Source organism: Streptosporangium heterodermiicola (genome assembly GCF_051390675.1).
In the GTDB taxonomy this organism is placed as follows: domain Bacteria; phylum Actinomycetota; class Actinomycetes; order Streptosporangiales; family Streptosporangiaceae; genus Streptosporangium.
The window spans coordinates 1-56,772 of the sequence record NZ_JBPJSR010000026.1 but is presented as its reverse complement, the minus strand read 5'-3'; the positions used below and the strand labels follow the sequence as shown (position 1 = coordinate 56,772).

Here is a 56,772-nt window from a genome sequence, read left to right as displayed (position 1 = left end):
TTCTGGCCGTTGTGGCCGGGGTCGATGACCACGATCTTGCCGCTGAGCGGCTCGCGAGCCTCACCGCTCCGGCCGGTGGCGGGGGTCGCGGTGGGATCGGCCGCCGCGCCGGTCAGGGCGCCGGCCGCGCCGTCGGAGGCCGGAGCCGCGGCCGTGCCCGCCGCGGGAGGGACGGGCCCGCGCTCCCGCGCGAGGTCCGCGCCCGCGGCGGTCCCGCCGCAGGCGGCGGCGCCGAGCCCGCACAGGACAAGGGTCGTCGCGAGTGCTCTACCGGTCACGCTCATCGCCCCCAAGGAAGTCGTCAACCACCCAACCTACGTGGCCCGAGGGCGTGACTCATCCGTTGTCGCGATATGTGCCGGCCCGTCACCAGGCGTGCTCGCCGGCCTCCGGCTTCTGCAGGAGCGAGGCGAGCTCCCTGGCGTCCTCGGCGTCCAGCCCGAGGACCACGCGCGGACGTCCCCAGGGGTGGTCGATCGAGTGGGCCACGTAGCTGGCCACGGACTCGGCCCCGGCGTCGCCGTTGCGGCCCCGGGCGGCCCGCCAGTGCGCCCACGCCCGTTCGAGCTCGGCGGCGGCCCGCTGGGCGCATGACACCAGTTCCGGATCACGCATTGTTACCCCCCTTGTCTGTCTTGGCCAGAGTCAACACCGGCGGCGCGCCGCCGTTCGCGATGTTGACCTGATTTTGGGGAGGTCATGAGCCTGCCTGGGCGCGCTGTAACGCTCCAGGCAGGCTCTTTAGCGTTCGGTGGAACTCGTGCTGTCGCGTACGACCAGCTGCGGCGCGACCTGGCGCAGGCGCGAGGCCTTGCCGGGGTCGCCGATCCGGTCGTTCAGCAGCGCGGCGGCCGAACGGCCCATCGCGCGGCGTGGCTGGTCCACGGTGGTCAGCGAGATCGGCTGGGTCCCGGCGCGGTGGATGTTGTCGTACCCCACCACGGACAGGTCCTCGGGAACCCGCAGGCCCAGCTCGGCGGCCGCGGACAGCACGCCCATGGCGACCAGGTCGTTGGCGGCGAAGATCGCCGTGGGGCGGGGATCGCGCGTGAGCAGGCTGCGGGCCGCACGCGCGCCACCCTCCTCACTGGACTCGCCCTCTTCGACCATGATGTACGGCGCCAGGGAGTGCCTGCGCATCGCGACCAGGTAGCCCTCGCACCGGAAACGCCCGGAGGAGATGCCCGAGGCCTCGATGTGGGCGATCCTGCGGTGACCGAGCTCCACGAGGTGGTCGACGGCGAGGCGAGCACCGAGCTGGTCGTCGTCGACGACGATGTCCACGCCGCCGAGGTCGATGTCACGCTCGCCCACCACCACGGTCGGCGTGTAACCGGTGGCCTCGATGAGCGTCCCGCTGGTGGGCGCGATGCCGAGCAGGACGAGCCCGTCGACACGCAGTTCCAGGAACGCCTCGACCGCCTCGTCCTCGAAGGCCGGGTCCCACTGGCTGTTGCCGATGAGAAGCCTCAGCCCGTCGCCGTGCAGGCTCTCCTGCAGGCCGTCGAGGAACTCCGCGTAGAACGGGTTGTGCAGGTCGGCGACGAGCGCCCCGACCAGATGCGTACGGCCTTCGACCAGGCTGCGCGCGACCGCGTTGGGCCGGTAGCCGAGGTCTCTGGCCGCCTGGAGCACGGCCTGCCGGCGATGCTCGCTGACGTGGGGCGATCCGCGCAGGACGAGCGAGACCAGTGATTTGGAGACACCGGCCCTTTCGGCCACGTTGCGGATCGTGGGTCTCGGGCGTGGCCCGGCGCCCCCGTCGGACATGACGGGTTCGGCGAACCCGCGGGCTCGGGTGACGGTGGTGTTGACCGGCGGTCCTGACATGGCTCTCCCCCGCGATGGTGGATGGGCACCTGTCACTCAAAACGATCGAGTTCCGAATGGGGTACGGCTTGCGCGGAAGGGAACTCCGATCTTGACCCCGCCGTCACGCGGATCGGCTCCGATAGGCTTCGCGGTGTGGGGTCGACATCCGGAGCCGCCGAACGGGCGAAACCCGCCGCGGGGGGCGCGCGACCGGCGCGGCGCAGGCTCACCGTCGACCGGCGCCGCGAGGAGCTCATGGCGGCGGCCCTGGAGCTGTTCAGCAGGCACGACGCCGAATACGTCTCGATCGACGACGTGGCCTCCGCGGCCGGCGCGTCGCGGGCCCTGGTCTACCACTACTTCGGCGGCAAGCAGGAGCTCTACGTCGCCGCGCTGAGGAGCGCCGCGGCCGAGCTGGAGGAGAGGCTCAGACCCCAGAGCGGCGGACGCCCGCTGGACGAGCTGGCCGGGGGGCTCACCCGATACTTCGACTTCGTCGAGGAACACGCGGCGGGCTTCGCCGCGCTGCTCAAGGGCGGTCCCGCCAACAGCAGCGGCGAGATCGGCGAGGTCGTCGACGCGGTCAGGCACCGGCTGCTCAAGCTGATCATGAAGCGGATGCGGGTCGAGGAGCCCGGCCCCGTGCTGCGCGTCACGCTGCGCTCGTGGATCGCCTCCGTCGAGACCGCGGGCCTCGACTGGCTGGAGCGCCACGACATCGAGCGGCCGGCGCTGGAGCGCATGCTGGTCGGTCAGATGGTGGCGCTGCTCGGCGTGGCGGCCGAGCACGACGCGCAGGTCGGCGAGTTGCTGGACAACCTGGTCAAAGGCCAGGCGAGTCGTCCCGCTGACCAGGAGAGGCCCGGGGCGGACGGCTGAGCTCCACGGGCTGTGAAAGGTCCTGCGGCACGGCTGTGGAAGGTTCTACGGCGGAAGGTTCTACGGCCGGGGAAAGTCCCGGAGTGCCGCCGAGCCGTTCGGGAGCACGCGCTCGGGCGCACGTGCCCGGCCGTTCGGGCGTACGTGCCGGAAGGCGGCCGTATCGGAAGGCGGCACGGCACATGCCGGAAGACGCGTGTGCCGGTGGGCGAGGCGTGCCGGAGGGCGGGGCATGTGCTGGGGCGGCGCCGGGCGGGCGACGCCGCTCCCCACAAACCCGTGTGGCCTACACGCTCAAAGGGTGAGCGCGCACCAATCCCCCTAGGTCAGTGACGGCCCCCGTCTTACTCTGAGCGCTGCTGCGGAATCCCCGCGAGCAGTGCGCGAACCTCAGTCTCCCGGTACCGGCGGTGTCCACCCAGGGTGCGGATGGACGTCAACTTGCCCGCCTTCGCCCACCGGGTCACGGTCTTGGGATCGACGCGGAACATGGTTGCGACCTCCGCCGGGGTGAGCAGCGGCTCTGCCTCGGGTGTACGAGCTGACATTTGTGCGGCCTCTCCTCCATGTGGACCGGCGACAGCGATCCTGCGACTTGACGCTTGTCACGGATGTCCGCCTATGGCCCTTGCGTGCGGCTGTTTGGGCCATATGCGGCATCACCCGATGTGACCATACAGCCACGTAGAGCGATTGGCGAGCCTTTGAGCGACTCATCTCTCTTGTGCACGTGTTGTTGTCACGCTCGGTGATTCTAGCGACACGTTTCGTGGTATCGCAGTGAAAACGGCAAACTACTCAGTTCGTAGGTGCATCCCCGGTCATCGACGGACCTACTTACGCAGGTCGCAGGGATGATTTGCGACTCAGTTTGCCGATTCGAGAAGTTGTATTGATCGCCAGCGGAGGATGACGCGCTGGTACATGGCGAACGCCAGTTCTTCCTCGCCTTTTTCCAGACCTGTCAGCGCCGCGGCGAGCTCCGCCACGGATTCGTCGGCCTGGAGTGTCTCGTCGTCCATGAGGTTGACGATGCCGCCGTAGTCGAGCTCGACCAGCGAGTGCGGGTGGAACTCCTCCAGCCAGCGCGCCACGTCCTCGACCTCGGCGGTGACCGAGACCTCGCCCACCTGCCTCCTGATGATCTGCAGGGCACGGGCGCTGCGGCGCCTGGCGTGGGCCATGGACGTGACGTAGATCAGGTTGCGCGTGGTGGTCGTGCCCCCCTTGCTCTCGTCGCCGTCGATGACCAGCCAGCGCTCGTTGCCGTCGAAGGGGACGAACCACGAGGTCGGAACGTGCCAGGTGGAGCCGCGGATGTGCGTGCGCAGCGCGGCGGAGTCGGTGCGGCGCTTGAACCGGTCGAAGTCGTCGGCCGTCTGCGCCGCGACGGCGGGCGGGACGAAACGCTCCATCAGCTTGGGCGGGGTCGACCCGCGGAAGCGCGAGAAGGCGAGCCAGGACCTCAGCCTGCTCTGCCACGGGCAGACGTACAGGACCTCCTCCACGCGCCTCAGATAGGCGTTGGGGCTCTCCTGGGCGGGTGCCGGGGCCGGTGGCACCCCCAGGAGGCGTCGCACCGCCTCACCGTGTTCGGCGTGGAGGGCGCTCGCTCGGCGCGGTCGGTCGGCCGCCTCGGCGTAGGCGGCCCACGAGACGCGCTCCGCCGGGGCGAACGCGACCAGCGGTTCGTAGACGCGGAGGTACGCGGCATAGGGCAGCACGACCGCATCGTGTCACGAAGGACCGGCCGTTGTCCGTAGCGGACCGGCTTCCACGGCGGTCGTCTCGGTCATTGAGATGGGACGTTCTCGCACGTCGTGCCTTTACGGACATGTGGTTACGCTGAGGGTGATCTCCGCCGCGACGGTGCGGCGGGAACGGACGACTGGGAGTCACCACAGTGACCGACGTCTTCGGGCTGTCCCACAAGGACGCGGGCCCGGCAACCGGCCAGGCGAGGCACGAGCAGGTCGTCTTCTGCTCAGACGAGCGCAGCGGCCTCCACGCGATCATCGCCATCCACAACACCGCCCTGGGCCCCGGCCTGGGCGGCACCAGGTTCTATCCCTACGAGAGCGAGCAGGCCGCGCTGGCCGACGTGCTCAACCTCTCCCGGGCGATGGCCTACAAGAACGCCCTGGCGGGGCTCGACCTCGGTGGCGGCAAGGCCGTCATCATCGGCGACCCGGCGAAGGACAAGAGCGAGGCGCTGCTGCGCGCCTACGGCAGGTTTGTCCAGTCGCTCGGGGGCCGCTACTACACGGCGTGCGACGTGGGCACCTACAGCGAGGACATGGACATCGTGGCCCGCGAGTGCTCCTACGTGACCGGCCGCACGCTGGCCAACGGCGGGGCCGGCGACTCGTCGATCCTGACCGCCCTCGGCGTGTTCCAGGGCATGCGCGCCGCCGCCGAGCACGCGTACGGGACGCCGACGCTGCGCGGCAGGCGCGTCGGGGTCGAGGGCGTGGGCAAGGTCGGCCACCGCCTGGTCGGCCATCTGATCGAGGACGGCGCGGAGGTCGTGGTCTGCGACGTGAGCGAGCGGGCCGTGGAGCGGCTGCGGCGGATCCACCCCCGGGTCGAGGTCGTCGCCGACCGGCTGGAGCTCACCGCCGCCGACCTCGACGTCTACGCGCCGTGCGCCCTCGGCGGGGCGCTGGACGACGAGACGGTGGCACGCCTGCGCGCCACGATCGTCTGCGGCGGGGCCAACAACCAGCTGGGCCACCCCGGCGTGGAGAAGCAGCTCGCCGACCGGGGGATCCTCTACGCGCCCGACTACGTGGTCAACTCGGGCGGCGTCATCCAGGTCGCCGACGAGATCAGGGGATTCAACATGGAGCGGGCCCAGGCAAAGGCCATCCAGATCTACGACACGACTCTCAAGATCTTCTCCAGTGCGGCGGAGGATGGCGTCCCTCCGGCGGTCGCAGCCGATAGGCTGGCTGAGCGCAGAATGTCGGAAGTCGGGCGAATTAGGGGCATTTGGCTGGGCCACTAGCCCCACACGCCCATACGACGTACCGAGCCGGGCGTAAAACGGGTACGGTTGTAGGCGAACGAGAGCTGACGCCTAAGTCAGGTGGCGTCAGTGCGTGGTGCGTTAGCGACGAGGGGTCGGGCACGACCCCACACGAGGGGGTCGAGCCAATGGGGCGCGGCCGAGCAAAGGCCAAGCAGGTCAAGGTTGCTCGCCAGCTGAAGTACAACAGCGGTGGCACTGATCTTGAGCGTCTGCGCGACGAGCTCGGAGTCAGAGACGACTCCAACCACAATGACGACTCCAACGACGCCTACGACGAGCTGGCGGATCGGTACGCCGATTACGCCGATGACTTCGGCTCCGGAGATGACCGCGACGACGGGACATCCGGCCGCCGCTAGGCGGATTTCAGGTTGACGATGAGCAGGGCACCCGGTGGTGAGCACAAGCCACCGGGTGTTCTTCTCGCTACGAGTCGACAATATGCGGCGCTCCGGTGGTCCGGAGCGCTTTTCGCCGTACCCGCCACGGATCCGGTGCTTCCACCCGGCCGGTGATCAAAAGCGCTTCCACGGTGTTCCGGCCCGGCCGGTCATAAGATCACCCGACTGGTCACGAGACACGGCCCGGCCGGTGATCGAGAGCGCCTCCACGGTGCTCCCGACCGGCCGATGACACGATCCGGCGCCTGCGCCCCCGGCCGGTGTCACCGGCCGGGGGAGCGGAACGACGGGGTCGCCTCCGGCGGGAAGCGCGTGGATCAGCGGAAACGTGCCAGGCCCGAGCCCTCGACGACCTCGCCGAGCACCCAGGCGGGAAGGCCGCGCTCCCCGAGCAGCGCCAGGGCCGGGTCCACGGCCTCGGCGGGGACGACCGCGGCCATGCCCACCCCCAGGTTGAACGTCCGGTCCATGTCGGCCTGGGCCACCCCGCCGTGCCCCGCGAGCACCTCGAAGACGGCGGGCGGGGTCCACGACGAGCGGTCGAGCAGCGCGTCCAGGCCGGGAGGCAGCGAACGGGCCAGGTTGCCCGCCAGGCCGCCGCCGGTGATGTGGGCGTACGCGTGGACGTCGACCGCGCGGGCCAGCTCCAGGCAGTCGAGGGAGTAGATCCTGGTCGGCTCCAGCAGCTCCTCGCCCAGCGTCCGCCCCAGCTCGGGCAGCTCGGCCTCCAGGGAGAGCCCGGCCCGGTCGACGATGTGCCTGACCAGCGAGTAACCGTTGGAGTGCACGCCCGAGGAGGCCAGCGCGAGGACCACGTCGCCCGCGCGGACCCGGTCGCGGCCGAGCATCCTGTCGGCCTCCACCACGCCGGTGGCGGCGCCCGCGAGGTCGTACTCGCCGGCGTCCATCGCCCCGGGGTGCTCGGCGGTCTCCCCGCCGATGAGGGCGCAGCCCGCGAGGCGGCAGCCCTCGGCGACGCCGCCCACGATCTCGGCGATCCGCTCGGGGACCACCTTGCCGCAGGCGATGTAGTCGGTCATGAACAGCGGCTCGGCGCCGCAGACCACCAGGTCGTCGACGACCATGCCGACCAGGTCGATCCCGATCGTGTCGTGCTTGTCGAGCCGCTGGGCCAGCATGACCTTGGTGCCGACGCCGTCGGTCGACGTGGTGAGCAGCGGCCGGCGGTACGACAGCAGGGCCGAGGCGTCGAAGAGGCCGGCGAAGCCGCTGGCGTCGTCCACGACCTCGGGCCTGCGCGCCCGCGCGACCTTCGACCTCATCAGCTCGACGGCGCGCTCGCCCGCGTCGATGTCCACTCCGGCGGCCGCGTAGCTGGTCATGAAGCCTCTCTCCGCGCGCCCGGCCCGCTCAACGCTTGGCCTCAAGCACGTACTTGCCAACGTTGTCCTGGTCGATCGGGATCGGGTAGTCGCCGTCGAAGCAGGCACGGCAGAGCCGGTCGGCGGGGATCGTGGTGGCCTCGGTCAGGCCCTCCAGCGAGATGTATCCGAGCGAGTCGGCGCCGAGCGAGGCGCGGATCTCCTCCACGCTGAGCGAACCGGCGATCAGCTCGGCCCGGGTGGCGAAGTCGATGCCGTAGAAGCACGGCCAGCTGACCGGCGGGGAGGAGATCCTGACGTGGACCTCCCTGGCGCCCGCCTCTCGCAACATCTTGACGATCGCCCGCTGCGTGTTGCCCCGCACGATCGAGTCGTCCACGACCACCAGGCGCTTGCCCGCGACGACCTCCTTCAGCGGGTTGAGCTTCAGCCGGATGCCCAGCTGGCGGATCGTCTGGGACGGCTGGATGAAGGTCCGGCCCACGTAGGAATTCTTGACGAGACCTTGACCGTAGGGGATCCCGCTCTCCTCGGCGTAGCCGACGGCGGCGGGGGTGCCCGACTCGGGGGTCGGGATGACCAGGTCGGCCTCGACCGGGTGCTCGCGGGCCAGCACGCGGCCGACCTCGACGCGCGTGGTCTGCACGCCGCGCCCGGCGATCGTGGTGTCGGGGCGGGCCAGGTAGACGTACTCGAACAGGCAGCCCTTGGGCTCGGCGAGCGCGAACCTGCGCGAGCGCACGCCGCGCTCGTCGATGGTGATCAGCTCGCCCGGCTCGATCTCGCGGACGAACGTGGCGCCCACGATGTCGAGCGCCGCGGTCTCCGAGGCGACCACCCAGCCGCGCTCCAGGCGTCCCAGGACCAGCGGGCGGACGCCCTGCGGGTCGCGGGCCGCGTAAAGGGTCTTCTCGTCCATGAAGACGAGCGAGTAGGCGCCCCTGACCTGCGGGAGCAGCTCGGCGGCCGCGTCGTCGATGGGCTGGCCGCGGTCCTGGGCCAGCAGCGTCGTCAGCACCTCGGTGTCGGTGGTGGCCCGGGTGGAACCGGGGGCCAGGCGCTTGGACAGCTCGGGGGTGTTGATCAGATTGCCGTTGTGGGCGAGCGCGAGCCCGCCGGACTCGGTCGAGCTCAGCGTCGGCTGCGCGTTCTCCCAGACGCTCGATCCGGTCGTCGAGTAGCGGCAGTGGCCGATCGCCAGGTGGCCGCGGAGGGTCCCGAGCACGGACTCGTCGAAGACCTGGGCCACCAGGCCCATGTCCTTGTAGACGAGGATCCTGCTGCCTTCGCTGACCGCGATGCCCGCGGACTCCTGACCGCGGTGCTGTAACGCGTACAGCCCGTAGTAGGTGAGTTTGGAGACTTCCTCCCCGGGGGCCCACACCCCGAAGACGCCACATGCGTCCTTCGGAGGCCGGTCGCGGGGGTCAAGGTCATGGCTCAGATGGCCGTCGCCCTTCAGCACATGCTTCATTCTAGGTCGGCTTCTTCCCTGCTCGCACCCCGGGTCCGTTCCGTGCCATGTCGCACCCTGACCGAACGATCATCGGTGTTTTGCCGTGTCAGCCTGTTTCGCCGACGGCTGACAGGGGAGTGTGAGATATCCGGCATGCCCGAGCGTCGGGAGAAGAGACGTGACAACACCTGTGGACCCGAACCAGCCCGACCCGCGACGAGTGCCGCGGGACAGGCGCCCAGAGCAGGAAGGACAGGAAGGGTCCGGCTCGGAGGAGCCGCCGGGCACCTCCGAGGCCGAGGAGGCGGCCGTCCCCGGCGAGCACGAACCCGCCGTCCCCGAAACGGCCGCCTGGCCCGTCCCGCCCTCGAACGAGCCGCCCACGTGGCGGCAGCCCCCCGCTCCGGCGGGAGAGCCCACCGGGTGGACCGAGATCCCCGGCCGGGCCGAGCCGGCGGGCCAGGAGTCCGGGGAGAGCGCCGTGTGGGGGTCGGGGGCGTCGACACCCCCGACGCCACAGCCACCCCCGGAGCCGTCGACCCCGGAGCCGTGGAAGGAGCCGGATCCCGAGGCGCCCGTGCCCGATCCCGGTGAGGCCCCGACCTGGCCGCCGTCCTCGATTCCCGCCGAGCCACGGGTCCCGCCGCACCCGGACACGCCGTCCGCGCCGGAGGTGCCCGCGCCCGACCAGGCGGGCGGCCGGTACACCGCGCCGGAGTACTCGGGCTACCCGGGGTACGAGGGGTCGGCCGGGGGACGGGCGCAGGGGGCACCGGGCGGCCCGCCGTCCGAGGGGACACCCGGCGAGAGGACCGAGGCGACCCCCGGGGAGAGGACCGGGGGAGCGGCCGAGGGGATCCGCGAGGGAACGCCTGAGGGGATCCGGGAGAGAGCGGCCGAGGGGACTCGTCAGGGAGTGCCTGAGGGGACTCGTGAGGGAGCGGCCGAGGGGCAGCCCCACACGGTGCCGGGTACCACGCCGTCCACCTACCCCGGCTGGGAGAGCGCCTCGGAGACCTCCGGCGGGTCCGGCCGTCCCGGGACGGACGATCCCGGGACGCCGGCCGCCCCCACCCCGCCCTCGCGGTACGAGCAGCCGTCGTCCGCCGAGGAACCGGCGGCCTCGCAGCGGCCCGCCGGGTCCGCCGGAGCCGCCGGAGCCGCCGGGCTGGCCGGGGCCGCCGGTGGTTTCCAGGCGGACCGGCCACCGGCTCCGGGCACCCCGGGAGCGTCCCAGCCCGACTATCCACAGCAAACCGGTCAGCACGGTTACGGGGGGCCGGGCTACGGGGAGCGGCCCACGTACGGGGAGGCGCGGCAGGCTGGGCAGCCCTACGGCGGTGCCGGCGTGCGGCCGTCAGCCGCGGCCGATCCCTCCCAGCAGCTCCAGGGCGGCACACCGTACCCGGCCCCTCCCGGCGGCTATCCGCACGCCGCGCCCTACCCCGCGTACCCGGATGAGGGGCGCAGGTCGGGTGGAGGGCTGGGCACCGCCGCGCTCGTGCTCGGGATCGTCGCGATCGTGTCGCTCGTCATCTGCGGCCTCGGCGTGCTGGTGGCGATCGTCGGCCTGATCGTCGGCATCGTCGCGCTCGCCAAGAAGTCCAGGCCGGGCCGGGCCTGGGTGGGGATCGCGCTGAGCCTTCTCACCCTGGTGGTCGCCGCGGTGTTCCTGAGCTGGATCTACAGCAAGGTCGGCGACTGCGTCAACCTGCCCCCCGAGCTGCAGCGGCGCTGCATCGAGGACAGGTTCGGCGTCCAGGTGCCGACCCCGTAACGGAGGGCGTGGCTCACGACCCGCCCGGGGCGGCTATCGGAGGGGAAGGTGGCCGGACAGGTCGGCGCGGGCCCCGCTCGCCGCGATCTTTCCGGCGGCCGTGGCCTCGGACCAGGTCAGCGCGCCGGTGGCGAGCTCCAGCCAGGTGCGCGCGTCGGTCTCCACCACGTTGGGCGGGGTACCCCGGGTGTGGCGGGGGCCCTCGACGCACTGCACCGCCGCGTAGGGAGGGACCCGGACCTCGACGGTCCGGCCCGGCGCGGCCGTCGCCAGCTCGTCCAGCAGGTGCCGTACGGCGAAGCGGGTGATCTCCCGTTCCGGGCGGATCCCCCGCTCGAAGGCTCGCAGCACCACGCTCACGCAGGCGCCCAGCAGTGCCGTGAGCCCCCCGGGTCCGTCGTACGGCGGCTCGTCGAGAGCGCTCAGCTGGGTGTCGAGGGCGGCGCGGACCTTGGTCGCGTCGGGCTTGTGAGGTGGCACGCGGTCCATCATGCCCGCCGGAGCCGTGTCCGGGGACAGGCGCCGTACCCGTGCGCCCGCCGGAGCCGTGTCCGGGGACAGGGGCCGTACCCGTGCGCCCGCCGGAGCCGCGTCCGGGGACAGGGGCCGTACCCGTGCGCCCGCCGGAGCCGCGTCCCGGGACAGTGTCCTGCCTGACGCCCGCCGGGGCTCTCCCGGGAGACAGCGCCCCCGACGCCCTCCGGAACCCCTCCCCGGGGGCGACGCGCCCCCCATCCGGATGATCTGTTCCGGCAAACGGTTCATCAGCTGGGCAAACGTCGTTCACCTCGGGTTCGGCCGGCCCGCGTAGCCTCCGGGCCGGAAGACCTCGCCCCTTTTTGGAGGACCCTGTGGCGAACATGTCGCCGCGCCGACTGCTCCCCCTGCTCACGAGCCCTCACAAGGGTGGACGCAGCGCGCTCACCTGCCGGTTCCGCTGCGGTGACCAGTGCGCCCACGATGTTACGAACACCAGCGACAACACCTACTTCGGCGACGTGGTCGCCGAGGCGATGACCCGTCGCGGCCTGCTGCGCGCCGGTGCCCTGGGCGCCGTCGTCGCCGGGGTCGGGATCGGTACGGCGGTCCCCGCCCTCGCCGACCCGGACGTGGACGCGAAGACCTTCGGGGGAGGCCACGGGAACGGGCACGGAAACGGGCACGGCCAGAAGAACGGCCTTCGCTTCACCGCCATCGCGCCGAACACCGACGACAAGGTGACGGTCCCCTCGGGCTACCTGTCGGCGGCCGTGGTGCGCTGGGGCGACCCGGTGCTGCCCGGCGCCCCCGCGTTCGACTTCGAGAACCAGACGGCCGCCGCGCAGGCGAAGCAGTTCGGCTACAACTGCGACTACGTCACCCTCTTCCCCATGGGGCAGAACCGGGGTCTGCTCTGGGTCAACCACGAGTACACCGACGAGAACCTGATGTTCCGCGGTTACACGGACGGCACCTCCGCGACGGAGGAGCAGATCAAGATCGGGATGGCCGCGCACGGCGGTTCGGTGGTCGAGATCGAGCGGGTGGGCGGGTCCGGCCAGTGGAAGCTGGTCACCCGGGGCCCCCGCCGTTACAACCGCCGCGTCACGGTGCACACCCGCATGAGGTTCACCGGCCCGGCGGCAGGCAGCGCGCTGCTGAGGACCGCCGCCGACCCCAAGGGCACCACGCCGGTCGGCATGCTGAACAACTGCGCGGGCGGCACCACGCCGTGGGGCACGGTGCTCAGCGGCGAGGAGAACTTCAACCAGTACTTCGTCAACGGCAACGGCGTGCCCGAGGCCCAGAAGCCGTACCTCACCCGTTACGGGGTGAACGCCACCACGGGCATCCCGAGCGGCAACCGCAGGTTCGACCGCGTCGACGAGCGTTTCGACCTGGCCAAGCACCCGAACGAGGTCAACCGCACCGGCTGGATCGTGGAGATCGACCCGTTCGACCCCGACTCCACCCCGATCAAGCGCACCGCCCTGGGCAGGCTGGCCCACGAGGGCGCGACCACCTCCCTGGCCGCCGACGGCCGGGTGGTGGCCTACATGGGCGACGACTCCCGGTTCGAGTACGTCTACAAGTTCGTCTCCCGGCAGCGCTACATCCGGGGCTTCGACCGGCACAACCGGACCCTGCTGGACGACGGCACGCTGTACGTGGCCAAGTTCACCGGCGACAGCCCGGCCACCGAGATCGACGGCACCGGCAAGCTCCCCGCCGACGGGCTGTTCGACGGCTCGGGCGAGTGGATCCCGCTGGTCACCGGCAAGATCTCGCACGTTCCCGGGATGACGGCCGCCGAGGTGCTCGTCTACACCCGTACGGCGGCCGACAAGGTCGGGGCGACCAAGATGGACCGTCCCGAGGACGTGGAGCGAAACCCCGTCACCGGCGGTATCTACGTGGCCCTGACCAACAACACCAACCGGACCCCGGCCCAGGTGGACGAGGCCAACCCGCGCCCGGCCAACAAGCACGGCCACGTCCTGGAGATCGTCGAGCGGCGCAACGACGCCGGGGCCACGACCTTCGCCTGGTCCCTGCCCCTGGTCTGCGGAGACCCGAACGACCCGGCGACCTACTTCGCCGGGTTCGACAAGACCAAGGTCTCGGCGATCTCCTGCCCGGACAACGTCGCCTTCGACGCCGACGGCAACCTCTGGATCTCCACCGACGGCAGCCAGCTCGGCGCCCACGACGGCCTGTTCGCCATGCCGGTACGCGGTCCCGAGCGCGGCTACCTGAAGCAGTTCCTGAGCGTGCCGGTCGGCGCGGAGACCTGCGGCCCGCTGGTCAGCGAGGACCAGCGCAGCGTCTTCGTGGCCGTGCAGCACCCCGGTGAGACCACCGGCGCCACCCCCGAGGCCCCCACCAGCCACTGGCCCGACGGCGGAACCTCCCAGCCCCGTCCGTCCGTCGTGGTCGCCTGGCACGCGAGGGGCGGCAAGATCGGCTCCTGATCCGGCCCCGGTCCACCGGTTCCCGACCCGGCCGCCGGCTCGCGTCCGCGTACCGGCCACGGTTCACGTACCGGTCACCACCGGTTACCGGCCTCGTCCGTCCGGACTCCGGCCCGCGCCCGCTCGGGGGACGCGGGCCGGGGCCGGACCCGGCCCGCGTCCCCCGAGCGGCACCGGCCCGCCTCCCGCTCATGGGGGCGCGGGCCGGTGCCGTTCCGCGTTCGGGGGACCCTTAGCCCACCGGCACGGGAGGACGTTCCTCGGCGGCCAACGGAGGCTCGGCGGCCCGGGAGGCCCGCAGCGACAGCAGGCTCACCGGCACGCCCACCAGCACGATGGCCGCGGCGACGACCAGCGTGTACCGGTACGCGTCCAGGAAGGCGGTCAGCTGCCCCGCGCCCTCCGCCAGGAGTGAGGACTGCCGCGCGCCGAGGATCGCCCCCAGGACCGTGATGCCGAGCAGGCCGAAGACCTCGCGCGAGACGTTCAGCACGCCCGAGGCGACCCCCGTCCTGCCCGCGGGGAGCGCGCCGAGGATCGCCGTGGTGAGCGGCACCAGCATGCCGCCGCCCACCCCGTAGACCAGGAACCACGGCAGCAGGTCGCCGAACGACCCGCCCTCCCCGATGAACGAGATCCCGAACACCGACACGGCCATCAGCAGGAGCCCGGCCGCCACGGTCCGCGCGGTGCCCAGGGCCTTGTCCAGCCTCGGGGCGAGGGTGGCGGTGACGGCCATCACCAGCGCCATCGGCACGAACGCCGACCCGGCCTCGATCGGCGAGAAGCCAAGGGCGTTCTGCAAATACAGCGCGGTGAAGAAGTAGATGCCGAACACCCCGAAGGACCACAGGCCCATCGACAGCGCGCCCCCGCTGAACACCCGCGACCGGAACAGCGACAGGTCGATCATCGGCTCCCGGCTCCGGCGCTCGATCGTGACGAAGGCGAGCGCCGACACGGCCGCGATCCCGAAGGCGCCCAGGATCTCCGGGGAGGTCCATCCGGCCCCCGCGCCCTCGATGAGCGCGTACGTCAGCGCGAACAGCGTCAGGCTCGACGTCACCAGGCCCGGGACGTCGAGGCCGCGCCGTACCGTCTCCCGGGGGGTCGTCCCGATCGCCCAGAGTCCGAGGCCGAGCGTCACGATCCCGATCGGCACGTTGATCAGGTAGATCCAGCCCCAGTGCCAGCGCTCGCTGATCAACCCGCCGGTCAGCGGCCCGAGGGCGAGGGCGAGCGCGCCGACCGCGCTCCACAGGCCGACCGCCGTCGCGCGCTCCCTGGCGTCGGGGAAGACCGAGGTTAGCAGGGCCAGCGCCGTCGGGGTGAGGAACGCCGCCCCCACGCCCTGCACCGCCCGGGTGGCGATCAGCACGCCGCCGTCGGTGGCCATCCCGGCCGCGAACGACGCCGCGGTGAACACGACCAGGCCGATCAGGAAGACGCGCCGCCGCCCGAAGACGTCGGCCAGGCGCCCGCCGACGAGCATCAGCCCGGCGAACACCAGGATGTAGCCGCTCACGATCCATTCCAGCCCGGAGATGCTCAGCCCGAGGTCGCGCTGGATCGTGGGCAGTGCCACGTTCACCACGTTGTTGTCGAGATATGTCATGAAGGTGGCCAGCGAGATCGCTCCCAGTGCCCACCACCTGCGGGTGTCCGTCATTCCCCGTCCTCTACGTTGTACTTATACGGCGTACATGTACGGTGCACAGTGGAACCCGTACGGCGTATAGTTGTCAAGCGTGATGGGGAAACTGACCCGCGAGGTGGTCGTCGAGCAGGCGCTGGAGATCGGCGACGCCGAGGGGCTGGCGGCGGTGACCATCCGGAGGCTCGCCCAGGAGCTGGGCGTCACCCCGATGGCGCTCTACTGGCACTTCAAGAACAAGGAGCAGCTGACCGCCGGCATGGCGGGCCACCTGATCGAGGGCTTCGTGATCGAGGGGGGCTACACGGGCCCGTGGCAGGAGGGGCTCCGCGAGCTCGTTGCGGGCCTGGTGAGGGTGCTGCGGCGCCACCCGTGCGCGACGGACGTGCTGGGCGCGGTGGACCACATAGAGGTGCCCGCCTACCTGGCGGTCTGGGACACGGCCCTCGGTCTCGCCAAGCGCGGCGGGTTCTCCGGCGACGAGAGCTGCATGATCTCCCAGTACCTGCTCAGCGGCGCGATCGCGCTGGCGGCGGGTCCGAGGAAGCACTGCCCTCCCGGGCTCTCCGAGCAGGAGGCGGCCGAGCGGACGCGCCTCAAGCGGCTCAGGCTCCAGTCGCTGCCGCCGGACGTCTACCCGCACATCGTGGAGATGGCCGTGCCCCTCTCCGAGGGCAGCGCCCCCGGCCTCTACGACAGCTTCGGCGTCGACCTCCTCATGGCCGGCGTCGAGGCGCTCTCGGCGCGCTCAGGAGGACGCTGACTCCGTGCGCCCGGAGCGGCGGGGGCGGGCCAGGGCGGCCGTCAGGGCGCCCGTGAGCGCGACGGCGAACAGGACGGCGTAGGTCCGCTGGAAGCCGGTCATCAGATGCTCGACGGCGACGGGGGAGACGCGTGACAGCGTGCCCGCGTACACCTGCCCGCGCAGTTCGGCGCTGACCGAGCTGGTCAGGACGCTGAGCGTGAGGGCGACGCTCAGCACGATCCCGACGTTCATGATCATGAGCCGGAAGCCGTTCACCACGCCCAGGCTCCCGGCGGGCAGGGCGGACATGACCTGGGTCGTGTTGCCGGTCATGAAGGTGCCGCTGCCGCAGCCGCACAGGAACAGGCCCGCCGCGATGATCCAGTACGGCGTGACGGGGTCGGTGTTCAGGAGCAGAACGCCCAGCCCGGTCGTGCTCATCAGGGCGCCGCCCACCGACAGCGCGTACGGCCTGACGCGGCGGCCGAGGGCGCCCGCGACGGGGGAGGCGAGGGCCATGCCGATCGGAACGGGGAGCACGCCCAGGGCCGCGGTGACGGCGTCGACGCCCCTGGCGGCCTGGAAGTAGAGGGCGACCAGCAGGATCAGCGCGGAGCGCGCCATCGCGTTGCAGAAGGAGGCGAAATTGGCGAAGGCCAGCATGCGCTCGCCGAACAGCCGCAGGTCGAGTACGGGGTGCGAGGCCCGGCGCTCCACCACGACCAGTACCGGCACCAGCACCGCCGCGATCGCCGCGCCGACGATCACCACGGGGCTCGACAGGCCGCGCGAGCCCGCCTCGGAGAGCGCGATCAGCGCGGCGGAGAGGGCGGCGAACACGACCAGGTTGCCGAGCGCGTCCACCGGCCGGCGCGCTCCCCGCGAGACGCGGCGCAGCGTGAACGCGCCCCAGGTGAGGGCGATCAACCCCGCGGGCACGTTCATCCAGAAGATCCACTGCCAGCCGGCCGTCTCGGCGACGAGGCCGCCCAGGGTGGGACCGGCGAGCTGGGCGACCGAGAGGGTGCCGATGTAGACGCCCATGCCCTGGCTGAGCCGGTCGGGAGGGAAGGCGTCGGTGATGATCACGGTTCCGTTGGCGAGGACCATCGCGGCGCCGACCGCCTGCACCGCGCGCATCGCGATCAGGAACCAGATCCCCGGCGAGAGCCCGGCCAGCAGCGAACCGACGACGAACAGGACGAACCCCGCCAGATAGATCTCCCGGCGGCCGAGCAGGTCGGCCACCCGGCCGAAGAACACCAGCGTCGCGGTGTTGACGAGCAGGAAGGCGAGCAGGACCCAACCCGCGGAGAACGCGTCCGCGTGGAAGTGCCTGACCACGGTGGGAAGCGCCACGTTCAGGGTGCTGCCGGAGATGCCGATCATGACCAGCCCGAGGCTGGTGACCGAGCAGACCCGCCACGCGTAGCGGAGTTTTGATAGGTATTCGGGGGATCCAGGCAGGTCTTGGGGGATTGCGACCATGACTCCCAGTCTGACGGACGTTGTACGTCGACCGCGGTCCAGCCGTGTCCCGAAGCCTCACCCCGAAGCCGCGTCCCGAGGGCGTGCCCTCGCGGGCGGGCACGCCCCTCCTCCGGCCCACACGACAGGTCGTACGACGGTCACAAGACAGGTCGTACGACGGTCGTACGACAGGTCGTGCGGCGAGTCATGCGGCGAGTTGTGCGGCGCGCCCTCAGCGGGCCCGTTTGCGCAGGCCCTCCATGTCGTGGATGATCACGCGGCGCCGGCCCGTCTCGATCAGCCCGCGGTCGCGCAGGGAGCGCAGCGCCTTGCTGACCGCCTCGCGGGAGGCCCCGGTCCAGCCGGCCAGCTCGTCCTGGGAGAGGGGCAGCGCCACCCGCACCCCGCCGTTGTCCGGCTCGCCGTACCGCTCGGCCAGCTCGACCAGCCGGGTGGCCACCCGGCCCGTGGTGTCGAACGCGCCGTACTCGATGCGCTTGCGGTCGGAGTCGCGCATCTTGCCGGTCACCATCTGCATCAGCAGTACGGCGACTCTCCCATTGGCCTGCAGGTACGAGGAGAAGTCGCGGACCGTGATCCCTTCCACCGGTTCGAGGGCGGTGACCGTGGCGGACCTGGGCAGCCCGTCGATCGCCGCGAACTCGCCGAGCAGCGCCCCGGGCCCTCGCACCGCGAGGACCACCTCGGTGCCGGCCGCGGTGTGCGAGGACACCTTGACGCGGCCCGAGGTGAGGATGAGCACCCAGTCGCTCACGTCACCCTCGGTGAACATCGTCGCGCCCCTGTCCCAGCGCCGGGGTCGCCCGGCGGCGTACAGGGCCTTTACCTCGTCTTCCGTGAGCAATGTAATGAATTCGCCCGGTTCGGGGGAAGAAGTCATAACCACCTCCTGGCGATCTCGATTGTGTTCGTGCGGCTCCCGTGGCGAAAGGTACTTTTACGAGAGTCCAGACAGCACGTAGGCATGGACGGGTTGTTCCCTACCCTTGAGGTTGAGCCGACCCAGGGACCGGGTCTTGGCCTGGGGGCCGATCAGGTCGAGGGTGGTCTGGCCGATCACGACGCTGCCGGGCTCCGCGATTCCCTCAAGCCGGGCGGCCACGTTGACGCAGTCGCCCATCGCGTTGAACCCGCGCAGCTCAGGGCTGCCGATGTTTCCGACGAGCGCCTCACCGGTGTTGACGCCAATCCTGAAGCGAGGATATCCAGGCATTCCCGCCGCGATCTCCTCGGCCGCCTCCTGCATCGCCAGACCGGCCCGCACCGCGGCGAGGGCGTGGTCCTCCTGCCTGGCGGGGGCGTTGAACAGCGCGAGCAGCGCGTCGCCCACGAACTGCACGATCGTGCCGCCGTTGCCGAGCACGATGGGCACGGCCGCGGTGTGGTAGCGGTTCAGCATCTCGACGATCTCCCCGGGCGCCACCCGCTCGGAGAAGCTCGTGAAGCCCTTCAGGTCGGCGAAGAGCGCGGTCAGCTCCACCAGCTCGCCGCCGAGCGCGGCGGTCTGCGGGTCGGCGAGCAGCGACTGGGCCACGTCCGGCGACATGTACTGCCGGAAGAGGGTCTCCAGCTCGCTGTAGAGCCGGGCGTTCTCCAGGGAGATGGACATCTGCCCGGCCAGCGTGGCGGCGAGCGCCTCGTCCTGCGGGGTCCTGCCGATCGGCACCTCCAGCGCCCCGGCGAGCCTGCCCTTCACCGTCAGCGGGTGCAGGACCTTGCCCTCCAGGCGGATCGGCTGGTCCTCGGGGAAGTCGTGCTGGCCGTACTCCCTGGAGTTGACGGTGACCCGGCCGTTGTCGACGAGCTTGATCCGGACGTCCCCGTACGCCTGCCGCACGCGGTCGAGGCCCTGGGCCAGCATCTCCTTCTCCGGCAGGCCCACGCGGGCCTGCCTGCCGATGTCGACCAGCGCCGCGAGCCGGTCGCTCAGCTCCCGCTCGTTGGCCAGCGCCTCGCCCGCCCGGTCGAGCACCGCCACCTGCGAGTCGGTGAGCCCGAACTTGCCCGCCAGCCTGTTCGCGATCGGGACCCTGCTCTCCTCCCTGCGCCGCAGGTGGCCGACGAGCTCCTCCAGGGCGGCCTCGTAGTCGGCCCTGATCCTGCGGACCGTCGCCGACAGCGCCACCGAGTCGAACAGCCCCGCGCTCGTGCCCTCCCGCCGGAACTGCAGGTAGGCGCTGTAGGCGACGAAGACGAACGCCGTGGTCAGCAGCACGTGCCACAGCCACCACGACAGGTGCCAGTTGCGGTGGGACAACCCGGCGATCAGCGCCTCGGCGAGCAGGGCGTACGCGGTGACCAGGCTGATCAGCACGACCGCCGGGCGCCTGCGGTGCAGCTGGAACATCATCGCCGACGCCGCCGTGAACAGGGCCACCCCGGCCCACTCCAGGCCGCCCAGGCCGATCCCCTCGGGCCCGTTGGGCGGTGAACCGCTGAGCGGGGTGAGGTCCGGCCACAGGCAGGCCACCCCCCACAGGGTGATCAGGAGCGCGAGACCGCCGCGCAGCCACATCTGGTTCCTCAGCACGGCCTCGGCCGCCCGCTCGCCCAGGGGCAGGGCCGACGCGAACGCGAACACCGAGGCCACGAGGAGACCGACCGGGTGCGAGAGGTCGAAGCCGTAACTCGTCTTGTCGAGGATGACCCCCGGCGTGGTCAGCCCGTGCACCAGGAACGATCCCGCGCCGCTCAGGAAGACCAGCGAGACCAGCAGGAGGCGGGCGTCCGCCCGGCGGGCCGACGCCTCGCCGACCATGAGGCCCAGGACCAGGTTGATCCCGGCCACGGTGATGATCAGCCAGAAATGGCTGGGATTGTCCTGCAACACGATGTTCAGGTCTGGTTCGGCCAGCAGGAGCCAGAGGCCGAGCAGCGGCATCGCCAGATGCAGGACCCACACCACGGTGCGGATCGGCTGGGTCGCCGGTGGCAGGTACGGTTCCCGTCGGGCCCGGTCCTCGGTGACCGCGTCTGTCGGGTTGATGGTCGGCACGGTGGCCTCCGCGTCTGGAGAACCTTCTCGGTTCCCTGTCTTGTTCGTCCACGCCCAGCGGGCGGGTTCCCCCGAACGGGTCCGATTATCCCGTACGGGGCGGGTGCCGGCAGGCGAGTTAACCGCTGGCTTCCGACACCGAAGTGTGATGTCTCAGGTGCCAACCGGTGGAACGGTCGAAACGTGTACTACGTGTATCACTCCCATCACACCAGGCTCTGGTGTCGCAGAAAGGAAGCCCAGTGGCTATCACGTTGCCGGGTGGACGAACGCTCGCCGCAGTGACCGTCGGCGTGCTCGTTGGGACGTTGTTCACCGCGAGCGGCAGCGCTGTCGCGTCGTCGGCGGGGGCGGAGATCCACGCGTGCGTCCACAAGCAGACGCGCTACACCCGGATCGTCAACGCGACGGCCAGGTGCAGGCCGACCGAGATCCGGGTCAGGTGGGGGCAGACGACCCAGGGCCAGCAGGGGATCGCCACCGCCGGGCCGCAGGGTCCGCGAGGCGCGCAGGGCCTCAAGGGTGACGCCGGACCGCAGGGCCCGGAGGGTCAGCGGGGCCTCAGGGGGGCCACCGGACCGCAGGGAGCCAAGGGCGAGGCCGGTCCGCAGGGGCCCAAGGGAGCCGACGGCGACAAGGGCGCCACCGGCCCGCAGGGTCCGAAGGGCGACGACGGCCCGCAGGGTCCCAAGGGCGAGGCGGGCAACAACGGCGCCCCCGGCGAGAAGGGCGCGGCGGGTCCGGCCGGTCCCAAGGGCGACGACGGCAAGCCGGGTGCCCCCGGTCTCAAGGGGACCGACGGCAAGCCCGGCAGGGACGGCGACGACGGCAGAAACGGCAGGGACGGCGACGACGGCAAGAGCGCCTACGAGGTCTGGCTCGAACTGCCGGGCAACAGGGGCAAGTCCAAGGCGGAGTTCATCGCGTCGCTGAAGGGCCCCAAGGGCGACCCCGGCACGCCGGGGTCGGGCGGCGGCTCCGGAACTCCCAGCGTCACCACCGTCACCGCGTCGTTCAACTTCGGCCACTCGGGCGGCAGCCAGAGCGTGAGCTGTGGTTCGGGCAAGGTCGCCACGGGCGGCGGCTTCAGCAGCGGCGGCTCTTCCGGTCAGATCAACACGAGCGCGCCCACCGGCACCCCGCCGACCGGCTGGACCGTGAGTGGCAAGAGCACCGGCGGCACCGTCTACGCGATCTGCATGTAGTCCTGACCCCGGGCCGGGCAGGGAACGCCGAACACGAGATCGGGAGAAGGCGTTCCCGCCGGTCACGGGGGCAACGGCAAGACCCAGGGCGTCGTGTACGTGATCCGCGCGGCCGCCTGATCGTTCGACCCTTTCACGGGAACGCGACGGGCGGGCGGCGCGGTGGGGACCCACCGTCCTCGCCGCGCCGTCCCCCGGCGCCGACCGTGTGATCCATATAGACGGGCCAGGCCCTTCACCGGCACATGACGGTGAAGGGCCTGGCCCACAAAAACGCCTCATCCGGGAAACGGTCAGCTGTCAGCGGTCAGCCGAAGATGCCCGGCAGGGTGGCAGTGTGGGTCTCCCTGAGCTCGGTGACCGGGATGTCCAGGACGCCCGCCACGTTCAGGGATCCGCCGCCGGTGGTGCCCAGGCCGTAGCAGGGCACCTCGCGGGCCGCGCACAGCTCCGCGAGGGCGTCGAACGACTCCGGCGCGACGGTCACCAGCGCGCGGGCCGACGACTCGCTGAACAGGTCGACGAACGCGTCGTCACCCGTCAGGGAGACCTCGCAGCCGACGCCCTGGGCGACGCAGGCCTCGGCGAGGGCGATGGCCAGCCCGCCGTCCGACAGGTCGTGGGAACCGGTCAGCAGCCCCCGCGAGGCGGCCTCGGCCAGCACGAGGGCCAGGTCGCGCTCCGACTCCAGCCGCGCCACGGGCGGCAGGCCGCCGAGGTGGCCGTGGGCCACGTGCGCCCACTCCGAGCCGCCGAACTCCTCCTCGGTCTCGCCGAGCAGGACGATCCTGTCGCCGTCGCCGGTGAAGCCGGTCCGTACGCGCGTGGCCACGTCGTCGATGACGCCCAGCACGCCGACGACCGGCGTCGGGTGGATCGGGACGGATCCCGTCTGGTTGTAGAACGAGACGTTGCCGCCGGTCACCGGGACGCCGAGGGTCCTGCAGGCGTCGGCGAGGCCGCGCACGGCCTCGGCGAACTGCCACATGACCTCGGGGTCCTCGGGGGAGCCGAAGTTGAGGCAGTTGGTCACCGCCAGCGGCGTCGCACCGGTCACGGCCACGTTCCGGTACGCCTCGGCGAGGGCGAGCTGGGCCCCCGCGTACGGGTCGAGGCGGGCGTAGCGGCCGTTGCCGTCGGTGGCCAGCGCGATTCCCCTGGTCGTCTCCTCGGCGCCGGGCATGGCCTCGCTGACGCGCAGCACGCCCGCGTCGGAGGGCTGGGCCAGCACGGTGTTGCCGCGGACGTACCGGTCGTACTGGGAGGTGACCCACTCCTTGGACGCCAGGTTCGGTGAGCCGAGGAGCTCAAGCAGCGCCGCGCGCAGGTCGGCGGGGCGGTCGAGGCGGCCGGGGTCGTCGCCGTTCAGCGCGACCTGTCCGGCGGGCTCGTGGAACGGCCGCTCGTAGACCGGGCCCTCGTCGGCCGCTGTGCCCGGCGGGATGTCGACGATGGTCTCGCCGTGCCAGGTCATCACGAGGCGGTTGGAGTCGGTGACCTCGCCGATCACGGTCGCGGGGATGTCCCACTTCGCGCAGATCGCCATGAAGGCGTCGATGTCGTCGGGGGTGACGACCGCCATCATGCGCTCCTGCGACTCGCTCATCAGGATCTCCTCGGGCCGCAGCGACGGATCGCGCAGCGGGACGAGGTCGAGCCTGACGTCCATGCCGCCGGTGCCCTTGGCCGCGAGCTCGGTGGTCGCGCAGGAGACCCCGGCGGCGCCGAGGTCCTGGATGCCGACGACCACGTCCGCCTGGTACAGCTCCAGGCAGCACTCGATCAGCAGCTTCTCCATGAAGGGGTCGCCGACCTGGACGCTGGGGCGCTTGGCCTGCGACTCGTCCTCGAAGGTGGCCGAGGCGAGCACGGAGGCGCCGCCGATGCCGTCGGGGCCGGTGAGGGCGCCGAACAGGACGACCTTGTTGCCCGGTCCCGGGGCCACCGCGAGCTTGATCTGGTCCTTGCGCAGCAGGCCCACGCACAGGGCGTTGACCAGCGGGTTGCCGATGTAGCAGGGGTCGAAGACGACCTCGCCGCCGATGTTGGGCAGCCCCAGGCAGTTGCCGTAGTGGCTGATGCCCTCGACCACGCCGGGCAGCACCCGCCGGGTGTCGTGGGCGTCGGCCGCGCCGAAGCGGAGCGCGTCCATCACCGCGATCGGCCGGGCGCCCATCGACATGATGTCGCGGACGATGCCGCCGACGCCGGTCGCCGCGCCCTGGTGGGGCTCGACGTAGGACGGGTGGTTGTGCGACTCGATCTTGAAGGTGGCGGCCCAGCCGTCGCCGATGTCGACGACCCCGGCGTTCTCCCCCATGCCGACGAGCAGCGCCTCCGATTCGGGAGCCTTGGTGCCGAACTGGCGCAGGTGCACCTTGGACGACTTGTAGGAGCAGTGCTCGCTCCACATGACGCTGTAGATGGCCAGCTCGGAGCCGGTGGGACGGCGGCCGAGGATCTGGCGGACCCGCTCGTACTCGTCGATCTTCATGCCCAGCTCGGCGTACGGCTGGCGCTCGTCGGGGGTGTCCTCGGCCCGCTTGACGGTGTCGAGACTCATGCGTTCACCAGCTTCTTCAGGATGGAGGAGAAGAAGGCGCGCCCATCCGTGCCCGGGGCGCCGGTGAGGTCCTCGACGGCGTGCTCGGGGTGCGGCATGAGGCCGACGACGTTCCCGGCCTCGTTGCGGATGCCCGCGATGTCGCTCAGGGAGCCGTTGGGGTTGCCGCCCGCGTACCGGAAGACGACCTGGCCGCCCGCCTCCAGCGCGCCCAGGGTCGCCTCGTCGGCGACGTAGCGGCCCTCGCCGTGCTTGACCGGCAGCACGATCTCCTGGCCCTCGGTGAAGTCGGAGGTCCAGGGGGTCGCGGTGTTCTCGACCCGGATGCCCTGGTCGCGGCAGATGTAGTGCAGCCCGGCGTTGCGCATCAGCGCCCCGGGCAGCAGGTGGGCCTCGCAGAGGATCTGGAAGCCGTTGCAGGTGCCGAGCACCGGCAGCCCGGCTCCGGCGGCGGGGATCAGCTCCTCCATCAGCGGCGCGAACCTGGAGATGGCCCCGCAGCGCAGGTAGTCTCCGTAGGAGAACCCGCCCGGCAGGAAGACCGCGTCCACCCCCTTGAGATCGGGGTCCGCGTGCCACAGCGGGACGGCTTCGCCACCCGCGTGGCGCACGGCGCGAGCCGCGTCCTGATCGTCAAGAGTCCCGGGAAAAGTGACCACGCCCACGCGGGCAGCACTCATGACAGCGTTCCCCTCCACACACGAGCGCCGCGCCGGCGTCTCACACACTCGGACGTCGGTCTGCGGCGGTGCTCCCAGGCTATCCGCTCCCGGCGAGCGGTCAGGCGCGGAGTGTCCGATCGCACAGTTCAGCGGGCGACGGCCGGTGACGGGCGCTCCCGTCGCGGCACGGGGCACGGGGGAGCCGGTCCCGTTCGGGCCGGGGGCGAGGCGGGGGCCGAAAAGGCCACGTCGGCCGGGGTTCGTGGCTCTGGGACGCCGGGTTTGTATGGCTTTATACGGCCGCCAGCACCCGGCCACGGGAGTAGGCGGCGTCGTCGTCCCAGTCGAGGTGCTTGCGCAGGTGCACGACGGTGCCCCGGCCGGGGGTGATGTCGAAGGAGATCTCGTCCACCACGGCCTGCATGATCAGCAGGCCCCTGCCGTTCTCGGCGTCGGTCGGCGGGTAGTGCTCGGGCACCCGGACGAGGCCCTGGCCACGGTCGATGATGCGGACGTCGCAGCGGCCGTGGCCGATGGCGGTCTCGACCTCGTAGCGGTTGGCCGGACCCCCGTGCCGCACGGCGTTGGCGCACGCCTCGGTCACCGCCAGCAGGATGTCGGCGACGCACTCCTCCGTGACTCCGAGCGAGTGCAGGGAGTCACCGAGCGCCCTGCGGACCATCGGAATACCGACGGCCTGTCGCGGCAGAGCCAGCGAGAACTCCATGTCCACCGGTTTCCTCCCGGGGTCAGATGTCACCTCGTGAAGGCTTCCCTGCAGAATCCGGGCTAACCGCAAAATAACCGTAATGTTATTGACTGGTGGTCAAGCCGTGGGATTGCTCCGCCCACAAAGTCGGACATAGCCGGATCTGGGCGGTTGGTCGCCGAGGGGTGACGGCCTAGGACTCGACGGTGACGGTGTAGTCCTCGATCACCGTGTTGGCGAGCAGGGTCTCGGCCATTTTTCGGACGTCCGCAAGTGCCGCCTCGTCGGCGGGCCCTTCGAGCTCCACCTCGAACCGCTTGCCCTGCCGTACCGCTGAGACACCGGAGAAGCCGAGCCGCGGCAGTGCTCGGGCGATCGCCTGCCCCTGCGCGTCGAGAATCTCGGGCTTCAGCATGACGTCGACGATGACGCGCGCCACGGTGTTCCTCCTGGTTGAGACGGGGACGGTCCGGCGCCTCAAGAGTAACGGGCTCCGGCCGCGCTCCGGCGGGGGGGCCGCATCCGGGTCCGGCCCGGGTTGGCGCCGCGCCGTGCGGACGAAACGGGCGGGTGAAAGGGAACACGCGGGGAACGGGGAGCATATGGACGCCGAGGCAGGTCTTGCGCACATGTATGTGACCTCTGCCACGATGGCCACAAGCGCGGGCGAACCACCACCAGACGGGTCGAACGCGTCGCGAATCGGCCGGACCACGGTGGAGAACCCATCCAGACGGCCCCGAGCACACAGGAGCGGCACGTGACAGCCGACGCCTCTCGTGGTGCGGAAGCACCTCCGGAGCTCATCCAGCTGCTGACCCCCGAGGGAGAACGGGTCGAGCACCCCGACTACGACATAGACCTGACGCCCGAGGAGATCCGCGGGCTCTACCGGGACCTGGTCATGGTCCGACGCGTCGACCTGGAGGCCGTGGCCCTGCAACGCCAGGGCGAGCTGGGCCTCTGGGCCTCGCTGCTCGGCCAGGAGGCCGCGCAGATCGGCTCCGGCCGGGCGCTGACCGAGGCGGACATGGCGTTCCCGACCTACCGCGAGCACGGCGTGGCCTGGTGCAGGGGGGTAGACCCGGTCAACCTCCTCGGCCTGTTCCGCGGCGTCAACCACGGGGGCTGGGACCCCGCCGAGCACAACTTCCACCTCTACACCATCGTGATCGGCAGCCAGACCCTGCACGCGGTCGGCTACGCCATGGGCATCCAGCGCGACGGCGCCGAGGCCGCCAGCATCGTCTACTTCGGCGACGGCGCCACCTCCCAGGGCGACGTGAACGAGTCGTTCATCTGGGCGTCGGTGTTCAACGCGCCGGTGGTGTTCTTCTGCCAGAACAACCAGTGGGCCATCTCCGAGCCGCTGGAGAAGCAGTCGCGCATCCCGCTGTACCGCAGGGCCAGCGGGTTCGGGTTCCCCGGCGTCCGGGTCGACGGCAACGACGTCTTCGCCTGCCTGGCCGTCACCCGCAAGGCGCTGGCCGACGCCAGGTCCGGGCAGGGGCCCATGCTGATCGAGGCCTTCACCTACCGGATGGGCGCCCACACGACCTCGGACGACCCGACCCGCTACCGGGTGGCCGCCGAGCTGGAGGCGTGGAAGCTCAAGGACCCGATCGAGCGGGTCAGGGCCTACATGTTCAAGAACCAGATCGCCGACCAGGAGTTCTTCGACGCGGTCGACGCCGAGGCGGACGAGCTGGGAAGGGACGTCCGCAAACGCTGCCTCGAACTGCCCGACCCCGAGCCGCTGGCCATCTTCGACAACGTCTACGCCGAGCGGCACTCGCTGATCGACGCCGAGCGTGCCGAGTTCGCCACCTACCTGGAGGGGTTCGAGGCATGAGCATTCTCACGATGGCCAAGGCGCTCAACGAGGGCATGCGCAAGGCCATGGAGGACGACCCCAAGGTCCTCGTCATGGGTGAGGACGTCGGCAAGCTCGGCGGGGTGTTCCGGGTGACGGACGGCCTGCAGAAGGACTTCGGCGAGCAGCGGGTCATCGACACCCCGCTCGCCGAGTCGGGCATCGTCGGGACGGCGATCGGCCTGGCGCTGCGCGGCTACCGGCCGGTCTGCGAGATCCAGTTCGACGGGTTCGTCTTCCCCGCGGCCGACCAGATCATCACGCAGCTCGCCAAGATGCCGCTGCGCTCGCTGGGCAAGCTGAAACTGCCGGTCGTCATCCGGATCCCGTGCGGCGGCGGCATCGGCGCGGTGGAGCACCACAGCGAGTCGCCCGAGGCCTACTTCACCCACACGGCGGGCCTGCGCGTCGTGGCCTGCTCCAACCCGGCCGACGCCTACACCATGATCCAGCAGGCGATCCGCTGCGACGACCCGGTGATCTTCTTCGAGCCCAAGCGGCGCTACTGGGAGAAGGCCGAGGTGGACGTCGACTCCTCGGGCTGGACCCCCTTCGACGAGGCCAGGGTGGTGCGGCCGGGGACGGACCTCACCCTGCTCGCGTACGGGCCGATGGTGAAGACCTGCCTGGAGGCCGCGAAGGCGGCCGAGGACGACGGCCGCTCCCTGGAGGTCGTGGACCTGCGCTCGCTCAACCCGCTCGACACCGCGAGGATCGTGGAGTCGGTGCGCCGGACCGGGCGATGCGTCGTGGTGCACGAGGCGCCGGTCTTCAACGGCTTCGGCGGCGAGATCGCCGCCCGCGTCACCGAGGAGTGCTTCTACAACCTGGAGGCCCCGGTCCTGAGGACCGGCGGGCCCTCCACCCCCTACCCTCCTTCGCGGCTGGAGGACCACTACCTGCCCGACCTGGACCGGGTCCTGCACGCCGTCGACCGCGCGTTCGCGTTCTGAGGAAGGGCTGGAGATGAAGGAGTTCAAGCTTCCCGACGTGGGAGAGGGCCTGACCGAGGCGGAGATCGTCCGCTGGCACGTGAAGACCGGGGACCCGGTCAAGGTCAACCAGATCATCGTGGAGATCGAGACCGCCAAGGCCGTCGTCGAGCTCCCCTGCCCGTTCGAGGGCGTGGTCGCCGCCCTGATGGCGGACGAGGGCGAGGTCGTGGACGTCGGCAGGCCGATCATCTCGGTGGACGACGGCACCGGCCCCCCTCCGGCCCCGGCTCCCGCCGCGGACCCGGCGGCTGATCGGACGGCCGGGACGGCTGATCGGGCGGAGGCCCTGGCCGACGACATGGTGCCGACCCCGCCGGCCGAGGTCCGGCAGCCGGTGCTGGTGGGCTACGGCGTCAAACCGGGCACCGCCAAGCGCCGTCCCCGCAAACCGTCCTCTCCCGCAGATGTGTCCGGTACGTCCGATGTGTCCGGTACGCCTTCCGAGGTGGCGCGGCCCGGCGCGGGGACGTCTGACGCGCCCGCGGCGCGGGCCCCCGAGGCGGCCCCGGCCATCTCGTCCACGGCGTCGTCCACGGCGTCGTCCACGGCTCCGCTCACGTCTGAGGTCTTGTCGCCGGGGAGGGGCGCTGTTCTGGCGAAGCCCCCGGTGCGGAAGCTCGCCAAGGACCTGGGGGTCGACCTGACCTCCCTCCTGGGGAGCGGCCCGCACGGGTCGATCACCAGGGACGACGTCCAGGCCGCGCTCGCCGCCCCCGCCCAGGGGAACGACGTCCAGGCCGCGCCCGCCCGGCCGCGCGGAGCGGCCGTGACGTGGGAGGGCGAGGACGAGGAGCGGATCCCGGTCAAGGGGGTCCGGAAGGCGACCGCGCAGGCCATGGTCGCGTCCGCGTTCACCGCGCCGCACGTGACGGAGTTCCTCCAGGTGGACGTGACGGCGACCATGGAGGCGGTCCAGCGCCTGCGCGGGCTGCCCGACTTCGCCGGGGTCAAGGTCTCCCCGCTGCTCATGGTCGCCAAGGCGGTGCTCGTCGCCGCCCGCCGCTACCCGATGATCAACTCCGCCTGGGACGAGGCCCGCCAGGAGATCGTGGTCAAGCACCGCGTCAACCTGGGCATCGCCGCGGCCACCCCCCGCGGCCTGCTCGTCCCCAACGTCAAGGACGCCCACCGCCTGTCGCTGCCCGACCTGGCCGGTGCCCTCGGAGTCCTCGCCGAGACCGCGAGGGCGGGCCGCACCCAGCCCGCCGACATGGCCGGGGGCACGATCACGATCACCAACGTGGGCGTCTTCGGGGTCGACGCGGGTACCCCGATCCTCAACCCGGGCGAGTCCGCGATCCTGGCGTTCGGCCAGGTAAGGGACCTGCCATGGGTGGTGGACGGGCAGGTCGTGCCGCGCGGGGTCTGCACGCTCGCCCTCTCGTTCGACCACCGGGTGGTGGACGGGGAGCTGGGCTCGCTCTTCCTCCGCGACGTCGGCGCCATGCTTGAGGACCCGCTCCGCATGCTCGCCTGGGGCTGACCCCACGACACCCACGGGTCCGCCCCCTCCGGAGGGGGCGGACCCGTGGACGGTTCGCGGGTCGGTGGGTTCCTGGGGACGTCAGGGAAGCGGGCGGTTGCCGGGGCGGTGGGTTCCTGGGGACGTCAGGGAAGCGGGCGGTTGCCGGGGCGGTGGGTTCCTGGGGACGTCAGGGAAGCGGGCGGTTCGCCGGGCGACGGGCTCCTGTGGAGGCCGGGGAAGCGGACGGCTCGGGGAGTAGTGCCCGCCGGTCCCGTGGACGGCCTGGGTGCGGGTGGACGGTCACCGGGCGGCTTTTCCCGTCCGAGGATTGGCGCGTCCCCCTCCGTACCCGTCGGGAAGGTGGGGATGGGGGCCTTCCGATATACCTCTGAGTGCCTGCCCGACATTTCCTGGTTTCGCGTTTCAATTGCTGCGAAGGGAAAACAGTCGAGGGCTTCGAGCGGTCCCGACCGGCCGCCGGGACGCCGTACCGGCCGCCGCTCGGGCGGTAACGAGAAACCCCTTTTTGCCTCCTGTGGATCAAGCTTTAAGGTGTGTATCCCCAGCTCGGGCGGGGATGCGGGCCGCCACTTGGAAGTTGCATAAGGCTTTACCCTCGATACGTTTTATGGCTTCTTCGAATGGCTTGTTAAAACATCTTTAATGCGTGCTGAATTTGGTGATATGTCAGGGTATGGGTGCTAGTGTCGTGGTTGGTAAGCGCGACAAGCTCAGCACGAAGGGGGAAGCCATGACTTTCAAGCAGCTCTTCCCGACCAGCCGGCTCTTGGACTGGGGAGGCGGCTGGGGATGCTGCCGGCGCCGTCGCCGCTGTGGATGCGGCGGAGGCGGCGGGTGGTGGTGGTAAGCCAGATCCGGTGCTAGCGGAAACAAATGAGAGCCGGCGGGTCAACCGTCGGCTCTCATTCTCAGAATCGCTCTCGCCCCACGGGCCGAGGGCCGCGGTGCGCCGTCCCCCGCCGGCGCCGACTGTCTCCATCCGCAGGACCTTCCGGGAGTTCTGGCCGTACACTCGCGGCCTCCGTCACCTGCTCGTGGCCGGTGGCACGCTCGCCATCGTCGCGGCCGTCTGCGAGGTCGCCTCGATCGGCCTGTTCGGCCACATCACGGACGAGGTCCTCAGCAAGCAGAACCTGGGGGCCTTCTGGCTCCCCGCCGCCGCCTGGCTGGGCCTCGCGGCGATCGCGGGGCTGGTCTCCTTCGCGGGCTCCTACCTCACCGCCCTCGGTGGCGAGCGTTTCCTGCTGCGGCTGCGCGACAGGGTGTTCGAGCACATCCAGACGCTCACGCCCGACTTCTTCGACAACCGCCGCCTGGGCGACCTGATGGCCAGGCTCACCGACGACATCGAGGCCATCGAGGAACTCATCGGCACCGGCCTGGTCAAACTCTTCACCACGCTCGTCAGCGTCGTCTTCTTCGCCGGTGCCGCCTTCTACATCAGGTGGGACCTGGCGCTGCTGACGTTCCTGCTGGTCCCGGCCTTCCTGCTGGTCGCCAAGACCTTCGCGAGCAGGTTCAGGGTCGTGTCGGCGCGCGAGCGGCTCAGCAACGGGATCATGAACAGCGTCATCGAGGAGGGCCTGTCCAACCAGTCGCTCGTCCAGTCCTACAACCGTCAGGGCGCCGAGGCCGAGCGGCTGCACTCAGAGGGCGGCACCTGGATGCGGGCGAACGTGGCGCAGGCGTGGCTCTCCTCCCTGTACGGGCCCGTCGTGCAGGTCATCGAGACCATCTGCCTGATCACCATCCTCGGGTTCGGCGCGTGGGAGATCTCCTCGGGACGCCTCACCATCGGCGGCCTGCTCGCCTTCGCCGCCTACCTCGCCTACCTCTATCCGGCGGTGCAGAGCCTGGGACAGATCGCCCTCACCGTCTCCGAGGCGGCGGCGGGCTCCGACCGCGTCATCGAGATCCTGACGACCCGGCCGACCGTCACCGACCGCGACGGCGCCGTCCACATGGGACGCGGACGAGGTCAGATCGAGTTCCAGGGGGTCGGCTTCACCTACCCGAACCGGAGGAGGCCCACGCTGCGGGACCTGTCCTTCGCCGTCGAGCCGGGCGAGCTGGTCGTGTGCACCGGACCCAGCGGCGTGGGCAAGTCCACGATCGCGAAGCTCCTGCTGCGCTTCTACGACCCCACGGCCGGGCAGGTCCTCCTCGACGGGACGGACATCCGCGAGCTGTCCCGCGAGTCGCTGCGCGACAACATCACCATCCTGCAGCAGGAGAACCTGCTCTTCTCCGGGACCGTACGCGAGAACATCGCCTACGGAAGTCCAGGCGCGGACCCGGACGCCGTCGTCAGGGCCGCCGTGATGGCGGACGTCCACGACTTCGTCACCGCGCTTCCCCTCGGGTACGAGACGCCGATCGGGCAGCGCGGCCGGCTGATGTCGGGCGGGCAGCGCCAGCGGATCGCCATCGCCAGGGCCATCCTGCGCGACGCGCCCGTGCTCGTCCTCGACGAGCCGATGACGGGCCTCGACGCGCCCACCGCGGAACGGATCATGGAACCGCTCAACCGGCTGATGGCCGGGCGCACCACCATCCTGATCACCCACGACCTCCGGTTCATCCCCGAGGCGGCCCACAAGATCGTGCTCGAAGCCGTGCCGAGACGCTCCAGCCAGATAAGGATCAAGTCCGCCAGGGGCCGCGGCTCCGCCCTGCGCCCGGTGTGAGAGCGGGATCCCGTACGAGACGGGCGACCGACACCGTTCCGCGGCGTCGAAAAGCCATCGAAAAGCCGCGGGGAAGCCGCTGGGAAGCCGCCGGGAACCGTCGGGAAGCCACTGAGAAGTCACCGGGAAGCCGCCCGGACGCGGCCGGCCGGGGCGCCGCCGGGTCCCCGCGCGCCTGGCCGTACGCTGGCCGGGCACTCAGGAGACCTGGGGCACCCGAACGAAGGGAAGATCATGTTCCGGCATGTCGTGCTGTTCACCTGGACGGAAGAGTCCACCGAGGAGCAGCGGGCCAGGGTCGCCACGGAGCTCGGCAAGCTGCCCGGGGCGATCACGGAGATCCGCTCCTACACCCTCGGCCCCGACGCGGGCCTGAACCCGGGCAACCACCGGTTCGCCCTCGTCGCGGACTTCGACAGCGCCGAGGACTTCGTCGTCTACCGCGACCACCCGCTGCACCAGGCCGCGATCGCCGAGTACATCAAGCCGATCGTGGCCTCGCGGGCGGCGGCGCAGTTCGAGGTCTAGACGACGGTGAGGTCAGACGTCCGGGGGCTGGTTCTCGCGGTGCATCAGGCGATCCTCGGACGTGTGCCCGCGCTTGGGGGCCATCACGATGCTCAGCACGATCCCGACGGCACCGACGATCATGAAGATCAGGCCGATCACGTCGATGTGCACGGCCTCGCCGAGGACGTCGGGATCGATGGCGAAGCGGAGGATGGCGCCGAGCGTGAGAAAGAAGATGCTGACCCCGACACCCATGAGTTCCTCCGGGTAAGGCTGTTCGCCAGGCAAAGAGACAGTCTGGACTTGGTCATACCCTCTCTGGCGTGATCACACCAGAGAGAAGGACCTTGTCCGCGGCGGTGGGGCCCGACGATCCCAGCCACACCGGCACTCCGAGGGCCTCCGCCACCGCCGCGGGCCAGTCGTCGATCCCGTCGGCGTAGCGCGGCCCGGCCTCCCGCAGCCGCTTCGTCAGCCCGGCCTGCCCTTCCAGGTCGCCCGCCGTGCCCACCGGGAGCTCGCCGATGTCGTACGACACGCACATGCGCGACACCGGCGCGTCCAGGTGGGTGAGCGCGAGGGCGTCGGCCCCGCCGGAGACCGCCAGCGCGTAGCGGTGGGCCACCGCGTCGAAGCGGCCGGTGCGGAAGGGCCCCTGCCAGGGACCGGTCCCGTTGTGGGCCTCGGGCGGCGCGAGCGCCGCGTCCTCGGTGACCAGCGGTCCCGGGCCGTGCCGCGGGGTGTAGGTCCGCAGCACGCCCAGCCGGGTGGCGGGCACCCCGTCGAGCAGCTCCAGCGCGTTGGCGAAGGTCGTCGTGCTCCAGGTGGTGTACGGGTGGAAACCGTGCCACTCGTCGAGCAGCACCCCCTGCGCCCCCTCGAAGACCACGGGCCGCCTGCGCAGCAGCGCGGTCACGAACGAGGAGCTGACCAGGATCACCCGCTCGGCGAACGCCCGGTAGGCGTCGACGCAGGCCTCCACGGGCGGCCCGGTCACCCCCAGGGCCTCGCGGAGCGCGCGCAGCTTGCGGGCGAGCCGGACCGGCTCCGCGCAGTCGCCCGCGACCGGCGCGAGGCCGGGGTGCTCCAGTGCGTAGGCCATGGTCTCGCCGACGCCCATCCCGCACGACCCGTGCCGGTCCGCCCCGCGCGCCAGCTCCCTGGCCCGCCCCGCCGCCACGTGGTACGGGGTGGCGAGCAGGGCGTCCCGGTCCACGGTGAGCAGGCAGAACGGGTCGGGGACCCCCAGCTTGGCCAGGTGGTCGGCCTCCTTGGCCAGCGACAGCGGATCCACCACCATGAACCTGGACAGATGGGTCGGCACGCCCCTGAACGTGCCCGACCCGAACTGCGCGAACGTGTGCTGCCTCCCGTCGGGCAGGACGACGTTGTGACCCGCCTGCCCGCCCCCGTTGAACCTGACGACCGCCTGGACGGGCCCGCGGGCGCAGAGCCAGTCGACGACCGTGCCCTTCCCCGCGTCGCCGTACCCGAGGTCGGTCACGATCATGTGCTCACGCATGTGTCCACCTGTTCACCCTGTTCACCCTCGTCTCCTCCTCTTCCCCTTCTCACCGGCGAGTCGTTCTCCGCCGGCCCCTCCCGGCATGGCGCTCCCGGCCGCTTCAGCGGGCGGCGTATCGCCCGCTCGCCTCTCCACCGGAGATCCCTCCCCGGCAGGGCGTTCCCGGCCCCTGCACCGAAGTCCCTGCACCGAGGTCTCCGCACCGAGGGCTCCGCACTGAGGGCTCCGCACCGAAATCCCTGTACCGAGGCCCCTCAACCGGAAGTCCCTTCACCGGAAGGCCCCGCACCGAGATCCCTTTACCGAGGTCCCTTCACCGGAAGTCCCTCCCCGGCGGGGCGTTGTCCCCGCCGGGGAGGGACCGCCTCCCCTCGTGGTGGCACTCCCCGCCGCTTTCGCGGTGGCCGCCGCACGGCGGGGAGGTCTTCAGAGCCGCATCACGCCGCTGTCGCCGCCCAGGTCGAGCCCGTCGGCCACCACGAGGGTGCCCCGGTCGAGCTTGGCGAGGGCCTTGCCCACGGCGGTTCCGGCGTTCGAGCCGAGCTCGTCGAGGTCGTCCAGCCCCTCCCGCAGGTCGATGGCGTCCTCGCCGAGGCCGACGGTGAGCGCGATGGTCTCGCAGACCGCGTCCAGGTCGTCCAGCTCCAGCACGTTCTGGCCGAGCAGTTCGCGCCAGGCGGCCAGCACCCGGCCGTCCCCGGCGTGGCTCGCCCCGGCGGGGAGGATGTAGTAGACGTCGTAGGTCCTGGTCAGCTCGGCGACCATGTCCTTGGTCGAGATGTCCTCGCGGGGCCGCTCGCCGACGACCCTCTCGACCTCGCGCCGGCTGACGTGCGAGTAGGGCAGCTCGTCGCCGATGATGAACAGGTAGCCCCGGCGGCCCCGCTTCTCGAAGCAGTCGATCGAGGTGTGCCTGGCCATGAAGTACATCGCCAGCTCGTACGACTCGGTCATCTGGCCGCCGCCCCCGCCCTCAAGCAGGATCTTGCCCAGGTGCTCGTCCATCCGGTTGTCGGACTCGAACTGGCCGACCTGCAGCGGGGCCCGGTCGCAGGTGGCGTCGCCGATGGCGCCGAAGAGGATCTGCGGGTCGGTGGCGTACCCCTTGCGGAGCAGCAGGCCGAGCAGGTCGGGCAGCTTGGTCTGGAGGGTGCGGGGCACCCCGCCCATCGAGCCGGTCACGTCGAACAGGACGGCCACGGCCAGGGAGTTGGGGTGCTCGGCGGAGTCGCGGCTCTCGCGGAGCGCCACTCCGCGCGGGTCGAGGTCGGGGTGAGCGGAGCGGGCGCCGCTGTCGCTGTAGGCGAAGGCGCTCGAACCCTTCGCCGCGCGGTAGCTCGCGGCGGCGGAGTAGACGTCGGTGGACCAGTTTCCGCTTCCCACGGATGATCTCCTCGGATCGGGGGTGCGACGTGCTGTGAGGTCGTTGTCGAAGGTCAAAGATGGAGCGGCCGGTATTTCCTCGGCCCGTACAGGTCGTCGAGCAGGTCGTCGAGCTCACCCAGCAGCCGCCAGGCGTCGTTCGGCGGGCTGAGCAGGCTGCCCCGGACGAAGTTCCTGACAGGGGCGGGGACGGGGTCGCCCATGAGGGCGGCCACGCAGCGGGTGGCGAGATGGATGTCGGTGGCCGGGGTCGCGGGCTTCCTGGCCAGGACCGAGGGCGGGTAGTCGTCGCGGTGCCTGGCCACGAGTGCGGTGATCGGGGTGCCGAGCGGGACCGACTGGCTCCAGTCGACGAGCACCAGGCCGTGGTCGAGCGGGTGGACGAGGACGTGCTGGCCGAACACCGCGCCGTGCACGATCCCCGCCCGGTGGGCCGCGCCGACGGCCACCAGCAGCCGCCGCCAGATCCACGCCGCGTCCCGCACGTCGAGCACCGGCCGCCGCCGCCTGACCTCGTCCAGGCTCAGGAACCCGTCCGGCACCCGGCTGATCACGTTGGCCTGCCGCTCGACCCCGTCCGAGCGGTGCCGGAACGACTCCACCAGGCGGGGCACGTACGGCAGGAGCAGCGGGTCGCCGTCGCGCGCGATCGTCTCCAGGGACTCCGCCTCGCGGCGCATGAGGTCGTTGTCCGCGTGGCTGCGCGGGAGCTTGAGCAGCGTGTCGGAGCCGCTCCCGTAGAGCACGGCCGACGCGCCCCGCCGGAAGACGCCCCCGATCCGGTAGGTGCCCCGCCTGGTGGTGATCACCGTCTCCTTGGCCCGCTCCGGGGCTCCCGAGGCCCCGTCGCGGGCCGCCCACAGCCCCGCCAGCCGGCTGAACGCCTCGGCGGCCTCCGCTCCCGGCGCGAGGTCGGGGTGGAGCAGCCTCGCCAGCCTCCGGTACGTCCGGTGCGGGAAGTCCCCGCCGAACAGGTCCTCGGGTGTGCGGGCGGCGGTCACCAGCGCGATCGCCTCGGCCGTGGTGGTCATCTGATCTCCTCCTCCCTGGACGGCCGCAGCAGGGCGGGGTGCAGGAGCCGGGCGTCGCCGGCCCGGTAGAGCTTGGCGCGCGGCCCGCCCCTGGCCCCGCCGCTCTCGGTGGTCTCGCCGGTGCCCTCCACGAAGCCGGGCACCGACAGGATCTTGCGGTGGAAGTTGCCCGCGTGCAGCGGCACGCCCCAGACCGTCTCGTAGACGCCGCGCAACTCGGAGATCGTGAACCTCTCGCCAGCGAACGCGGTGGCCAGCGGCGTGTACTCCAGCTTGCCGCGAGCCCGCTCCAGCCCGTGCGCAAGGATGCGGTCGTGGTCGAACGCGAGCTCGGGCAGCTTGTCGACCGGGTGCCAGGAGGCGTCGGCCGCGTCCGAGCCCGCCCGCGGGTCGGGCAGGTCGGGGGCGAACGCCAGGTAGGAGACCGACACGATCCTCATGCGGGGATCACGCTCGGGCGCCCCGTAACTGGCGAGCTGCTCGATGTGGAATCGGCCCGACAGCCCGGCCAGCCCCGTCTCCTCGGCCAGCTCCCGCGCCGCGGCCTGCGGCAGGTCCTCTCCCGGCCGGATGAACCCCCCGGGCAGCGCCCACAGCCCCGCATAGGGTTGCTCGGCCCGCCTGATCAGCAGAACGCGCAACCCGCCCCCGCGAATGGTGAGCGCCACCACGTCGACCGTCACCGCGACCGCCGGATATGCCCGGGGGTCGTACCCGGCCAGGAACTCGGATTCATCCATCACATGTCCTTCTCAGATTGAGACAGTCTCAGTATGAGAATAACAGTGTGCCGCTGTCAATGACTTCGCGATGATCCGTCCCTGTTCGTCGCGCTCCGGGTGCCGAACCCCGGGTGGGGCGGATCGGCGGCCGGCCGTTCAGGCTTCCGCTCCAGGGCGTCCGTGAGGTCTCGTCGCAACGCGAGGAGCCGGAAAACGGATGAGGGACCGGCCTCGTGAGAACGGGGCCGGTCCCTCATCGTGCCTGCCGCGGGAGCAGGTGGTCTTCCGGCCCGAAGCGGCGAGGCTCGGACCAGTTCACAAAGGAGTCAGAAGGGTCAGAAGGATCAGAAGGCCTCTTCGGGCAGGTCCATCAGGTCCTGGTCGGTGGCGTCGAGCGTGCGGCGCTCGGCGGCGATGCGGGGCAGGACGGTCTGGGCGAAGAACGCGGCCGCGGAGACCTTGCCGGTGTAGAAGGCGTGGTCGCTCCCCTCGGTGGCCGATCCCAGCGCGGCCAGGGCCACCTCGGCCTGGCGCAGCAGCAGCCAGCCGATCACCAGGTCACCCAGGGCGAGCAGGAACCGGGTGGTGTTCAGGCCGACCTTGTAGACCTCCTGCGGGGTCTCCAGCGAGCCGATCGCCCAGCCCGCCATGGTGTCGGCCATGGCCTTGACGTCGTCGGCGGCCTCGCCCAGGAGCTCGCGCCCCTCCTTCAGCCGCCCGTTGCCCGCCTCGGAGGCGGAGAAGGCCTTCACGTCCGCGTACAGCGAGCCGAGGGCGGCCCCCTGGTTGCGCAGGACCTTGCGGAAGAACAGGTCCATGCCCTGGATCGCGGTGGTGCCCTCGTAGAGGGAGTCGATCTTCGCGTCCCTGATGTACTGCTCGATCGGGTAGTCCTGCAGGTATCCGGAGCCGCCCAGGGTCTGCAGCGAGCGGGACAGCAGCTCGTACGAGCGCTCGGAGCCGACGCCCTTGACCAGCGGCAGCAGCAGGTCGTTCATCGCCTCGGCGTGCTCGTCCCTGCGGCCCTCGTGCCCGGCGATCAGCACGTCGTCCTGGTAGGTGGCGGTGAGCATGACCAGGGCCCGCATGCCCTCGGCGTACGACTTCTGGAGCATCAGCTCCCGGCGTACGTCCGGGTGGTGGGTGATCGTCACGCGGGGGGCCGACTTGTCGGCCATCTGGGTGAGGTCGGCGCCCTGCACCCGCTGCTTGGCGTAGGCGAGGGCGTTGAGGTAGCCGGTGGAGAGCGTGGCGATCGCCTTCGAGCCGACCATCATCCGGGCGTGCTCGATGATCATGAACATCTGCTTGATGCCCTCGTGCACCTCGCCGATGAGCGTGCCCACGGCCGGGTGCTCGCCGCCGAAGGTGACCTCGCAGGTCGTGGAGACCTTGAGGCCCATCTTCTTCTCGACGTTGGTGACGTAGACGCCGTTGCGCTCGCCGAGCTCGCCGGTCTCCAGGTCCACGTGGTACTTCGAGACCAGGAACATCGACAGGCCCTTGGTGCCGACGCCGTGCCCCTCGGGGCGGGCCAGTACCAGGTGGAAGATGTTGTCGGACAGGTCGTGCTCGGCGCTGGTGATGAAGCGCTTCACGCCCTCGATGTGCCAGGTGCCGTCGTCCTGCTTGACGGCCTTCGCGCGGCCGGCGCCCACGTCGGAGCCGGCGTCCGGCTCGGTGAGCACCATGGTGGCGCCCCACTGCCTCTCGATGGCCAGCTCGGCGTAGCGCCGCTGGTCCTCGGTGCCGATCGTGTGCAGGATGTGGGCGAAGGCCGGGCCGCTGGAGTACATCCAGATGGCGGGGTTGGAGCCGAGCACCAGCTCGGCCAGGGCCCAGCTCACGCTGCTCGGCAGGCCGGGGCCGCCCATCTCGGCGGGAAGGCCGAGGTTGGTCCAGCCCGCGTCGCGGTAGGCGGCGAAGGACTTCTGGAAGCCCTTCGGCATCGTCACCGACCCGGTGGCGGGGTCGAACACCGGCGGGGTGCGGTCGCCCTCCTCGAAGGAGTCGGCGAGCACGCCCGTGGCGAGACGGTTGACCTCCTCCAGGACGCTCCGCACGACGTCCTCGTCCAGATCGGCGTAGAGGCCGGTGCCCAGGATGTCCCGGCGCCCGAAGACCTCGAAGAGGTTGAACTCCAGGTCACGGACGTTGCTCTTGTAGTGGCCCATGGGGTCTGCTCCTTGAAACCGGGGATCCGGAACTGTCCATACTCGCCAGTAACGTTACCTGTAATGCTACCCGCGAGTAACCCCTAGAAAACAACCCCTACTAGGACGTTCGTCATACGGCCCGCGGACGCTCCGGCGGGGTCGATCGACGGCCGGGGAAAGCTTCTCCTAGGCTCGTCCCATGGACGAGCAGTGGCGGGCCGACCTCGGGAGGTGGGGCATCCCCGAGGAGATCGCGGCCAGGGCGCCGGTGAGTCCCTGGGGGCACTCCCCGGCACGGTTCGCCGAGCGCACCGACCTCGCCCTCGCGGTTCCCGGGGGCCCCACCCTGGCGCGGATCGCCGAGGCCCTCCCGCCCGGCGGAAGCGTGCTGGACGTCGGTGCAGGGACCGGCGCGGCCTCCCTGCCGCTGGGCCGGAGCCTGGGGGAGCTGATCGCGGTCGACCCCTCCGACGCCATGCTCGCCGAGCTGACCTCCAGGGCCACGGCGCTCGGCGTTCCCGCCCGGATCGTGGCCGGCCGCTGGCCCGACGTCGCGGACCGCACGCCGGTCGCGGACGTCGCGGTCTCCGCCCACGTCGTCTACGACGTGCCCTACCTGGCGGAGTTCCTCACCGAGCTCACCCGCCACGCCCGCGCCCGAGTCGTCCTGGAACTCACCGGCCGGCACCCGATGAGCTGGCTCAACCCCCTCTGGCAGCACTTCCACGGCATCACCCGCCCCGGCGGGCCCACGGCCCACGACGTGATCGCCGTCGCGGAGGGGCTCGGCCACCGGGTCCGCCACGAGTGGCGGGTGGCCCCGCTGCCCCGCTTCACCCGGCTCGTCGACCTCGCGGAGAGCGCCTGCCGGAGGCTCTGCCTCGGCCAGGAGCGGGCCGACGAGGTCATCACGGCGGTGGTCGAGCTGGACATGTGGCCGGTGCCTCGCGACCGGTGGTTCACACTCTGGTGGGAATCAAAGTGAGATCCGGCTCGTTCCTTCGATAGAACGCTCAAGAGGGCGTTTCCGGACGAGACGCGCCGTACCCGGCAGGCAAAGACGACGCTCCTGATCAAGAAGGAGCTGTCATGGCCTGGGTCTTCATTCTGGTCGCCGGTCTGTTCGAAGTCGCGATGGCGTACTCGCTCAAGCTGAGCGAAGGATTCTCCGAGCTGCTGCCGAGCCTCGGTTTCGCGGTCTTCGGCGTGCTCAGTTTCGGCCTGCTCGCCCTGGGCCTGAAGACCCTGGAGGTCGGTACGGCCTACGCCGTCTGGACCGGCATCGGAGCCGTCGGCACCGCCACGCTCGGTATCGTCGTCCTCGGCGAGAACGCGTCGGCACTCAAGATCGCGTCGATCCTGCTCATCATCGCGGGCGTCGTCGGGCTCAACCTCGCCGGAGGCGGCCACTGACCACCCGTCAGGGGGTTTCGGCGGGCCGTACGGGACGCGTCGGGCAGCGTGACCTGCGGATCCTGGAACGGCTTGCCCGAAACCAGCTTGACGGCTTTGGTGGTGTCGGGTTGGGTGGGCTCATGATTGACGTTCACTGTGTGACCTTCGACTGCGCCCAGCCGTACGAGCTGGCGACCTTCTGGCGCGACGCCACCGGCGGGGAGCTCCACCCCGACACGGAGAAGAACGACGACGAGGTCCTCCTCCAGGGTGGCCGGGTCGACCTGCTCTTCATCAAGGTTCCCGAGGACAAGGCGGGCAAGAACCGCGTCCACCTGGACCTCACCGGCTCGGCGGGCACCACCCGCGACGAGGAGGTCGAACGCCTCGCCGACCTCGGCGCCACGATCTCCGGGGACCACCGCAACCCCGACGGCAGCGGCTGGGTCACGATGCTCGACCCCGAGGGCAACGAGTTCTGCGTCTGCCGCGCCGAGTACGAGAGGGTCTGACGTTCTCGACGGTCCCGGCCCGGTCCGCGAGAAGGCCCGATCGGGCCGCGGGACCGGCCGTGAGACCGGGCGACCGCGTAGCCCCGGAGGACCCCGGAAACCCTGGAGGGCCACCGGGGGCCCGGACGGCCGGACGGCCGGACCGCGGGGCTCGGTGGCTCTATCGGGCCATGAGGCTCAGCGGCCACCGGGAAGCGAGGCCTGGCCGCGTCCCTTGAGGGTCAGGGCCACGACCGCCGTGATCAGGTAGACCACGACACCCCCCTGGAGCGCGTCCAGCGCCGCCCCGAAGACGCCCTCGCCGTCGAAGACGAGCTGCACCGGGTACAGCAGGATGGCGGAGCCGAGCGCGGGATAGAGGGAGAACCTCCAGGGGTGGCGCAGCGCCCAGAGCCGGGCCTGCCGGGTCACCCGGTCGCCGGTGTCGGGCCTGCTGATCGAGCCGATGGCCGCGACGAGCGAGAACAGGCCGATACCGACCATCATCGCCCACGCGAGATCCAGGCCTCCGGAGAGCAGGTCCAGCCCCAGGCTGGTGGCCGCCACCGCGCCGCCGGTCACCGCCGCGGCCTTCCAGGGAGCACCGCGCAGCGCCGCTCCGGCGAGGGACATCTCGTCACGTCGAGTCAGTTCGTCGTTCATGTCCCCAGAGTGCCTTCCCCACCCCCTTGCCCACATCGGGGAGCAACCCTGACTGTCCCCGGGGTGACGAGACCGGCAGCGGTCGGGGATGTACGGGCGGAACACGAGGGTCGTCATCCCCTCGGACCGTAGAGCGTGCCGAGGATGTGCCAGACGATGAAGACGACGACCCACAGCAGGGCGCGCCTGGTCGGCGGGGGGCCGCCGCGCAGCAGGGAGATTCCCAGGGGGATGAGCGCGACGCAGAGGCCGCCCACGGCGATGACGGACTGCGGTTCGGTGCCCTTGAGCGTCCCGAGCGCGAGCGCCGACATCAGGCCGAGTGCGATCGAGCGGCCCAGCCCCAGGGCGCCGGAGCGGTAGGCGCCGATGGCCAGCACGACCCAGCCGAGGAAGGCAGGCCCGGACAGTGCCCTGAACGGGTGCCAGCGCGTGTCCCGCCAGGCCAGGTAGTAGTCGTCGATGCCGGTGATCATCGCTTGCAGGCCGAAGCTGTCGGTCAGGTGGAAGGCCAGGTGATCGGTGCCGAACTGGAAGGTCCGGGTGAACAGGCCGAGGATCACCAGACAGCCGCCCCACATTCCCCACAGTGGGTTGGTGGCGGCGATCCGTTGCGCCAGCGTCATGATCGCCGGCCACAGCAGGACGATCCCGAAGGCGAAGCAGGCGTAGGAGACGGTGATGAGGGTGGGGTGCCGGGTGTAGGCGGTGAGCTGCTGAGGGAAGAAGTAGTGGAACTGGGAGCGCAGGAGAATCCCGGTCATGAGCAGGGTGGGGCCGCCGATCAGCGAGAAGGCGCTCACCCATCGCCCGGGAAACGGGGGTTGCCGGTTCAGGTTGGCCTCGGCGTTGGCGGCCCGCCGGTCCGCGTCGGCCTGTCGCCATCGTGTGATTCGCCCGCGCGGCGCGACGTTCATGGGTGTCCGTCCATCCTGTCGGTTGTGGTGCGTCCCGGCGTGGTACGCCGGGCGCATCAGCATGGTGACGGGCGGTGCGGCGGGGACGCGTCTGGCTCGGGTCGCATCTTGGCCGCCGCGCACGAGCCGGTGGTACGACCCAGGTCAGATACGGGTGTCTGACCGGGGGCGGATGCCGGGTGATCCGGTGAGGCGATAGCTTCTCGTCATGGAGTGGGCTCGGCGGCTCGGTGGAAGGGGCGTTGCCGACGCGGCGGTGGCGGTGGTCGTGGCGCTGCTCGTCGGATACGCCATCGTCGATCCGCCGGGATCGTCGTCGTGGTGGCCCGCCTGGTCGGCCTGGCCGGTGGCCGCGGTCGTGAGCCTCCCGATCGCCGTCCGGCGGCGCCGGCCACGGGTCATGCTCGCCCTGGCGTGCGTCACGGGCGTGCTGGTGACCGTGGCCGGTGCCGTCGCGGTGGGCGTGACCTGGCTGTCCTTCGTGCCGACCGTGCTCGTGCTGTACGTGGTGGCCGCCACCGTCCCGGTCCGATGGTCGGTGACGGGCCTGGTGGCGTGCGTGTTCGGTGCGGTGACCGCGATTCTGGTCTTCTACGCGCGGGTGCTCCCCGGCCTCCCGCCCGCGGCCACGCCCAGCGAGATGCCGCCGTCCTGGCCGATCGAGATCGGCGTGATCTGCGTGCTGCTGGTCACCGGATGGGCCGTCGGGACGACCGTCCGCTGGAGGCGGGACATGACCGCCCGCCTCGTTCGTCACCTCTCCGACGCCGCGGTGGCCGACGAGCGCAGGCGCATCGCCCGGGAACTGCACGATGTCATCGGCCACAGCATGAGCCTGATCGCCGTCAAGGCCACCGTGGCCAACCACGTCGCCGACGCCCGCCCGCAGGAGGTACGCGCCGCGCTGGCCGTCATCGAGCAGACCAGCCGGAGCACGCTCACCGAGATCCACCGGGTGCTCGGCCTCCTGCGCTCCGACGGCGATCTGCAGGAGGCCCGCCTGCCCGTCCCGGGCGTGGCGGGCCTGCCCGGACTCGCCGCCGACGCCCGCTCGGCCGGGGTCGAGGTGGACCTGACGGTCCGCGAGGACGCCGCGCTGCCTCCCGCGGTCGCGGTGTCGGTGTACCGGATCGTGCAACAGGCGCTGACCAACGTCATCACCCACGCCGGGCCCACCCGCTGCTTGGTCACCGTGGAGGTCGACGGGAGGGAGGCCGTGGTCGAGGTCGTCGACGACGGCCCCCGCCACGGCCGCCCGCCGCGAGCGGGCCACGGCGGGCACGGCCTGATCGGCATGCGCGAACGGGCCAGGATGTACGGAGGCACGTTCAGCGCGGGATCCCGGCCGGAGGGAGGCTTCCGAGTGGCGGCCCGACTGCCCTACGACCCGAACGGCGGCGTGACATGACCGCAGACGCCACCCCGCACGATCCGCCCCCGCCCATCCGGGTCCTGCTCGCCGAGGACCAGGTCCTGCTGCGCGACAGCCTCAAGGTCCTCATCGACACCACACCGGGGATGGCCACCGTGGGCGAGGCGGGCACCGGCGCCGAGGCCGTGCTCCTGGCCCGCCGGTGGCGGCCGGACGTCGTCCTGATGGACGTGTCGATGCCGGACATGGACGGCATCGAGGCGACCAGGCGTATCTGCGCCGACCCGGCCGGTGCCGGCGTTCGCGTCCTGATCCTCACCACCTTCGACCAGGACGAATATGTGTACGCGTCGCTCAGAGCCGGTGCCAGCGGGTTCCTCGTCAAGAGCGCGACGGCGACCGAGCTCCTGACCGCCATCCGGGTCGTCGCCTCCGGCGAGGCACTGCTCGCGCCCACGGTCACCCGCCGGCTCATCGCCGACTTCCTGCGCCCTCGCCCCGCCCCGGCCCGGCGGGACCTCGACGACATCACCCAGCGCGAACGCGAGGTGCTCGCCCTCATCGGCAGGGGGATGTCCAACTCCGAGATCGCGGAGCACCTTCACCTCACCGTCGGCACGGTCAAGACCCACATCAGCCGTCTCCTGGCCAAACTGCCCGCCCGTGACCGGGCCCAGCTCGTCATCGCGGCCTACGAGGGCGGGCTCGTCACCGGCCCGCCCTCGTCATGATCTCCAGGTTGGCCGGTCACCGGCCGCCCGCGCCGCCTTCCGGGGTGAGGGCACGGCCTAGGCTGACGCGCATGGATGGATCACCGGCGCGCCTGGTTCGAGAGTTCCACGAGAAGATCGGGCTTCCCCTCTCCGACGCCCCCGGCCTGCCTCCCGTGGAGCTGGCCCGCCTGCGGCAGGGGTTCCTCGACGAGGAGGCGGCCGAGGTGGCGCAGGCCGCGGAGGCGGGCGATCTGGCCGGTGTCGCGCACGAGCTGGCCGACGTGGTCTACGTCGCGTACGGTACCGCCCTGACGTACGGGATCGACCTGGACCGGGTGCTCGCCGAGGTGCACCGGGCCAACATGACGAAGTCCGGCACCGAGAACGGCAAGGCCGCCAAGGGGCCGGGTTTCACGCCCGCCGACGTGGCCGGGGTGCTCGCGGGGAAAGGGCGGAGCCGGAAGGCTTAGCGACTCCGCCGCCGGGGCCGCCGGACCCGACAGGTCCGGTGGATCCGCCGGGTTCGCCGGGGTTGACGGTCATTCGGCGGCGAGCGGGGCGAGTTCGACGAGGTTGTCGTGGTAGACGGCGCCCCGGCCCATGTCGGCGTCGCGGGCGGCCACCACGGCGTTCGCCGTCGCGCCTCCCGGGCTGAGCTTGCGCCAGTGTCCCTTGGTGGACGCGACCACGCCGGGCCGTACCCTCTCGCTGATCTCCACCACTGCCTCGAACTCGCCGTCGTCGTTGAACACCCGGGCCCGCTGCCCCTCGCTCAGCCCCCTCCGCGAGGCGTCCTCGGGGTTGACCAGGATCCGCGGGCCCTTCGAGCGCTTCAGCAGCTCGGGGTTGTTGCCGAAGGTGGTGTTCAGGAAGGTGTGGGAGGCGGGCGTGATGAGCGCCAGCGGGTACGGCCCCGGCGCGGCCGAGGCCGTGTGCGACGGGACGTAGGCCGGTCCCGGGCCGAACTCCATCCGGCCCGAGGGCGTCGGGAAGCCGTCGGTGAACGGCACGAACGGCCGGGGCACGCTGAGCCGGACCCAGCCCTCCTTGCGCAGCCGGTCGAGTGTGATCCCCTCCAGCGAGGGGTGTCCCGAGGCGAGCAGCTGCTCGGCCAGCTCCAGGTCCGAGTCGTACAGGGACGGCTCGGTGAGCCCCATGTGCCGCGCCAGGCGGCGGAACGTCTCGGTTGTGGACAGGCACTCGCCCGGCGGCTCGACGGCCGGCTCGTTCCACAGCAGGTACATGTGCCCGTACCCCGCGTGCAGGTCGGCGTGCTCGATCTGCATGGTGGCGGGCAGGACGATGTCGGCGTAGTCGACGGTGTCGGTGGGGAACTGCTCCATCACGACGGTGAACAGGTCCTCGCGCAGCAGCCGCTCTCGGACCCGGTTCTGGCCGGAGGTTGAGCCCATCGGGTTGGCCGCGTACACCCACAGGCACTTGACCGAATCGTCCAGCTCGTCGGCGAGCCGGGTCATGGTGAGCGTGCGGACCGGCCCGGGGAGCAGGTCGTCGCGGGTGTCGATGTTCAGGTGGACGTGCCCGCTGGTGGAGTACGCGATCCCGCCGCCCGGGTGGCGCCAGTCGCCCGTCACGCCCGGGATGGAGGCGATCGTCCGCATCGCGGTGCCGCCGCCCGCGTGCCGCTGCAGGCCCATGGTGGCCCGGATGCCGGTGGGCCGGGTGTGTGCCAGGCGTGTCCCCAGGGCCCGGATGTCGGCCTCGGGCAGGCCGGTGATCTCCGCCACGCGCGCCGGGGGATGGCGCAGGATCTCCTCGCGGAGGTTCTCCCAGCCGCTCGTGTGGTTCTCCAGGTAGTCGCGGTCCTCGGCGCCCTCGGCGAGGACGACGTTCATCAGCCCCAGGGCGAGGGCCGCGTCGGTGCCGGGCCGGATCGGCAGGTGCTCGTCGGCCTGCTCGGCGGTGCGGGTGCGGATCGGGTCGATCGCCACCACGTGCGCCCCGGCCGCGCGGGCGTCCTGGACGAACTTCCACAGGTGGTGCCCGGTCGTCAGCGTGTTCGTCCCCCACAGCAGGATGAGCCTGGACAGGGCGAACGTCTCCGGGTCCATGCCGCCCGGCGTGCCGTACACCTGCCGGAGCCCGGTGTTCCCGGCCGAGGAGCAGATGTTCAGGAAGTGCCTCGACGCCCCGAGGACGTTCCAGAACCGCCTCCCGGCGATCCCCTCGGACCCCTGGACGTATCCGAGCGTGCCGGTGCCCAGGTAGGGCCAGATCGCCTCGCCGCCGTGCTCGTCGACGATGCCGCGCAGCCGTACGGAGATCTCCTCCAGGGCCTCGTCCCAGCTGATCCGCTCGAACCGCCCGGACCCCTTGGGGCCGACCCGCCGCATCGGGTGCAGGATGCGGTCGGCCGCCCGGGTGTGCTCCAGGTAGCGGTTGACCTTCACGCAGAGCGCGCCCCGGGTGTACGGGTGGTCCGGATTGCCGCGCATCTTGACGGCATCGCCGTCCCGGACGGTCACCACCCAGGAGCAGGTGTCGGGGCAGTCCAGCGGGCACGCCCCCAGCACTCGCAATTCGCCTGACGACATGCCCCGACTGTAGCCGCGCCCCCCGGCCGGGACGCACGCGCGTTCCCTTTCCCACCCCTTTCCCGCCTCGCCGTCCGGCCTCTCACAGCCCTCGGCGCCATCGGGGACGTGTCACCCGAGAAGGCGCGTCACCTGAGAAGACCGCCGTGCCCGTGGTCGTGCCCATGGTCGTGACCGGGCTCCAGACCGCCCGCGCCGGTCCCCGGCCCGCCAGGTGCGACGACCCCCTTACCGACCCCCTCGCCGGGCCCCTCACGACGCCCGAGATCCTCGCGACCACCGAGGGTGCCTGGAGCGCCGGGAAGCACGGAGGCGTACGCGAAGGCGAACGCCGCCGTCGCGATCGCCTCGGCGTTCACCTTCAGCGCCTTCTCGTTGACGTTGGCGACGGTGTCGCACGCCCGGTGGTAGCACTTGTCGTACGCGACCCCGGCGCTGCCGCCGAACTTTTCGGCCTCCTCGGCGGTCTTGAGGCGCTCGGCGCCGGTGAACAGCCCGCCCGAGGGGATGCCGACCGCGATGAAGGGGCCGTAGTCGGAACGGCCACTGAACTCGGCGTCCTGGTACGGCTCGCCCACCGCCTCGAAGTACGCCTGGAGGAGTTTCTCGATCCGGCCGGAGCCGGGGGGCGGGGTCGCGCCGGCGACCGGGCCGGAGGAGTCGCCGTCGTAGATCCCGAAGACGTAGTTCGGCGAGGCGATCATGTCGAAGTTCAGATAGAGCTTGATCTTCGCCCGCTCCGCCGGGGGCAGGGCGGCCACGTAGTGCTTCGAACCGAGCAGGCCCAGCTCCTCGGCCCCCCAGAAGGCGAAGCGCAGCCTGTTCCTCGTCCGCAGCGACTTCGCCGCCAGCGCCGTCTCCAGGACGCCCGCCGTGCCCGAGCCGTTGTCGTTGATGCCGGGACCCATCATGACGCTGTCCAGGTGGGCCCCGAGCATGACGACCCTGTCCGGATCCCCCCAGCCGCTCTCGGCGATGAGGTTGCGCGTCCTGCGGTCGGGGGCGCTCTCGGCGTCCACGGTGAGTGTCGTCCTCGTTCCCGGCGCAGCCAGCTCCTCGCCGGTCGCGAAGTCGGTGCCGACGACCGGGATACGCACGGCGGAGGTGTTGATCGAACCGCCGAGCAGGGCCCTGCGGTCCTCGGTTCCCTGGCCCGGCCGGCCCTCGTTGAAGATGATCACACCGGACGCGCCGGCGGCCTCGGCCCGTTCCGCCTTGACCTGGAAGCTGCAGGTGCCACGCTGGATCAGCGCGATGTCGCCCCGGACGAACGTGGAGAAGTCGCTCGCCTCGCACCCCGAGGTGGATTCCGGCCCCTGTTTCGGCGGCAGGGTCAGATCGACCCCCTGCACCGGGGCCGTCACGTTCCCCGAGCCGGAGTACGTCATGGTCCTGAAGTCGGTGCCGGCCACGTAGGTCTTGGCGGCGGGCCGGATCCGTTTGAGCACCGGGGCCGTGATCTCGCGGAAGAAGGAGATCTTGAACTCCTGCGAGGTGACCCGGTATCCGGCGGCACGGAGCCTGTCCGCGACGTAGGCGAGCGAGGCGTCGTAACCCGGCGTGGCCGCCGCCCGGGTGTCGCCGTTGGCGTGGGCGATCTCCTGGAGCCTCTCCAGGTGCCTCTTGAGGGACGCGAGCCTGACCGACGACCCGAACGCCTCCGCGCCCGGCGGAAGGGCATCCCCGGCCACCGCTCCGGGTGCACGCCCCCCGGAGACGGGCGCCGCGCCGGTCTGCCCGGAGTCACCGCCCCTGGGTACGGGCGCCGCGCCGGCCGGGACGGCGGACACGGCCGACACGGAGGCCAGGGACACGACCGAGACGAGGGTGATCGCGGCCAGCAACTTCCCCGGAGCGACGGAGGGGGCTTCCCGGCCCTCGGACGCGGCTCGGAGGGACGCGGACGGGTGACGGAACATGCTGGCCAGTTTTTCAGGCCGTCACCCATCAAATCGATTGTTCCCGCAGGTAGAACAGTCAATTCTCCATCTCGGACAGGTACGCTACGTTCGCCCTGTCCCCCTCGTCGAGGCTGGGACTCCCCGCGAACCAGGCGTCCAGGATCTCCTCAAGCAGCGGGGCGGAGGTCGACCGGAGACTGATCGCCAGCACGTTGGCGTCGTTCCAGCGGCGTGCCCCGTCCGCCGTGGCCGCGTCCGCGCACAGCGCCGCCCGGATCCCGGGCACCTTGTTCGCCGCGATCGACGCGCCCGTCCCGGTCCAGCAGCACACGATCGCCTGGTCGGCGGCCCCCGAGGCCACGTCCCCGGCGGCCCGCGCGCAGCACCACGCCCAGTCGGCCCGCTCGTCGGTCACGGCACCGTGAGGTATCACCGTGTGACCTCTTTTTTCGATCGCGGACACCAAGATGGAAGCCACACCGTCAAGACTGTCGGAGGCCACTGAGATACGCATGACTCTGATTGTGGGCACTCAAGGAGAAGATCGGTGACGCACCTGTAATCCAGAGCGTGCAGAATCGCAGGCGGTGACGAAAATCGGGGAACTGGACGAGACGGCGTCCGTCGACGGCACACGGCCGACGACGGACGATGATCTCGCCGTGCACGTCGTCGAGCCGCTGCTCCCGCAGCGGATCCGCCGCCCCTCCGACCTGCTGCGCTTCCTGGCGACCCTGCTCACGCTCGTGGCCGTGGTCCTGCTCGCCCTCGTCGCGAAGAAGACCCTGAACGGCCTGGAGGGCGACGTCGCCGACGGCACCAGCCGGGCGCCGTTCCTGCTCAGCGGGCTGGCCGGGGTGCTGAGCGCGTCGGCGATGCTTGGCGTGCCCGTCGCCTTCGCCATCGAGCGGGTGCTCCACCGCGACGGCCTCAGGGTGGCCGAGGGGCTCTTCGCGGCCATCGCCGCGATGGTGTTCTCCTTCGTGCTCGGCGAGTGGATCGTCAGCGCCGGCCCCGAGGACCTGCGGGTCCTGCTGACCGGCGGCCGGACCGGGGTCGAGCCGATCAACACCCTGCTCACCCCGATCATCGCCTACGTCACCGCGGTGCGAATATCTCGCCGCCCCACCTGGCGGGCGGCCCTGTGGAGCGCGGTCGCGCTCAACGCCGTCGCCCTGTTCGCCGGGCTCGCCGCCACCATCCTCGGCATCGTCGTCTCCGTCCTGGTCGGGCTGGCCGTCGGCTACGCCACCCTGTACGGCGTGGGCAGCCCCAACACCCGCCCCCCGGGCAGCACGGTCGTCGCGGCGCTCCGCAAGCTGGGCTTCGTCCCCGTCAAGGCCCGCAGGCTCGACGACGACTACCAGAGCAGCCGCCGCTATGCCGTCGACCTCAGGGACGGCAGCCGCCTCGACGTCGTCGTCCTCGACCGTGACCGCCAGGTCGCCGGGGTCCTCTACCGCCTCTGGCGTCGCATCCGCCTCAACTCGGAGACCCGCCGCAAGGCCATCCGCTCGCTCCGCGCCGAGCTGGAGCGCGAGGCCCTGATGGCGTACGCCGCGCAGGCGGCCGGGGCGAGCACCCCCAGGCTCGTCGGCACCAGCGAGATCGGCACCGAGGCCGCGCTGCTCGCCTACGAGCACACCCAAACCCGCGCGCTCGACAGCATCCCCGACGACGAGATCGACGACAACCTGCTCGCCCAGATCTGGGAGCAGGTCCTGCTGCTGCAGGTCCAGCGGCTCGCCCACCGGCGGCTGACCGGCGACAGCATCCACGTCGACGGCGAGGGCCGGGTCATCCTGACGGACGCCCGCAGCGGCGAGATCGCCGCGGGTGACCTGCTGCTCCGCCTCGACATCGCCCAGCTGCTCACCTACCTCAGCCTGCGCGTCGGCGCCCGGCGGGCGGTCGCCGCCGCGGCGGCCGTGGCCGGGTCGGGCGTGCTCGCCGACGCGCTCCCGCTGCTCCAGCGGATCGCGCTGACCAGGGAGACCAGGGCCGCGCTCAACAGGAACAAGGAGCTGCTCACCGAGATCCGCGACCGGATCGTCGAGCTCAAGCCGAGGACCGAGGCCGAGGAGGTGCGCCTGGAGCGCTTCCGTCCCCGGACCCTGATCACCATCATCGGCACCGCGTTCGCCGCGTACTTCCTGGTCTACTACCTGACCCAGATCAACCTCAACATGATCACGTCGGCCAAGTGGAGCTGGACCGGGGTGGCGCTGGTCGCCGCGATGCTGAGCTACGTCGCCGCCGCCCTCATGCTGATGGGGTTCGTGCCGGAGAAGCTGCCTCTCGGCCGTACGGTGCTCGCCCAGTTCGCCGGGTCGTTCGTCAAGCTCGTCGCGCCCGCCGCGGTGAGCGGGGTCGCGGTCAACACCCGCTACCTGCAGAAACGCGGCATCCCTCCGGGGCAGGCGGTGGCCAGCGTGGGCGCCTCGCAGCTCATCGGGCTCGCCTTCCACGTCGCCCTGCTGCTGTTGTTCGCCTATATCACCGGCTCCAACACCGCCTCGTCGTTCACCCCGTCGCGCACGCTCGTGATCACGCTGCTCGCCGTGGCCGTGCTGATCCTGGTCATCGTGAGCGTACCGCGCCTGCGCCGCATGATCACCAAGCGGCTCCGCTCGCTGTTCTCCGGCGTCGTCCCGCGCCTGCTCGACATCCTCCAGTCACCCCGGAAGATCGTCGAGGGCTTCGGCGGCACCCTGATGCTCACCCTGTTCTTCGTGGTCTGCCTGGACGCCTGTGTCCGAGCCTTCGGCGGCTCCATCAACTTCGCCGCCGTCGCCATCGTCTTCCTCGCGGGCAACGCCATCGGCTCGGCCGCCCCGACCCCCGGCGGGCTCGGCGCCGTCGAGTTCTCCCTCACGGCCGGGCTCACCCTGGCGGGCGTGCCGAGCGAGGTGGCGGCCTCGGCCGTGCTGCTGTTCCGGCTGCTGACCTTCTGGCTGCCGGTCCTGCCGGGCTGGGCCTCGTTCACATACCTGCAGCGGCACGAGGCGCTCTGACCCGCCCTCGCCCGCGTCCTCTCACGGACGGAGGCCGCCGGTCACCTGGACCGGCGGCCTCCGTTCGCCTTTGTACGCCTTCGTACGCTCAGGCCTCGCTGGACCTGGCCCAGATGTTGACGCCCGCGTCGACCGCGTCCTTGTCGATCGCCTCCAGCTCCCCGGCGTCGAACGAGGTGTTCTCCACCGCCGCGAGGCTGTTCTCCAGCTGCTCGACGCTGCTCGCGCCGATCAGCACCGAGGTGACCCGCTTGTCGCGCAGCGCCCACGCCAGCGCCATCTGCGCCAGCGACTGGCCGCGCCGGCCCGCGATCTCGTTCAGGGTGCGGATGTGCCGCATCGTCTCGTCGGTGAGCATGTCCGGGGTGAGGAAGCGCCCCTGCGAGGCCCGTGACCCCTCGGGGATCCCGTTCAGGTAGCGGTCGGTCAGCATGCCCTGCGCCAGAGGCGAGAACGCGATGCAGCCCGCGCCCACCTCCTCCAGGACGTCGAGCAGCCCGCCCTCGATCCACCGGTTCAGCATCGAGTACGAGGGCTGGTGGATCAGCAGCGGCGTGCCCATCTCCCGCAGGAGCCGCGCGGCCTCCTTGGTGTGCTCGGGCGAGTAGGACGAGATGCCCGCGTACAACGCCTTGCCCGACCGGACCGCGTGGTCCAGCGCGCCCATCGTCTCCTCAAGCGGGGTGTCCGGGTCGAACCGGTGGCTGTAGAAGATGTCGACGTAGTCGATCCCCATCCGCTCCAGCGACCGGTCCAGGCTGGACAGCAGGTACTTGCGCGAGCCCCACTCGCCGTACGGGCCCGGCCACATGTCGTAGCCCGCCTTGGTGGAGATGACCAGCTCGTCCCGGTACGGGGCGAAGTCCTGGCGGAAGTGCCGCCCGAAGTTGGTCTCTGCGGTCCCGGGCGGCGGGCCGTAGTTGTTGGCCAGGTCGAAGTGCGTCACCCCCAGGTCGAAGGCCCTCCTGAGGATGTCCCGCTGCACCTCGAAGGACTTGTCGTCACCGAAGTTGTGCCAGAGCCCCAGGGAGACGGCGGGCAGCTTGAGCCCGCTCTTGCCGACCCTGTTGTACGGCTGGCGATCGTCGTACCTGTCGTTCGCCGCGAGATATGTCATTGCGCCACCTTCGTCGTGTCGAGAATCCAGGAGAGGGTGAAGGCCTCTTCGCGCCAGGAGTCGTACCTGCCGCTGCGGCCGCCGTGTCCGGCGCCCATCTCCGTCTTGAGCAGGAAGGGCCCGCCGTGCGCGACGTCGCGGAGCTTCGCGACCCACTTGGCGGGCTCGTGGTAGAAAACCCTCGTGTCGTTGAGGCTGGTGATCGCCAGAATCGGCGGATAGACCCGGCCGTCCACGTTCTCGTAGGGCGTGTACGACTTCATGTACGCGTACACCTCGGGATCGTGCAGCGGGTCGCCCCACTCGTCCCATTCGATCACGGTCAGCGGCAGCGACGGATCGAGGATCGTGTTCAGCGCGTCCACGAACGGCACCTCCGCGACCACGCCCGCGAAGGTCTCCGGCGCGAGGTTGGCGACGGCGCCCATCAGCAGCCCGCCCGCGGAGCCGCCCCTGGCGACGATCGCGCTCGACCAGCCGGCCGCGGAGAGGTGCTCGGCGGCGGCGACGAAGTCGGTGAACGTGTTCTTCTTCTGCTGGAACTTGCCGTTCTCGTACCAGCGGCGGCCCATCTCACCGCCGCCCCTGACGTGCGCGACGGCGAACACGAAGCCCCGGTCGAGCAGGCTGAGCCTCGCGACGGAGAACGACGGGTCGATCGAGATCTCGTAGCTTCCGTAGCCGTACAGCACGGTGGGGGCGGGCCGCTCCGTGCCCTTCTTGACCACGATCGAGATCGGCACCCGGGTGCCGTCGGAGGCGGTCGCCCACTCGCGGAACTGCTCGTAGTCGGCCGGGTCGTAGCCGCCCAGCACCACCTTCTGCTTCAGCAGGACCAGCTCGCGCGCGCCGAGGTCGTAGTCGTAGACCGACGGCGGAGTGATCATGCTGGTGTAGCCGAGCCGCAGCCGTCCCGTGACGAACTCCGGGTTGCCCGACGGCGCCACGTCGTAGATCGGCTCGGGGAAGGAGATCTCGTACGCCTCCCCGTCGCGGGGCAGGATGCGGATGCCGGTGAGGCCCTCCCTGCGGAAGTGCACGACGGTGTGGCCCTCGAAGGCGTCGACGTCGAGCAGCCGGGTGTCGGCGCGGTGCTCGATGATCGGCGTCCAGGCGCCGGGGTCGTCGAGGGGCGCGGTGGCGAGCTCGAAGTTCTCCGCGTTCCGGTTGTGCAGGACCAGGAAGTGGTCGCCCGCGTGGTCGACGCCGTACTCGACACCGGTCTCCCGGGGCCTGACGATCCGGAACTCGCCGGAGGGGTCGTCGGCCTCCAGGACGCGCACCTCGCTGGTGATCTTGCTTCCGGCCGAGAGGACCAGGTAGCGCTCGCTGCGGCTGAGCCCGATGCCGACCCAGAACCGCTCGTCGGTCTCCTCGTGGACGAGCACGTCGTCCTCGGCAGGGGTCCCGATCGCGTGCCGGTGGACCCGGTCGGGCCGCCAGGCGTCGTCGATCGTCGTGTAGAAGAACGTCGTGCCGTCGGCGGACCAGGCGCCGCCGTAGAAGATGCCGGGAATCTCGTCGGGGAGGGTCTCGCCGGTGGCGAGGTTCTTCACCTTCAGGGTGAAGCGCTCGTCGCCGGTGAAGTTGGTGGAGTAGGCCAGGAGGGTGCCGTCGGGGCTGATCGAGCTGGTGCCGATCGAGAAGAAGTCGGAGTCCCCGGCGAGCTCGTTGCCGTCGAGCAGGATCTCCTCGCCGGGAAGCGACTCCCCGGCCTTCAGCTCGGGCGGCGTCTCGCCGTCGGCGGCCACCCGGCACTGGATGCCGTACTGCTTGCCCTCCTCCGTCCGCGAGTAGTACCACCAGCCGCCCTTGCGGGTGGGGACCGAGAGGTCGGTCTCCAGGGTGCGTCCCTTGATCTCCTGGAAGAGCGTCTCCTGCAGGGGCTTGAGGTGGGCGGTCGCCTCCTGTGTGTAGGCGTTCTCCGCCTCCAGGTAGGCGACCACCTCCGGGTCGTCCTTGACCGTCAGCCACGCGTAGTCATCGACCACGGTGTCCCCGTGGTGCACGCGCTCGCTGGGAACCTTCTTCGCCGTCGGCGGCGTCTGGCTGCTCACTCAGCCGAGTCTATGTTTCCGCCGGCGCCTGTTCGGAGCCACCCGCTCAGCGGGCTTGGCCGGTCCGCTCGGCCGGTCCGCTTGGTTCGGGTCGGCCGGGTGGGGCCGGGGGGGGGCCGGCTGGTCGGGGTGGCCCGGTTTCCCTGCCGTGGGGTTCGCCGTTACGTCTCGAGCGGTCTTCGGGGGCTGCTAATCTTTTGATGTCGGCAAGGTCCGGCGCAAACCACTCCAATCACTCCGGTGACTTCCGTTTGGCTTGTGTCGTGTTTGTCGACAATCCCTTTGAAACCAACGGTCCCGAAGATCGGTTCGCAGAGCCGCTCAGGGGCTGGTAAGTTTGAGGGGTTGCTCTGGAAACGGAGCCGCCTTAATTCCAGCAGGTCAGCTAGATCGAATCAACCGGATCACAACGAGCCGGTTTGACAAGAAAAAGCGGGCCTGAAAGAATAAAGGCACAACGAAAGAACAGAATAAAACAAAACGAACGCCCCGGAGTTCTGCTCGGCTGGTTGGCCGGGTCTGGGTGATGGTGTAC

48 protein-coding genes and 1 riboswitch (1 of these 49 only partly in view) are annotated in these 56,772 nt (G+C 70.9%); of the genes, 19 read left to right on the top strand and 29 right to left on the bottom strand.

What is annotated here, in order from left to right:
- From ACSC1Q_RS36890 to ACSC1Q_RS36880, 3 genes are all read right to left on the bottom strand, one after another.
- Positions 1-305, bottom strand: the 5' end (the start) of a protein-coding gene (locus tag ACSC1Q_RS36890; protein ID WP_436763359.1) for an N-acetylmuramoyl-L-alanine amidase. 610 nt of this gene lie to the left of the window's left edge; 305 of the gene's 915 nt are visible here — the first part of the coding sequence; it begins with the start codon at positions 303-305; its stop codon lies beyond the left edge, outside the window.
- 61 nt (positions 306-366) lie between these two features.
- On the bottom strand, positions 367-615 hold the full coding sequence (locus tag ACSC1Q_RS36885) for a hypothetical protein (protein ID WP_350972203.1): 249 nt from the start codon (positions 613-615) through the stop codon (positions 367-369).
- A gap of 126 nt (positions 616-741) precedes the next feature.
- The gene (locus ACSC1Q_RS36880; protein WP_436763358.1) at positions 742-1,830 is read right to left on the bottom strand and encodes a LacI family DNA-binding transcriptional regulator; all 1,089 of its coding nucleotides are present in this window, start codon (positions 1,828-1,830) and stop codon (positions 742-744) included.
- 135 nt (positions 1,831-1,965) lie between these two features.
- Between ACSC1Q_RS36880 and ACSC1Q_RS36875 the strand changes: the two genes are divergently transcribed.
- On the top strand, positions 1,966-2,691 hold the full coding sequence (locus ACSC1Q_RS36875) for a TetR/AcrR family transcriptional regulator (protein WP_436763357.1): 726 nt from the start codon (positions 1,966-1,968) through the stop codon (positions 2,689-2,691).
- Between the two features lie 344 nt (positions 2,692-3,035).
- Here ACSC1Q_RS36875 and bldC read toward each other — a convergent pair whose 3' ends face one another.
- Positions 3,036-3,239, bottom strand: a complete 204-nt coding sequence (gene bldC, locus ACSC1Q_RS36870; RefSeq protein WP_013133571.1) for a developmental transcriptional regulator BldC — start codon at positions 3,237-3,239, stop codon at positions 3,036-3,038.
- A 318-nt stretch (positions 3,240-3,557) separates the two neighbouring features.
- On the bottom strand, positions 3,558-4,415 hold the full coding sequence (locus ACSC1Q_RS36865; RefSeq protein WP_436763356.1) for a DUF8083 family protein: 858 nt from the start codon (positions 4,413-4,415) through the stop codon (positions 3,558-3,560).
- 179 nt (positions 4,416-4,594) lie between these two features.
- Between ACSC1Q_RS36865 and ACSC1Q_RS36860 the strand changes: the two genes are divergently transcribed.
- Positions 4,595-5,698: a Leu/Phe/Val dehydrogenase gene (locus ACSC1Q_RS36860; RefSeq protein WP_436763355.1), complete on the top strand. Its 1,104-nt coding sequence runs from the start codon at positions 4,595-4,597 to the stop codon at positions 5,696-5,698.
- A 149-nt stretch (positions 5,699-5,847) separates the two neighbouring features.
- The gene (locus ACSC1Q_RS36855) at positions 5,848-6,081 is read left to right on the top strand and encodes a DUF3073 domain-containing protein (protein WP_344747622.1); all 234 of its coding nucleotides are present in this window, start codon (positions 5,848-5,850) and stop codon (positions 6,079-6,081) included.
- 359 nt (positions 6,082-6,440) lie between these two features.
- Here ACSC1Q_RS36855 and purM read toward each other — a convergent pair whose 3' ends face one another.
- Positions 6,441-7,466: a phosphoribosylformylglycinamidine cyclo-ligase gene (gene purM, locus ACSC1Q_RS36850; protein WP_436763354.1), complete on the bottom strand. Its 1,026-nt coding sequence runs from the start codon at positions 7,464-7,466 to the stop codon at positions 6,441-6,443.
- A gap of 28 nt (positions 7,467-7,494) precedes the next feature.
- Positions 7,495-8,940 (bottom strand): amidophosphoribosyltransferase, encoded by a 1,446-nt coding sequence (purF, locus tag ACSC1Q_RS36845; protein ID WP_436763353.1) that lies wholly within the window; start codon positions 8,938-8,940, stop codon positions 7,495-7,497.
- Between the two features lie 160 nt (positions 8,941-9,100).
- Between purF and ACSC1Q_RS36840 the strand changes: the two genes are divergently transcribed.
- The gene (locus tag ACSC1Q_RS36840) at positions 9,101-10,699 is read left to right on the top strand and encodes a DUF4190 domain-containing protein (RefSeq protein ID WP_436763352.1); all 1,599 of its coding nucleotides are present in this window, start codon (positions 9,101-9,103) and stop codon (positions 10,697-10,699) included.
- 33 nt (positions 10,700-10,732) lie between these two features.
- On the opposite strand, the gene ACSC1Q_RS36835 is transcribed toward ACSC1Q_RS36840, so the two are convergent.
- On the bottom strand, positions 10,733-11,188 hold the full coding sequence (locus ACSC1Q_RS36835; protein ID WP_436763351.1) for a sterol carrier family protein: 456 nt from the start codon (positions 11,186-11,188) through the stop codon (positions 10,733-10,735).
- A gap of 371 nt (positions 11,189-11,559) precedes the next feature.
- Between ACSC1Q_RS36835 and ACSC1Q_RS36830 the strand changes: the two genes are divergently transcribed.
- Positions 11,560-13,650, top strand: coding sequence for a PhoX family protein (locus tag ACSC1Q_RS36830; protein ID WP_436763406.1), 2,091 nt, complete (start codon positions 11,560-11,562; stop codon positions 13,648-13,650).
- Between the two features lie 232 nt (positions 13,651-13,882).
- Here the strand turns inward: ACSC1Q_RS36830 and ACSC1Q_RS36825 are convergent, their stop codons facing one another.
- Positions 13,883-15,319, bottom strand: coding sequence for an MFS transporter (locus tag ACSC1Q_RS36825; protein ID WP_436763350.1), 1,437 nt, complete (start codon positions 15,317-15,319; stop codon positions 13,883-13,885).
- An 82-nt stretch (positions 15,320-15,401) separates the two neighbouring features.
- Here ACSC1Q_RS36825 and ACSC1Q_RS36820 point away from each other — a divergent pair, with 82 nt between their 5' ends.
- A complete protein-coding gene (locus tag ACSC1Q_RS36820) occupies positions 15,402-16,067 on the top strand; it encodes a TetR/AcrR family transcriptional regulator (RefSeq protein ID WP_436763405.1) in 666 nt (221 codons plus the stop codon).
- On the opposite strand, the gene ACSC1Q_RS36815 is transcribed toward ACSC1Q_RS36820, so the two are convergent.
- From ACSC1Q_RS36815 to ACSC1Q_RS36805, 3 genes are all read right to left on the bottom strand, one after another.
- A complete protein-coding gene (locus tag ACSC1Q_RS36815) occupies positions 16,053-17,537 on the bottom strand; it encodes an MFS transporter (RefSeq protein ID WP_436763349.1) in 1,485 nt (494 codons plus the stop codon). The two genes, ACSC1Q_RS36820 and ACSC1Q_RS36815, sit on opposite strands and share 15 nt — an antisense overlap.
- Before the next feature lie 214 nt (positions 17,538-17,751).
- A complete protein-coding gene (locus ACSC1Q_RS36810) occupies positions 17,752-18,384 on the bottom strand; it encodes a Crp/Fnr family transcriptional regulator (RefSeq protein WP_436763348.1) in 633 nt (210 codons plus the stop codon).
- Positions 18,385-18,477: 93 nt separating this feature from the next.
- Positions 18,478-20,535 (bottom strand): adenylate/guanylate cyclase domain-containing protein, encoded by a 2,058-nt coding sequence (locus tag ACSC1Q_RS36805; RefSeq protein WP_436763347.1) that lies wholly within the window; start codon positions 20,533-20,535, stop codon positions 18,478-18,480.
- A 242-nt stretch (positions 20,536-20,777) separates the two neighbouring features.
- On the opposite strand from ACSC1Q_RS36805, the gene ACSC1Q_RS36800 reads away from it, so the two are divergent.
- Positions 20,778-21,740, top strand: a complete 963-nt coding sequence (locus tag ACSC1Q_RS36800) for a collagen-like domain-containing protein (protein WP_436763346.1) — start codon at positions 20,778-20,780, stop codon at positions 21,738-21,740.
- 307 nt (positions 21,741-22,047) lie between these two features.
- On the opposite strand, the gene purL is transcribed toward ACSC1Q_RS36800, so the two are convergent.
- The 4 genes from purL to purS all read right to left on the bottom strand — a co-directional run bounded on the left by purL (position 22,048) and on the right by purS (position 26,113).
- The gene (gene purL / locus ACSC1Q_RS36795) at positions 22,048-24,303 is read right to left on the bottom strand and encodes a phosphoribosylformylglycinamidine synthase subunit PurL (RefSeq protein ID WP_436763345.1); all 2,256 of its coding nucleotides are present in this window, start codon (positions 24,301-24,303) and stop codon (positions 22,048-22,050) included.
- Positions 24,300-24,983 (bottom strand): phosphoribosylformylglycinamidine synthase subunit PurQ, encoded by a 684-nt coding sequence (gene purQ / locus ACSC1Q_RS36790; protein ID WP_436763344.1) that lies wholly within the window; start codon positions 24,981-24,983, stop codon positions 24,300-24,302. The genes purL and purQ overlap by 4 nt, the downstream gene beginning before the upstream one ends.
- Positions 24,984-25,257: 274 nt before the next feature.
- Positions 25,258-25,692: an ATP-binding protein gene (locus ACSC1Q_RS36785; RefSeq protein ID WP_436763343.1), complete on the bottom strand. Its 435-nt coding sequence runs from the start codon at positions 25,690-25,692 to the stop codon at positions 25,258-25,260.
- A 175-nt stretch (positions 25,693-25,867) separates the two neighbouring features.
- Positions 25,868-26,113: a phosphoribosylformylglycinamidine synthase subunit PurS gene (gene purS / locus ACSC1Q_RS36780; protein WP_329087025.1), complete on the bottom strand. Its 246-nt coding sequence runs from the start codon at positions 26,111-26,113 to the stop codon at positions 25,868-25,870.
- A 321-nt stretch (positions 26,114-26,434) separates the two neighbouring features.
- Here purS and pdhA point away from each other — a divergent pair, with 321 nt between their 5' ends.
- The 5 genes from pdhA (at position 26,435) to ACSC1Q_RS36755 (ending at position 33,243) form a co-directional block, all read left to right on the top strand.
- Positions 26,435-27,526, top strand: coding sequence for a pyruvate dehydrogenase (acetyl-transferring) E1 component subunit alpha (pdhA, locus tag ACSC1Q_RS36775; protein WP_344747633.1), 1,092 nt, complete (start codon positions 26,435-26,437; stop codon positions 27,524-27,526).
- Positions 27,523-28,500 carry an alpha-ketoacid dehydrogenase subunit beta gene (locus ACSC1Q_RS36770; protein WP_436763342.1) on the top strand — a complete coding sequence of 326 codons (978 nt, stop codon included), beginning with the start codon at positions 27,523-27,525 and terminating at the stop codon, positions 28,498-28,500. The genes pdhA and ACSC1Q_RS36770 overlap by 4 nt, the downstream gene beginning before the upstream one ends.
- Before the next feature lie 13 nt (positions 28,501-28,513).
- Positions 28,514-30,025: a dihydrolipoamide acetyltransferase family protein gene (locus ACSC1Q_RS36765; RefSeq protein WP_436763341.1), complete on the top strand. Its 1,512-nt coding sequence runs from the start codon at positions 28,514-28,516 to the stop codon at positions 30,023-30,025.
- A 947-nt stretch (positions 30,026-30,972) separates the two neighbouring features.
- The gene (locus tag ACSC1Q_RS36760) at positions 30,973-32,715 is read left to right on the top strand and encodes an ABC transporter ATP-binding protein (RefSeq protein WP_436763340.1); all 1,743 of its coding nucleotides are present in this window, start codon (positions 30,973-30,975) and stop codon (positions 32,713-32,715) included.
- A 234-nt stretch (positions 32,716-32,949) separates the two neighbouring features.
- Positions 32,950-33,243, top strand: coding sequence for a Dabb family protein (locus ACSC1Q_RS36755; protein WP_436763339.1), 294 nt, complete (start codon positions 32,950-32,952; stop codon positions 33,241-33,243).
- Between the two features lie 12 nt (positions 33,244-33,255).
- Here ACSC1Q_RS36755 and ACSC1Q_RS36750 read toward each other — a convergent pair whose 3' ends face one another.
- From ACSC1Q_RS36750 to ACSC1Q_RS36725, 6 genes are all read right to left on the bottom strand, one after another.
- Positions 33,256-33,480, bottom strand: coding sequence for a DUF6458 family protein (locus ACSC1Q_RS36750; protein ID WP_436763338.1), 225 nt, complete (start codon positions 33,478-33,480; stop codon positions 33,256-33,258).
- 52 nt (positions 33,481-33,532) lie between these two features.
- On the bottom strand, positions 33,533-34,747 hold the full coding sequence (locus ACSC1Q_RS36745; RefSeq protein WP_436763337.1) for an adenylosuccinate synthetase: 1,215 nt from the start codon (positions 34,745-34,747) through the stop codon (positions 33,533-33,535).
- 429 nt (positions 34,748-35,176) lie between these two features.
- Complete coding sequence (locus tag ACSC1Q_RS36740) at positions 35,177-36,133, bottom strand: hypothetical protein (RefSeq protein WP_436763336.1); 957 nt, start codon at positions 36,131-36,133, stop codon at positions 35,177-35,179.
- Positions 36,134-36,186: 53 nt separating this feature from the next.
- Positions 36,187-37,164, bottom strand: a complete 978-nt coding sequence (locus ACSC1Q_RS36735; RefSeq protein ID WP_436763335.1) for a lipopolysaccharide kinase InaA family protein — start codon at positions 37,162-37,164, stop codon at positions 36,187-36,189.
- Positions 37,161-37,904, bottom strand: a complete 744-nt coding sequence (locus ACSC1Q_RS36730) for an NUDIX hydrolase (protein WP_436763334.1) — start codon at positions 37,902-37,904, stop codon at positions 37,161-37,163. The genes ACSC1Q_RS36735 and ACSC1Q_RS36730 overlap by 4 nt, the downstream gene beginning before the upstream one ends.
- 326 nt (positions 37,905-38,230) lie before the next feature.
- On the bottom strand, positions 38,231-40,060 hold the full coding sequence (locus tag ACSC1Q_RS36725; RefSeq protein ID WP_436763333.1) for an acyl-CoA dehydrogenase: 1,830 nt from the start codon (positions 40,058-40,060) through the stop codon (positions 38,231-38,233).
- A 181-nt stretch (positions 40,061-40,241) separates the two neighbouring features.
- On the opposite strand from ACSC1Q_RS36725, the gene ACSC1Q_RS36720 reads away from it, so the two are divergent.
- The 3 genes from ACSC1Q_RS36720 (at position 40,242) to ACSC1Q_RS36710 (ending at position 41,949) form a co-directional block, all read left to right on the top strand.
- A complete protein-coding gene (locus tag ACSC1Q_RS36720) occupies positions 40,242-41,027 on the top strand; it encodes a class I SAM-dependent methyltransferase (protein ID WP_436763332.1) in 786 nt (261 codons plus the stop codon).
- A gap of 19 nt (positions 41,028-41,046) precedes the next feature.
- Positions 41,047-41,112: riboswitch (guanidine-III (ykkC-III) riboswitch) on the top strand.
- Between the two features lie 19 nt (positions 41,113-41,131).
- A complete protein-coding gene (locus tag ACSC1Q_RS36715) occupies positions 41,132-41,455 on the top strand; it encodes a DMT family transporter (RefSeq protein WP_436763331.1) in 324 nt (107 codons plus the stop codon).
- Positions 41,456-41,577: 122 nt separating this feature from the next.
- Positions 41,578-41,949: a VOC family protein gene (locus tag ACSC1Q_RS36710; protein ID WP_436763330.1), complete on the top strand. Its 372-nt coding sequence runs from the start codon at positions 41,578-41,580 to the stop codon at positions 41,947-41,949.
- Positions 41,950-42,126: 177 nt separating this feature from the next.
- On the opposite strand, the gene ACSC1Q_RS36705 is transcribed toward ACSC1Q_RS36710, so the two are convergent.
- Both ACSC1Q_RS36705 and ACSC1Q_RS36700 read right to left on the bottom strand, forming a co-directional pair.
- Positions 42,127-42,591, bottom strand: coding sequence for a hypothetical protein (locus ACSC1Q_RS36705; RefSeq protein ID WP_436763329.1), 465 nt, complete (start codon positions 42,589-42,591; stop codon positions 42,127-42,129).
- Between the two features lie 113 nt (positions 42,592-42,704).
- A complete protein-coding gene (locus ACSC1Q_RS36700) occupies positions 42,705-43,508 on the bottom strand; it encodes a hypothetical protein (RefSeq protein ID WP_436763328.1) in 804 nt (267 codons plus the stop codon).
- 208 nt (positions 43,509-43,716) lie between these two features.
- Here ACSC1Q_RS36700 and ACSC1Q_RS36695 point away from each other — a divergent pair, with 208 nt between their 5' ends.
- The 3 genes from ACSC1Q_RS36695 to ACSC1Q_RS36685 all read left to right on the top strand — a co-directional run bounded on the left by ACSC1Q_RS36695 (position 43,717) and on the right by ACSC1Q_RS36685 (position 46,063).
- The gene (locus ACSC1Q_RS36695) at positions 43,717-44,916 is read left to right on the top strand and encodes a sensor histidine kinase (protein ID WP_436763327.1); all 1,200 of its coding nucleotides are present in this window, start codon (positions 43,717-43,719) and stop codon (positions 44,914-44,916) included.
- A complete protein-coding gene (locus ACSC1Q_RS36690) occupies positions 44,913-45,611 on the top strand; it encodes a response regulator (RefSeq protein WP_436763326.1) in 699 nt (232 codons plus the stop codon). The genes ACSC1Q_RS36695 and ACSC1Q_RS36690 overlap by 4 nt, the downstream gene beginning before the upstream one ends.
- A gap of 71 nt (positions 45,612-45,682) precedes the next feature.
- Entirely contained in the window at positions 45,683-46,063 is a 381-nt protein-coding gene (locus tag ACSC1Q_RS36685) for a pyrophosphohydrolase domain-containing protein (protein WP_436763325.1), read from the top strand.
- A 69-nt stretch (positions 46,064-46,132) separates the two neighbouring features.
- On the opposite strand, the gene ACSC1Q_RS36680 is transcribed toward ACSC1Q_RS36685, so the two are convergent.
- The 3 genes from ACSC1Q_RS36680 to ACSC1Q_RS36670 form a co-directional block, all read right to left on the bottom strand.
- A complete protein-coding gene (locus ACSC1Q_RS36680) occupies positions 46,133-48,148 on the bottom strand; it encodes a molybdopterin-containing oxidoreductase family protein (RefSeq protein WP_436763324.1) in 2,016 nt (671 codons plus the stop codon).
- A gap of 128 nt (positions 48,149-48,276) precedes the next feature.
- Positions 48,277-50,067 carry a M28 family metallopeptidase gene (locus ACSC1Q_RS36675; protein WP_436763323.1) on the bottom strand — a complete coding sequence of 597 codons (1,791 nt, stop codon included), beginning with the start codon at positions 50,065-50,067 and terminating at the stop codon, positions 48,277-48,279.
- 58 nt (positions 50,068-50,125) lie between these two features.
- The gene (locus tag ACSC1Q_RS36670) at positions 50,126-50,563 is read right to left on the bottom strand and encodes an RpiB/LacA/LacB family sugar-phosphate isomerase (protein WP_436763322.1); all 438 of its coding nucleotides are present in this window, start codon (positions 50,561-50,563) and stop codon (positions 50,126-50,128) included.
- A 73-nt stretch (positions 50,564-50,636) separates the two neighbouring features.
- Here ACSC1Q_RS36670 and ACSC1Q_RS36665 point away from each other — a divergent pair, with 73 nt between their 5' ends.
- On the top strand, positions 50,637-53,063 hold the full coding sequence (locus tag ACSC1Q_RS36665; protein ID WP_436763321.1) for a lysylphosphatidylglycerol synthase transmembrane domain-containing protein: 2,427 nt from the start codon (positions 50,637-50,639) through the stop codon (positions 53,061-53,063).
- Positions 53,064-53,151: 88 nt separating this feature from the next.
- On the opposite strand, the gene mgrA is transcribed toward ACSC1Q_RS36665, so the two are convergent.
- Positions 53,152-54,180: an L-glyceraldehyde 3-phosphate reductase gene (gene mgrA / locus ACSC1Q_RS36660; protein WP_436763320.1), complete on the bottom strand. Its 1,029-nt coding sequence runs from the start codon at positions 54,178-54,180 to the stop codon at positions 53,152-53,154.
- The gene (locus ACSC1Q_RS36655; RefSeq protein WP_436763319.1) at positions 54,177-56,237 is read right to left on the bottom strand and encodes a S9 family peptidase; all 2,061 of its coding nucleotides are present in this window, start codon (positions 56,235-56,237) and stop codon (positions 54,177-54,179) included. The genes mgrA and ACSC1Q_RS36655 overlap by 4 nt, the downstream gene beginning before the upstream one ends.
- Positions 56,238-56,772: the final 535 nt, after the last annotated feature.

Coding starts and splice junctions, on each gene's coding strand:
- ACSC1Q_RS36730 (WP_436763334.1), bottom strand. CDS start 37,904: ATGGATGAATCCGAGTTCCTGGCCGGGTACGACCCCCGGGCATATCCG.
- ACSC1Q_RS36770 (WP_436763342.1), top strand. CDS start 27,523: ATGAGCATTCTCACGATGGCCAAGGCGCTCAACGAGGGCATGCGCAAG.
- ACSC1Q_RS36690 (WP_436763326.1), top strand. CDS start 44,913: ATGACCGCAGACGCCACCCCGCACGATCCGCCCCCGCCCATCCGGGTC.
- purL (WP_436763345.1), bottom strand. CDS start 24,303: ATGAGTCTCGACACCGTCAAGCGGGCCGAGGACACCCCCGACGAGCGC.
- ACSC1Q_RS36815 (WP_436763349.1), bottom strand. CDS start 17,537: ATGGTCGCAATCCCCCAAGACCTGCCTGGATCCCCCGAATACCTATCA.
- ACSC1Q_RS36885 (WP_350972203.1), bottom strand. CDS start 615: ATGCGTGATCCGGAACTGGTGTCATGCGCCCAGCGGGCCGCCGCCGAG.
- ACSC1Q_RS36765 (WP_436763341.1), top strand. CDS start 28,514: ATGAAGGAGTTCAAGCTTCCCGACGTGGGAGAGGGCCTGACCGAGGCG.
- ACSC1Q_RS36880 (WP_436763358.1), bottom strand. CDS start 1,830: ATGTCAGGACCGCCGGTCAACACCACCGTCACCCGAGCCCGCGGGTTC.
- ACSC1Q_RS36745 (WP_436763337.1), bottom strand. CDS start 34,747: ATGCGTGAGCACATGATCGTGACCGACCTCGGGTACGGCGACGCGGGG.
- purQ (WP_436763344.1), bottom strand. CDS start 24,983: ATGAGTGCTGCCCGCGTGGGCGTGGTCACTTTTCCCGGGACTCTTGAC.
- ACSC1Q_RS36725 (WP_436763333.1), bottom strand. CDS start 40,060: ATGGGCCACTACAAGAGCAACGTCCGTGACCTGGAGTTCAACCTCTTC.
- ACSC1Q_RS36705 (WP_436763329.1), bottom strand. CDS start 42,591: ATGAACGACGAACTGACTCGACGTGACGAGATGTCCCTCGCCGGAGCG.
- purM (WP_436763354.1), bottom strand. CDS start 7,466: ATGACCAGCTACGCGGCCGCCGGAGTGGACATCGACGCGGGCGAGCGC.
- ACSC1Q_RS36720 (WP_436763332.1), top strand. CDS start 40,242: ATGGACGAGCAGTGGCGGGCCGACCTCGGGAGGTGGGGCATCCCCGAG.
- ACSC1Q_RS36785 (WP_436763343.1), bottom strand. CDS start 25,692: ATGGAGTTCTCGCTGGCTCTGCCGCGACAGGCCGTCGGTATTCCGATG.
- ACSC1Q_RS36830 (WP_436763406.1), top strand. CDS start 11,560: ATGTCGCCGCGCCGACTGCTCCCCCTGCTCACGAGCCCTCACAAGGGT.
- ACSC1Q_RS36700 (WP_436763328.1), bottom strand. CDS start 43,508: ATGAACGTCGCGCCGCGCGGGCGAATCACACGATGGCGACAGGCCGAC.
- ACSC1Q_RS36825 (WP_436763350.1), bottom strand. CDS start 15,319: ATGACGGACACCCGCAGGTGGTGGGCACTGGGAGCGATCTCGCTGGCC.
- ACSC1Q_RS36685 (WP_436763325.1), top strand. CDS start 45,683: ATGGATGGATCACCGGCGCGCCTGGTTCGAGAGTTCCACGAGAAGATC.
- ACSC1Q_RS36755 (WP_436763339.1), top strand. CDS start 32,950: ATGTTCCGGCATGTCGTGCTGTTCACCTGGACGGAAGAGTCCACCGAG.
- ACSC1Q_RS36735 (WP_436763335.1), bottom strand. CDS start 37,164: ATGACCACCACGGCCGAGGCGATCGCGCTGGTGACCGCCGCCCGCACA.
- purF (WP_436763353.1), bottom strand. CDS start 8,940: ATGAAGCATGTGCTGAAGGGCGACGGCCATCTGAGCCATGACCTTGAC.
- ACSC1Q_RS36855 (WP_344747622.1), top strand. CDS start 5,848: ATGGGGCGCGGCCGAGCAAAGGCCAAGCAGGTCAAGGTTGCTCGCCAG.
- ACSC1Q_RS36680 (WP_436763324.1), bottom strand. CDS start 48,148: ATGTCGTCAGGCGAATTGCGAGTGCTGGGGGCGTGCCCGCTGGACTGC.
- ACSC1Q_RS36695 (WP_436763327.1), top strand. CDS start 43,717: ATGGAGTGGGCTCGGCGGCTCGGTGGAAGGGGCGTTGCCGACGCGGCG.
- mgrA (WP_436763320.1), bottom strand. CDS start 54,180: ATGACATATCTCGCGGCGAACGACAGGTACGACGATCGCCAGCCGTAC.
- ACSC1Q_RS36710 (WP_436763330.1), top strand. CDS start 41,578: ATGATTGACGTTCACTGTGTGACCTTCGACTGCGCCCAGCCGTACGAG.
- ACSC1Q_RS36750 (WP_436763338.1), bottom strand. CDS start 33,480: ATGGGTGTCGGGGTCAGCATCTTCTTTCTCACGCTCGGCGCCATCCTC.
- bldC (WP_013133571.1), bottom strand. CDS start 3,239: ATGTCAGCTCGTACACCCGAGGCAGAGCCGCTGCTCACCCCGGCGGAG.
- ACSC1Q_RS36715 (WP_436763331.1), top strand. CDS start 41,132: ATGGCCTGGGTCTTCATTCTGGTCGCCGGTCTGTTCGAAGTCGCGATG.
- ACSC1Q_RS36670 (WP_436763322.1), bottom strand. CDS start 50,563: ATGCGTATCTCAGTGGCCTCCGACAGTCTTGACGGTGTGGCTTCCATC.
- ACSC1Q_RS36835 (WP_436763351.1), bottom strand. CDS start 11,188: ATGGACCGCGTGCCACCTCACAAGCCCGACGCGACCAAGGTCCGCGCC.
- ACSC1Q_RS36675 (WP_436763323.1), bottom strand. CDS start 50,067: ATGTTCCGTCACCCGTCCGCGTCCCTCCGAGCCGCGTCCGAGGGCCGG.
- ACSC1Q_RS36820 (WP_436763405.1), top strand. CDS start 15,402: ATGGGGAAACTGACCCGCGAGGTGGTCGTCGAGCAGGCGCTGGAGATC.